The 48,791-nt window shown below is 72.1% G+C and carries 47 protein-coding genes, 1 pseudogene and 1 riboswitch (1 of these 49 only partly in view); of the genes and pseudogenes, 18 read left to right on the top strand and 30 right to left on the bottom strand.

Annotated features, from left to right (window positions below):
* The 4 genes from ACIF80_RS12365 to ACIF80_RS12380 all read left to right on the top strand — a co-directional run.
* A protein-coding gene (locus ACIF80_RS12365; RefSeq protein WP_399802869.1) for an ABC transporter ATP-binding protein crosses the window boundary here: on the top strand, positions 1-396 show its end. It extends 525 nt beyond the left edge of the window; the window shows 396 of its 921 coding nt (coding positions 526-921); its start codon lies beyond the left edge, outside the window; it ends in the stop codon at positions 394-396.
* A gap of 2 nt (positions 397-398) precedes the next feature.
* Entirely contained in the window at positions 399-1,124 is a 726-nt protein-coding gene (locus ACIF80_RS12370; protein WP_399802871.1) for an ABC transporter permease, read from the top strand.
* Between the two features lie 612 nt (positions 1,125-1,736).
* A complete protein-coding gene (locus ACIF80_RS12375) occupies positions 1,737-3,452 on the top strand; it encodes a sodium:solute symporter family protein (RefSeq protein WP_399802873.1) in 1,716 nt (571 codons plus the stop codon).
* 16 nt (positions 3,453-3,468) lie between these two features.
* Positions 3,469-3,597, top strand: a complete 129-nt coding sequence (locus tag ACIF80_RS12380) for a putative transporter small subunit (protein ID WP_399802875.1) — start codon at positions 3,469-3,471, stop codon at positions 3,595-3,597.
* Between the two features lie 70 nt (positions 3,598-3,667).
* Here the strand turns inward: ACIF80_RS12380 and purB are convergent, their stop codons facing one another.
* Together purB and proP are read right to left on the bottom strand one after the other, a co-directional pair.
* Positions 3,668-5,110, bottom strand: coding sequence for an adenylosuccinate lyase (purB, locus tag ACIF80_RS12385; protein ID WP_399802877.1), 1,443 nt, complete (start codon positions 5,108-5,110; stop codon positions 3,668-3,670).
* Positions 5,111-5,690: 580 nt separating this feature from the next.
* Positions 5,691-7,130, bottom strand: a complete 1,440-nt coding sequence (gene proP, locus ACIF80_RS12390) for a glycine betaine/L-proline transporter ProP (RefSeq protein ID WP_399802879.1) — start codon at positions 7,128-7,130, stop codon at positions 5,691-5,693.
* Between the two features lie 471 nt (positions 7,131-7,601).
* On the opposite strand from proP, the gene ACIF80_RS12395 reads away from it, so the two are divergent.
* Complete coding sequence (locus ACIF80_RS12395) at positions 7,602-7,751, top strand: hypothetical protein (RefSeq protein ID WP_399802882.1); 150 nt, start codon at positions 7,602-7,604, stop codon at positions 7,749-7,751.
* 132 nt (positions 7,752-7,883) lie between these two features.
* Positions 7,884-8,045: a hypothetical protein gene (locus ACIF80_RS12400; RefSeq protein ID WP_399802885.1), complete on the top strand. Its 162-nt coding sequence runs from the start codon at positions 7,884-7,886 to the stop codon at positions 8,043-8,045.
* A gap of 414 nt (positions 8,046-8,459) precedes the next feature.
* Here the strand turns inward: ACIF80_RS12400 and ACIF80_RS12405 are convergent, their stop codons facing one another.
* The 6 genes from ACIF80_RS12405 to ACIF80_RS12430 all read right to left on the bottom strand — a co-directional run bounded on the left by ACIF80_RS12405 (position 8,460) and on the right by ACIF80_RS12430 (position 16,157).
* On the bottom strand, positions 8,460-9,236 hold the full coding sequence (locus ACIF80_RS12405; RefSeq protein ID WP_399802888.1) for an SGNH/GDSL hydrolase family protein: 777 nt from the start codon (positions 9,234-9,236) through the stop codon (positions 8,460-8,462).
* A 143-nt stretch (positions 9,237-9,379) separates the two neighbouring features.
* Entirely contained in the window at positions 9,380-10,393 is a 1,014-nt protein-coding gene (locus tag ACIF80_RS12410; protein ID WP_399802891.1) for a hemolysin family protein, read from the bottom strand.
* The gene (locus ACIF80_RS12415; protein ID WP_399802893.1) at positions 10,390-11,802 is read right to left on the bottom strand and encodes a hemolysin family protein; all 1,413 of its coding nucleotides are present in this window, start codon (positions 11,800-11,802) and stop codon (positions 10,390-10,392) included. The genes ACIF80_RS12410 and ACIF80_RS12415 overlap by 4 nt, the downstream gene beginning before the upstream one ends.
* 204 nt (positions 11,803-12,006) lie before the next feature.
* Positions 12,007-12,453 carry a GNAT family N-acetyltransferase gene (locus ACIF80_RS12420; protein ID WP_399802895.1) on the bottom strand — a complete coding sequence of 149 codons (447 nt, stop codon included), beginning with the start codon at positions 12,451-12,453 and terminating at the stop codon, positions 12,007-12,009.
* Positions 12,454-12,622: 169 nt separating this feature from the next.
* Positions 12,623-15,190: an FtsX-like permease family protein gene (locus ACIF80_RS12425; protein ID WP_399802898.1), complete on the bottom strand. Its 2,568-nt coding sequence runs from the start codon at positions 15,188-15,190 to the stop codon at positions 12,623-12,625.
* Positions 15,191-15,194: 4 nt separating this feature from the next.
* Positions 15,195-16,157 (bottom strand): ABC transporter ATP-binding protein, encoded by a 963-nt coding sequence (locus ACIF80_RS12430; RefSeq protein WP_399802900.1) that lies wholly within the window; start codon positions 16,155-16,157, stop codon positions 15,195-15,197.
* Positions 16,158-16,344: 187 nt separating this feature from the next.
* Between ACIF80_RS12430 and ACIF80_RS12435 the strand changes: the two are divergent.
* Positions 16,345-16,538, top strand: a pseudogene (locus tag ACIF80_RS12435) (hypothetical protein); the annotation flags it as partial.
* Positions 16,539-16,563: 25 nt separating this feature from the next.
* Positions 16,564-16,704: a hypothetical protein gene (locus ACIF80_RS12440; RefSeq protein ID WP_399802902.1), complete on the top strand. Its 141-nt coding sequence runs from the start codon at positions 16,564-16,566 to the stop codon at positions 16,702-16,704.
* 17 nt (positions 16,705-16,721) lie between these two features.
* Here the strand turns inward: ACIF80_RS12440 and ACIF80_RS12445 are convergent, their stop codons facing one another.
* The 4 genes from ACIF80_RS12445 to bioB form a co-directional block, all read right to left on the bottom strand.
* Positions 16,722-17,426, bottom strand: a complete 705-nt coding sequence (locus ACIF80_RS12445) for a class I SAM-dependent methyltransferase (RefSeq protein ID WP_399802905.1) — start codon at positions 17,424-17,426, stop codon at positions 16,722-16,724.
* Between the two features lie 189 nt (positions 17,427-17,615).
* The gene (bioD, locus tag ACIF80_RS12450; RefSeq protein WP_399802908.1) at positions 17,616-18,332 is read right to left on the bottom strand and encodes a dethiobiotin synthase; all 717 of its coding nucleotides are present in this window, start codon (positions 18,330-18,332) and stop codon (positions 17,616-17,618) included.
* 1 nt (position 18,333) lies between these two features.
* Positions 18,334-19,614 (bottom strand): adenosylmethionine--8-amino-7-oxononanoate transaminase, encoded by a 1,281-nt coding sequence (locus ACIF80_RS12455; RefSeq protein WP_399802910.1) that lies wholly within the window; start codon positions 19,612-19,614, stop codon positions 18,334-18,336.
* Complete coding sequence (gene bioB / locus ACIF80_RS12460) at positions 19,607-20,863, bottom strand: biotin synthase BioB (protein ID WP_399802913.1); 1,257 nt, start codon at positions 20,861-20,863, stop codon at positions 19,607-19,609. The genes ACIF80_RS12455 and bioB overlap by 8 nt, the downstream gene beginning before the upstream one ends.
* A gap of 146 nt (positions 20,864-21,009) precedes the next feature.
* Between bioB and ACIF80_RS12465 the strand changes: the two genes are divergently transcribed.
* A complete protein-coding gene (locus ACIF80_RS12465; RefSeq protein ID WP_399802916.1) occupies positions 21,010-22,137 on the top strand; it encodes an 8-amino-7-oxononanoate synthase in 1,128 nt (375 codons plus the stop codon).
* A gap of 67 nt (positions 22,138-22,204) precedes the next feature.
* Here ACIF80_RS12465 and ACIF80_RS12470 read toward each other — a convergent pair whose 3' ends face one another.
* Positions 22,205-22,429, bottom strand: coding sequence for a DUF397 domain-containing protein (locus ACIF80_RS12470; protein WP_399802919.1), 225 nt, complete (start codon positions 22,427-22,429; stop codon positions 22,205-22,207).
* Between the two features lie 9 nt (positions 22,430-22,438).
* On the bottom strand, positions 22,439-23,299 hold the full coding sequence (locus ACIF80_RS12475) for a helix-turn-helix domain-containing protein (protein WP_399802921.1): 861 nt from the start codon (positions 23,297-23,299) through the stop codon (positions 22,439-22,441).
* A gap of 210 nt (positions 23,300-23,509) precedes the next feature.
* Here ACIF80_RS12475 and ACIF80_RS12480 point away from each other — a divergent pair, with 210 nt between their 5' ends.
* Positions 23,510-23,977: an ATP-binding protein gene (locus tag ACIF80_RS12480; protein ID WP_399802924.1), complete on the top strand. Its 468-nt coding sequence runs from the start codon at positions 23,510-23,512 to the stop codon at positions 23,975-23,977.
* Positions 23,978-24,164: 187 nt separating this feature from the next.
* Here ACIF80_RS12480 and ACIF80_RS12485 read toward each other — a convergent pair whose 3' ends face one another.
* The 3 genes from ACIF80_RS12485 to ACIF80_RS12495 all read right to left on the bottom strand — a co-directional run bounded on the left by ACIF80_RS12485 (position 24,165) and on the right by ACIF80_RS12495 (position 26,139).
* Positions 24,165-24,638: a C40 family peptidase gene (locus tag ACIF80_RS12485; RefSeq protein WP_399802927.1), complete on the bottom strand. Its 474-nt coding sequence runs from the start codon at positions 24,636-24,638 to the stop codon at positions 24,165-24,167.
* A gap of 3 nt (positions 24,639-24,641) precedes the next feature.
* A riboswitch (cyclic di-AMP (ydaO/yuaA leader) is annotated at positions 24,642-24,855 on the bottom strand.
* A gap of 332 nt (positions 24,856-25,187) precedes the next feature.
* On the bottom strand, positions 25,188-25,496 hold the full coding sequence (locus tag ACIF80_RS12490) for a hypothetical protein (RefSeq protein ID WP_399802930.1): 309 nt from the start codon (positions 25,494-25,496) through the stop codon (positions 25,188-25,190).
* Positions 25,497-25,503: 7 nt separating this feature from the next.
* On the bottom strand, positions 25,504-26,139 hold the full coding sequence (locus tag ACIF80_RS12495; protein WP_399802932.1) for an ATP-dependent Clp protease proteolytic subunit: 636 nt from the start codon (positions 26,137-26,139) through the stop codon (positions 25,504-25,506).
* A gap of 96 nt (positions 26,140-26,235) precedes the next feature.
* On the opposite strand from ACIF80_RS12495, the gene ACIF80_RS12500 reads away from it, so the two are divergent.
* Positions 26,236-26,532 (top strand): type II toxin-antitoxin system Phd/YefM family antitoxin, encoded by a 297-nt coding sequence (locus ACIF80_RS12500; RefSeq protein WP_399802935.1) that lies wholly within the window; start codon positions 26,236-26,238, stop codon positions 26,530-26,532.
* A gap of 168 nt (positions 26,533-26,700) precedes the next feature.
* Here ACIF80_RS12500 and ACIF80_RS12505 read toward each other — a convergent pair whose 3' ends face one another.
* Complete coding sequence (locus tag ACIF80_RS12505) at positions 26,701-27,426, bottom strand: lysophospholipid acyltransferase family protein (protein WP_399802936.1); 726 nt, start codon at positions 27,424-27,426, stop codon at positions 26,701-26,703.
* Positions 27,427-27,680: 254 nt separating this feature from the next.
* On the opposite strand from ACIF80_RS12505, the gene ACIF80_RS12510 reads away from it, so the two are divergent.
* The gene (locus ACIF80_RS12510) at positions 27,681-28,139 is read left to right on the top strand and encodes an RpiB/LacA/LacB family sugar-phosphate isomerase (RefSeq protein WP_399802939.1); all 459 of its coding nucleotides are present in this window, start codon (positions 27,681-27,683) and stop codon (positions 28,137-28,139) included.
* Positions 28,140-28,170: 31 nt separating this feature from the next.
* On the opposite strand, the gene ACIF80_RS12515 is transcribed toward ACIF80_RS12510, so the two are convergent.
* From ACIF80_RS12515 to ACIF80_RS12535, 5 genes are all read right to left on the bottom strand, one after another.
* Complete coding sequence (locus ACIF80_RS12515) at positions 28,171-29,400, bottom strand: PP2C family protein-serine/threonine phosphatase (RefSeq protein WP_399802942.1); 1,230 nt, start codon at positions 29,398-29,400, stop codon at positions 28,171-28,173.
* 98 nt (positions 29,401-29,498) lie between these two features.
* A complete protein-coding gene (locus tag ACIF80_RS12520) occupies positions 29,499-31,958 on the bottom strand; it encodes a SpoIIE family protein phosphatase (protein WP_399803922.1) in 2,460 nt (819 codons plus the stop codon).
* A gap of 270 nt (positions 31,959-32,228) precedes the next feature.
* Positions 32,229-33,455: an ornithine--oxo-acid transaminase gene (rocD, locus tag ACIF80_RS12525; protein ID WP_399802944.1), complete on the bottom strand. Its 1,227-nt coding sequence runs from the start codon at positions 33,453-33,455 to the stop codon at positions 32,229-32,231.
* Positions 33,452-34,264 (bottom strand): dimethylargininase, encoded by an 813-nt coding sequence (ddaH, locus tag ACIF80_RS12530; protein ID WP_399802946.1) that lies wholly within the window; start codon positions 34,262-34,264, stop codon positions 33,452-33,454. Before ddaH ends, rocD begins: the two co-directional genes overlap by 4 nt.
* A 164-nt stretch (positions 34,265-34,428) precedes the next feature.
* Entirely contained in the window at positions 34,429-34,911 is a 483-nt protein-coding gene (locus tag ACIF80_RS12535; protein WP_399802948.1) for an Lrp/AsnC family transcriptional regulator, read from the bottom strand.
* 201 nt (positions 34,912-35,112) lie between these two features.
* Here ACIF80_RS12535 and ACIF80_RS12540 point away from each other — a divergent pair, with 201 nt between their 5' ends.
* Genes ACIF80_RS12540 through ACIF80_RS12555 form a run of 4 tightly spaced genes read left to right on the top strand, consistent with a single transcriptional unit; the run spans position 35,113 to position 39,183 of the window.
* The gene (locus ACIF80_RS12540) at positions 35,113-35,883 is read left to right on the top strand and encodes a LytR/AlgR family response regulator transcription factor (protein WP_399802949.1); all 771 of its coding nucleotides are present in this window, start codon (positions 35,113-35,115) and stop codon (positions 35,881-35,883) included.
* A gap of 10 nt (positions 35,884-35,893) precedes the next feature.
* The gene (locus ACIF80_RS12545) at positions 35,894-36,253 is read left to right on the top strand and encodes a hypothetical protein (RefSeq protein WP_055592721.1); all 360 of its coding nucleotides are present in this window, start codon (positions 35,894-35,896) and stop codon (positions 36,251-36,253) included.
* Positions 36,254-36,268: 15 nt separating this feature from the next.
* A complete protein-coding gene (locus ACIF80_RS12550; RefSeq protein ID WP_399802953.1) occupies positions 36,269-37,981 on the top strand; it encodes a cation acetate symporter in 1,713 nt (570 codons plus the stop codon).
* The gene (locus ACIF80_RS12555; protein ID WP_399802955.1) at positions 37,978-39,183 is read left to right on the top strand and encodes a sensor histidine kinase; all 1,206 of its coding nucleotides are present in this window, start codon (positions 37,978-37,980) and stop codon (positions 39,181-39,183) included. Before ACIF80_RS12550 ends, ACIF80_RS12555 begins: the two co-directional genes overlap by 4 nt.
* A 53-nt stretch (positions 39,184-39,236) precedes the next feature.
* Here ACIF80_RS12555 and ACIF80_RS12560 read toward each other — a convergent pair whose 3' ends face one another.
* The 6 genes from ACIF80_RS12560 to ACIF80_RS12585 all read right to left on the bottom strand — a co-directional run bounded on the left by ACIF80_RS12560 (position 39,237) and on the right by ACIF80_RS12585 (position 45,771).
* Positions 39,237-39,413 carry a hypothetical protein gene (locus tag ACIF80_RS12560; RefSeq protein WP_399802957.1) on the bottom strand — a complete coding sequence of 59 codons (177 nt, stop codon included), beginning with the start codon at positions 39,411-39,413 and terminating at the stop codon, positions 39,237-39,239.
* Positions 39,414-39,426: 13 nt separating this feature from the next.
* Complete coding sequence (locus ACIF80_RS12565; RefSeq protein WP_399802959.1) at positions 39,427-41,364, bottom strand: protein kinase; 1,938 nt, start codon at positions 41,362-41,364, stop codon at positions 39,427-39,429.
* 113 nt (positions 41,365-41,477) lie between these two features.
* On the bottom strand, positions 41,478-42,428 hold the full coding sequence (locus ACIF80_RS12570; RefSeq protein ID WP_399802962.1) for a cytochrome c oxidase assembly protein: 951 nt from the start codon (positions 42,426-42,428) through the stop codon (positions 41,478-41,480).
* A 117-nt stretch (positions 42,429-42,545) separates the two neighbouring features.
* A complete protein-coding gene (locus ACIF80_RS12575; protein ID WP_055592500.1) occupies positions 42,546-43,571 on the bottom strand; it encodes a 6-phosphofructokinase in 1,026 nt (341 codons plus the stop codon).
* Positions 43,572-43,760: 189 nt separating this feature from the next.
* The gene (locus tag ACIF80_RS12580; protein WP_055609394.1) at positions 43,761-44,489 is read right to left on the bottom strand and encodes a type 1 glutamine amidotransferase; all 729 of its coding nucleotides are present in this window, start codon (positions 44,487-44,489) and stop codon (positions 43,761-43,763) included.
* A 43-nt stretch (positions 44,490-44,532) separates the two neighbouring features.
* The gene (locus ACIF80_RS12585) at positions 44,533-45,771 is read right to left on the bottom strand and encodes a MurT ligase domain-containing protein (RefSeq protein WP_399802965.1); all 1,239 of its coding nucleotides are present in this window, start codon (positions 45,769-45,771) and stop codon (positions 44,533-44,535) included.
* A gap of 149 nt (positions 45,772-45,920) precedes the next feature.
* On the opposite strand from ACIF80_RS12585, the gene def reads away from it, so the two are divergent.
* Entirely contained in the window at positions 45,921-46,499 is a 579-nt protein-coding gene (gene def, locus ACIF80_RS12590) for a peptide deformylase (RefSeq protein ID WP_399802968.1), read from the top strand.
* 97 nt (positions 46,500-46,596) lie between these two features.
* Here def and ACIF80_RS12595 read toward each other — a convergent pair whose 3' ends face one another.
* Complete coding sequence (locus ACIF80_RS12595) at positions 46,597-47,238, bottom strand: TetR family transcriptional regulator (protein WP_399802970.1); 642 nt, start codon at positions 47,236-47,238, stop codon at positions 46,597-46,599.
* A 171-nt stretch (positions 47,239-47,409) separates the two neighbouring features.
* Here ACIF80_RS12595 and ACIF80_RS12600 point away from each other — a divergent pair, with 171 nt between their 5' ends.
* A complete protein-coding gene (locus ACIF80_RS12600; protein WP_399802973.1) occupies positions 47,410-48,636 on the top strand; it encodes an acyl-CoA dehydrogenase family protein in 1,227 nt (408 codons plus the stop codon).
* Positions 48,637-48,791 lie beyond the last annotated feature (155 nt).

Here is a 48,791-nt window from a genome sequence, read left to right on the forward strand (position 1 = left end):
GCGGACGAGGGGCGCACCGTGCTGGTCTCCAGCCATCTGATGAACGAGACGGCGTCCTTCGCCGACCACCTCGTCGTCCTCGGCCGGGGCCGGCTGCTGGCGGACACCCCGATGCGCGCGTTCATCGAGTCGCGCGTGCGGCCCGCCGTCCGTATCCGCACCTCGGACCCCGTCGCGCTGAAGAGCGCGCTCGCCCCGCACGGCCACGAGGCCGTCGAGCAGCAGGACGGGCACTGGACCGTGCCGCACGCGCGCGTGGACGACATCGGACTCCTCGTCTCCGCCGCGGGCGTACCGATCCTCGAACTCGCGGCGGACGAGGGCACGCTGGAACAGGCCTACCTGGACCTCACGGCAGCCGAGACCGAGTTCACCGCTTCGCCCCAGGAGGCCTGACCATGCAGTTCGCACCCGTACTCCACGCCGAGTGGCTGAAGATCCGCACGCTCCGCTCGCTTCTGGGCGCGCTGGTGGCGGTGTTCGTGACGACCACGGCGTTCTCCGCGCTCACCGGTGCGTCGGACACGTCGGGATCGGAATTCGACCTGCTGTTCACCACCCAGACCGGGGTGTACGTGGGGCAGATCGCCGCGATCTCCTTCGGTGCCATGGCGGTGTCGGCCGAGTTCCGCAACGGTGCGCTGAGACTGTCGCTGGCTGCCGTCCCACAGCGCGGGCACTGGTTCGCGGCCAAGATGACCGCCATCGCCCTGCCGGCGCTCGCCGTCGGCCTGCTGACCGCCCTGGCCTCGCTCTTCTCGACGAGGGCGACGCTGGGCCCGGCGGCGGACGGGCTCACCACGGGCGAGCAGGCGCGCGCGGTCGTGGGCTGCGGCATCTACCTCATGCTGATGGCCCTGTTCGCGGCCGGACTCGCGACCCTGCTGCGCAGCGGCGTGATGACGCTGTCCCTGCTGATCCCGTTCATCCTGATCGTGTCGTTCGTGATCGGGGACGCGGCCGGCACGGCCGTCGAGTTCATGCCCGACCGGGCCGGACAGGTGATCCTCCAGCAGACGTACGACGGGCCGCTCGGCTCCTGGTCCGGACTCGGAGTGACCGCGGTGTGGGCCGCCGCGGCGCTGCTGGCGGGGGCCTGGAGACTGCGCCGCCAGGACGCCTGACGGACAGGGTGCCGACGCGCCGTCACGTTCCAGGGGCGGTGAGTCACCGGCTCCATGAGCATTGCACAGCACATCGCCCCCCATCGACGGGCCGTGCTCCGCCTCCTCCCGGCGGAGCACGGCCCGTCGGGCGGTGGCTTCGCGGGACCGGCTTCCTTGCGTACACCCTGACACCGCCAGACAGGCATTTCCAGGCAAGTCGGGTGCTCCGTCGCAGTTGCGACTTGTAAAGAGAGAGCTGCAAAGATCCTGATGTGGGAATAACGAAGTTGGACAGGATGGGTGTTGCAGTGTAAACATCAGTTGTCTGCCTCGTGTAGCTGCGGGGCAGCTCTCCGTGGATCTCCGGTAGGGCCGAAGGGTGCCACCGTCGGCAGAAGCCGATGCCCTGAGACCGGTTTGCGGGCCCAAAGGGGCCCGCTGTTTTGTGAGCGCCCCGTCTTCAGCGACGACGCGCCGGGCGGCGTGATGGAGTGCATCCCCGGGTCTCCGGCGCATGGATGCGGTTGGCATGTCCTGGGCGAGTCTTCGGTGCGGTCGCTGACGCCGGGCTCGATGAGTCGAAGGAGGTGGCGTGTGTCGGGCGAAACGGATACAGCCCAGTTCAGCGCCATGGTTGTCGTTGGCTTGCTGGTCCTCTTCTATGGGGGGACCTTTCTGATCTCGACCCGTATCGGCAAGAGGGAGGAGAACGCCGACGGGTACATGACGGCCGGCAACAACGTCGGATTCGGCATCTCGGCCGCCAGCATGACGGCGACATGGATCTGGGCCTCCTCGATGTACGCGTCCGCCACGTCGGGTTACACCTACGGCATCTCGGGCCCCATCCACTACGGGCTCTGGGGCGCCCTGATGATCCTTTTCATCTACCCCTTCGGCAAGCGCATCCGTAAGGTCGCCCCCAAGGCGCACACCCTGGCGGAGGTCATGTACGCCCGCCACGGCCGCTCCAGCCAGTTGATGCTCGCGGGCTCCAACGTCGTCGGCAGCCTCATCAGCCTGATGTCCAACTTCATCGCCGGCGGCGTGCTGATCTCGCTCCTGTCACCGTTCAACTTCATCCAGGGCGTCGTCTGCGTCGCCGCGGGTGTTCTGCTCTACACGCTGTGGTCCGGGTTCCGCGCCTCCGTCATGACCGACTTCGTGCAGGTCGTCGCGATGCTCGGTGCCGTGGCCGTGATCGTCCCGTTCATCTTCTTCGCGGCCGGCTTCCCCGCGGCGTTCGAGACCGGTGCGGACAACCTGACCCCGCAGCAGGGGAACTTCTTCTCCAGCGAAGCCTTCATGGGGCAGGGCGCCCCCTACATCGCCGCGGTGCTGGCCTACGCGATCGGCAACCAGACCATCGCCCAGCGTCTTTTCGCGGTGAAGGAGAGCCTGATCAAGCCGACCTTCATCACCGCGACCATCGGGTACGGCGCCATGGTGATCGGTATCGGCATGCTCGGCGTGCTCGCCCTCTACCTGGGCTTCGAGCCGTCCGGTGGCGACCTCAACAACCTCATCCCCGAGATGGCCGCCGAGTACCTGCCGCCCGCGCTGCTGGCCCTGTTCTTCATCATGATCGTCGGCGCGCTGTCCTCCACCGCCGACGCGGACCTCGCCGCCCTCTCGTCGATCACGATGGCCGACGTCTACGGCCAGGGTGTCGGCAAGGAGAAGGCCGACCCGAAGACGATGTTGCTGGTCGGCCGGATCACCATGGTGGTGGCCACCGCGCTGGGCGTCACGTTCGCCAGTCTCCGGCTGAGCATCCTCGACCTGCTGGTCTTCGTCGGCGCGCTGTGGGGCGCGCTGGTCTTCCCGGTGCTGGCCAGCTTCTACTGGGAGAAGGTCACGAACAAGGCGTTCACCACCTCGGTGCTCGTGGCGCTCGCGGTCTTCCTGCCTGTGCGCTTCAGCTGGATCCCCGTGGACGGCGCTTTCGGCATCGTCGTGGACGTGCTGGCGGTCCTCGGCATCGGTGTCGTCCTCGGCCTGATGGTCTTCGGCTTCCTGGGCGCCAGGGCGGCGAAGACCGTCGGTGTGCTGGCCGTGCTGGTCTCCGCGCCGTTCGCCATCGGATCCCTGCACGAGTACGCGACACTGTGCGGTTCGCTCGTCGCCTACTCGGTGAGCACCGTCATCTGCTGGGCCATGTCCGTACGGCAGGAAGAAGGCTTCGACTTCTCCGTCATCGCGGAACGCACCGGCAACTTCGACGACGGCAGCGCCGCGGCGACCGCCGACGGGCAGGGGGAGGCACCCCCTGCCCCCGGCCGGGCCCAGCGCCCCGGAGGCTCCCCGGACGCGGGCGACCTCGAGCCCGCCGCACACACCAAGTGAGACAAGAGGAGGCACCGTGACCGTCGCCCTGAGCGTCTACGTCCTGATGTGGCCCGTCGTCGTGGCCGTCATCCTGTTCGTGATCAGCCGTGGGTTCTTCCGCGAGTGGCTCGAAGCCCGCCGCAACGGCCGGGACATGATCTGACCCGTGCCGCAGCGCCCGGCCCCGTCCTCAGGACCCCATGGGGGTTTTGAGGACAGGGCCGGGGTGCGGGTCAGAGAATCGCCCCGGGGGTGTAGGCGGCGGCCTCCGGGTGCTGCTTGACGATCGCGTCGACACGGCCCACGACGGCGGCGACCTGGGCGCTCGCGGCCCCCGTGAACGACAGCTTGTCCGCCATCAGCGCGTCCAGCTCGGACCTGTCGAGGGGGATCCGCTCGTCGGCCGCGAGCTTGTCGAGCAGGTCGTTGCGCTCGGCGCCCTGCTCACGCATCGCGAGGGCCGTGGCGACGGCGTTCTCCTTGATCGCCTCGTGCGCGACCTCACGGCCGACACCCGCGCGCACCGCGCCCATCAGCACCTTGGTGGTGGCCAGGAACGGCAGATAGCGGTCCAGCTCCCGGGAGACGACCGCCGGGAACGCGCCGAACTCGTCGAGCACCGTCAGGAACGTCTCCAGCAGACCGTCGAGCGCGAAGAACGCGTCGGGAAGCGCCACCCGGCGCACCACCGAGCAGGACACGTCGCCCTCGTTCCACTGGTCGCCCGCCAGCTCCCCGGTCATCGAGGCGTAACCGCGCAGGATCACCATCAGGCCGTTGACGCGCTCACAGGAACGGGTGTTCATCTTGTGCGGCATCGCGGACGAGCCGACCTGGCCCGGCTTGAAGCCCTCGGTGACCAGCTCGTGCCCGGCCATCAGCCGGACCGTCTTCGCCAGCGACGACGGCGCCGCCGCCAGCTGCACCAGCGCGGTCACCACCTCGTAGTCCAGCGACCGCGGGTAGACCTGGCCGACCGAGGTGAACGCCTCGGCGAACCCCAGGTGCCCGGCGATCCGCCGCTCCAGCTCCGCGAGCCGGTCCGCGTCGCCGCCCAGCAGGTCCAGCATGTCCTGCGCCGTACCGACCGGGCCCTTGATGCCCCGCAGCGGATAACGGCCCAGCAGCTCCTCCAGCCGGCCGTACGCGACGAGGAGCTCGTCGGCGGCGGTGGCGAAGCGCTTGCCGAGCGTGGTGGCCTGGGCCGCCACATTGTGCGAGCGGCCGGCCATGACCAGCTCGCCGTACTCGCCGGCCAGCCTGCCGAGCCGGGCCAGCACCGCCACCGTACGGTCGCGCATCAGCTCCAGCGACAGCCGGACCTGCAGCTGCTCCACGTTCTCGGTGAGGTCGCGGGAGGTCATCCCCTTGTGCACGTGCTCGTGCCCGGCGAGGTCGTTGAACTCCTCGATCCGCGCCTTCACGTCGTGCCGGGTCACCTTCTCGCGCTCCGCGACGGAGGCCAGGTCGACCTGGTCGAGGACCCGCTCGTAGTCGGCGATCGCCGCGTCCGGCACCTCGACACCGAGGTCCTTCTGCGCCCGCAGCACGGCGAGCCAGAGCTGCCGCTCCAGCCTCACCTTCTGCTCGGGCGACCAGAGCGTGGCGAGCTCGGCGGAGGCGTAGCGTCCGGCGAGGACGTTCGGGATACGGGGCTTGGCGGGCGCAGCAGTCACGTGCACGGAGTCTACCCGGCGTCCAAGAAGCCTCCGACCCGTCCGTGCGGTCCGGAAAGCCCAGGTCGGACGCTTCCCGACCTGGGCGCTCCACCGGTTCATCGCCTGGCCCGGGGTGGCGCCGTCGAACTGGACGAGGAGACGGCGCAGGGTGCGGGGATGTGGGACGGACACCGAGCCGGTCAGCGGGTCGGGGACCAGCTCCAGGAAACCGGACGGACGGACCGCGTCCGGCAGTGGAGCCGGTGCGGAGGTCCGGGCCAGGGAGGCCGGCGCGGTGGGGAGGAGGGAAGCTGCGGGAGCAGGCACGGACCCGCCACGTGGGCATGGGACTTCGACACTCACATGATCACCGGGACCGTGCCCGCGCTGCGTTCGCCTCCTGCCCGAACCAGGACGTCCGCCCGGCGCCGGGCCGGCCCGGCGTTCCGGACGAATCGCCGTCATGCAACGGCCTCCGGAACTGCGACTCGCCCATGCGCCCCTGCCTTTCGGCAGCGGTACCGGGTGACCCGTTTTCCTGGTGGACCAGTACCGCTGACCACGACAGAACCACTCGGCTCCCCGCTCAGGGCGCTCCTCAACGCGCCGCGGCCTGCGTGGGCCGCTGCTCCCCGGCCTCCAGGGACGGCGGCGAACCCGGCAGCGGGCGCCCCGCCGACTCGGCCATGCGCCACACCGTGAACCCGCCGATCACGGCCGCCGCCATCATGTAGTAGGCGGGCATCATCACATCGTCGGTCGCGCCGATCAGCGCCGTGACCACCAGCGGGGTGGTCCCGCCGAACACCGACACCGAGACGTTGAAGCCGATGGACAGGGAGCCGTAGCGCACCCGCGTCGGGAACAGCGCCGGGAGGGTGGCGGGCATCGTGGCGGTGAAGCAGACCAGCAGCAGCCCCAGGGCGCCCGTCCCGACCGCCACCGCGAGCAGGCTGCCCTCGCGGATCAGCAGCAGGGCCGGTATGGACAGCAGCAGGAAACCCGCACAGCCGGCCGCGATCACCGGGCGGCGGCCGACCCGGTCGGTCAGCGCGCCGGCGAAGGGCTGGACGATCATCATCAGCGCCATCACGCCGAGCACGACGAGCAGACCGTGCGTCGCGTCGTATCCGAGTTCACCGGTGAGGTAGGTCGGCATGTACGACAGCAACATGTAGTCGGTGACGTTGAAGACCAGCACCAGGCCCACGCACAGCAGCAGCGCCCGCCACTGGCCGGTGATCATCTCGCGCAGCGGTACCTTCGGGCGGTCGGTCTCCGCCTTCTCGAGCTCGGCCGCGAACGCCGGGGTTTCCTCCAGGCGCATGCGCAGGTAGAGGCCGATGACGCCCATCGGGCCCGCGATGAGGAACGGCAGGCGCCAGCCCCAGGAGAGCAGGTCCTCGGAGGAGAGCAGCGCGGTCATCAGCGTGACCAGGCCGGCGCCGCCGATGTACCCGGCCAGCGTGCCGAACTCCAGCCAGCTGCCCAGGAAACCCCGGCGTCGGTCCGGTGCGTACTCGGCGATGAAGGTCGAGGCGCCGGCGTACTCGCCGCCGGTGGAGAAGCCCTGCACCAGACGCGCCGCCAGCAGCAGGATCGGGGCGCCGACGCCGATCGTGGCGTAGGAGGGGATCAGGCCGATCGCGAAGGTGCCCACCGCCATCATGATCATGGTGAAGGCAAGGACCTTCTGCCGCCCCACGCGGTCTCCGAGCGGACCGAAGACCATGCCTCCCAGCGGGCGGACCAGGAAGGCCGCGGCGAAGGCGCCGAACGTGGCGAGCAGCTGGGCGGTGGGGTTGCCCGAAGGGAAGAAGACCTTGCCCAGCGTGACCGCGAGGTAGCTGTAGACACCGAAGTCGAACCATTCCATCGCGTTGCCCAGGGCGGCGGCCTTCACGGCACGCCGGACGAGCGCGGGGTCGGTGACGGTGGGCGCCTGTGCGGTTCCGGTCTCCTGCGACATGGACGAGGACTTGGACACGGCGGCTGTGGAAGTGCCGGCTGTGGGAGCGGCGACTGGGGCAGTCGACAAAACGTCGCTCGCCTACCTTTCGACGGGGACGGGGACGGGGACGGGATCCGCGCGGCGGCGCTGTCGGGCGGTCCGGAGAAGCGGCGATAGGTGTACTTGGCACCTGTACGGGCGGTATGGGTTCAGTCGCGGAATGCATCCACATGCCGGGTGGACAGGCACGCAGCCCCTTCCGGCGGTCGTCCGACCAGCCGTCCTCTGTGAGCCATCTCGCGTCCACTGGCTGCGACCCCGACCTCTCGCCGCATGCCGTCCGCCGCACCGAAGAGTGGCCGGAAGCAGGACGGACGTCAGATGACGCGGGGGTTGTGCGCGTCTCTGTCCAGGGTGGTGCGAGCCTCATCGCAGACCACGGCGGTGCGTTTGTCGACAACCTCGTCCGCCCTGGTCGGAGCTGGTGTGCGGGGTGTACGGGATGTCGAGTGCGGTCGGTCGGGTCCGCGCCGTCGCGCGGCTGTCGAGCAACGCGGCATGATGGTCGCTCGTGCTGCTGTGAACAGCATCCTCACCGACGCCCACCCCATGATCGAGGTCTTCCCTCTCGACCAGGCCCGCGGGACATACGAGAGGCTGACGGCCGCCAAGACCCACTTTCGTGCCCTGCCGAAGGTCTCCGAGTGACACATCCCTCGCACCAGCCCCGTGCGGGTGGCGAGACGGGCCGTCCACGACGGGAACAGAACCGACTCGGACAGCGGGCCTTGCGCACGTCCCCGGTGACGGCGAACTCGTACCCGCTGCCGGAAGGATCTGATGGCCGACCTCGCCCAGGCCCTCGGCAATGGGGCGCCCTGCTCGTCGACCAGCATGGGCTCGGACCCGCGACGGAACAAGCTCATGTCTGTTTCCTCCGCACTCAACGTCGGGCTCGCCGCCACCGCGGCCGTGCCCCTCTGGCAGGCCACCGGGCTGTGACCGAGCGCGCTTCCCGACCGGCCGGCTGCGGGCTGGCCGTCCCAGGGCCGCTGTCGTTCCTCGGCTCCGGCACAGATCCTGGGGACCGGTCACGAGGAACCCCGTCCGCCCTGCCCGGCTTCTCGCTCGCGTCGGCTTCGCAGACTCTCCGCCTGCCGCGGGTCATCGGGGGTTCCTGCCGGAACCTGTGGAAAGGATCAGTCGGCGACGGCCACGTGACGGCATCGGTGACACCCCGTGCGCGTCTCGGGATCGGGCCCGGCTTCTTCTCCGGGCCGAATCCGTTCGATGGCGTCCTCGACCGACGCCCGGGGCCCCCGCGGACCACAGGAGCGTCCGTGACGCTTTCGTGCAGGTGTCGCCGCCACGGGTGATTCGGAGGAAGCTACGAGGCGGAGCGGCGGTCTCCCGCCGTCACCGCACGTCGTACGGCAGCAGTTCGGGGCGCTTGGGCGGGCGGCCGTCGCCCGAGGAGCGGCCGGTGAGGCGGCGGCCGATCCACGGCAGCAGGTGCTGCCGGGCGAACCGGGCGTCCGCGGTGCGCCGCGCCGTCCAGCCCGGCGGCAGTGAGGCCGGCGGGGGCAGTTGCCACTCGGGATCCTCGGGCGGGTAGCCCAGTGCCTGCCACACCGCCTCCGCGACCCTGCGGTGCCCGTCGGCCGTCAGGTGCAGCCGGTCCACGTCCCACAGCCGCCGATCGCCGAGCGAAGGCGCCCCGTACAGGTCGACGACCAGCGCGCCGTGCCGTTCGGCCAGCTCGTCGACACAGGTGAACAGCGCCTCCATGCGCGGCCGGAACCGCTCCTGCACGGGACCCTGGCGGGCCGGGCTGCGCATCAGCACCAGTTGCCCGCAGTGCGGGGCCAGCCGCTCCACCGCCTCGGTCAGCAGGTCCCGCACCATGACCATGTCGCACTTGGGCCGCAGCGTGTCGTTCAGTCCGCCGACCAGGGTGACCACGTCGGCCCGCATGGCCGCCGCCGTGGCCACCTGCTCGTCGACGATCTGCCGGATCAGTTTGCCGCGCACCGCGAGATTGGCGTACCGGAACCCGGGGGCGACGGCCGCCATCCGCGAGGCGAGGACGTCGGCCCACCCCCGGTACGTGCCGTCGGGCAGCAGGTCCGACATGCCCTCGGTGAAGGAGTCGCCGACCGCGACCAGGCTGGTGTGAGTGGGGTTCGTCTGCATGGCGACAGAGATGATATCCCGTGCACATACCCGCCGGTCGGTCGGCTCCTTCCCTGCTCCAGGACCGCCGGCCCCCGTGCTCCGGCCCCGGCGGGCCCGCCCGTCCCCGGCCGGGCCCGCCGGGTTCTCCGGCCGGGGACCGCTCAGACCCGCTGGCCGAACAGCTTCTGCAGCACGTCCTCCATCGTCACCAGCCCCGCCAGCCGCCCGTCCGCCCCGAGCACGGCCGCCAGGTGCGTACGGCTGCCGCGCATCGCGGTGAGGACGTCGTCCATCGGCGTGCTCTCCCGCACCCGTGCGATGGAACGCATGTCCCGCAGCAGGAACGGCATGTCGCGCGGAGAGGCGTTGAGGGCGTCCTTCACGTGCAGGTAGCCGACGATCCGCCGGCCCTCGTCCACCACCGGGAAGCGGGAGTACCCGGACTCGGCCGAGAGCTCCTCCAGCCCCTCGGGAGTGACGCCCACGCGCGCGTAGACCACGCTCTCCAGCGGCAGCACCACGTCCCGCACCGGCCGGCGGCCGAGTTCCAGCACGTCGTTCAGGCGCTCCTGCGCGCGGTCGTCGATCAGACCCGCCTCACCGGAGTCCTTCACCATCTGCGCCAGCTCCGCGTCGGAGAAGGTCGCCACGACCTCGTCGCGCACCTCGACCCGCAGCAGCCGAAGCAGCGTGTTGGCGAAGGCGTTGACCGTGAAGATCACCGGGCGCAGCGCCCGGGACAGCGCCACCAGCGGCGGACCGAGCAGCAGCGCGCTGCGCACGGGCTCCGCGAGGGCGATGTTCTTCGGCACCATCTCGCCCAGCAGCATGTGCAGGTACGTCGCGAGCGACAGGGCGATCACGAAGGACACCACGTGCCCCGCGCCGGCCGGCACGCCCATCGAGTGGAACGCCGGTTCCAGCAGGTGCGCGATGGCCGGCTCCGCGACCACACCGAGGACCAGGGTGCACAGCGTGATGCCGAGCTGCGCGGCCGCCATCAGGGCGGACACGTGCTCCAGGCCCCACAGCACGTTCTTGGCGCGCCGGTCGCCCTGCTCGGCGTACGGCTCGATCTGGCTGCGGCGCACCGAGATCAGCGCGAACTCGGCACCCACGAAGAAGGCGTTGACGACCAGCGTCGCCAGACCGATCAACAGTTGTACGGCAATCATCGCCGGGCCCCCTTCTCACGCGTCGTGCCGTGCCTCCTGTGGTCCGTCCCGCCGTCCGGCTCGGCGCCCGGCCTTTCGTCCGGCGCGTCCTGGGGGTGCGCGTCGGAGAGCGGCGCGTGCAGCAGCACGCGTGCCGCGCGGCGGCCCGTGGCGTCCAGCACCTCCATCCGCCAGCCGGCGACCTCCAGGGTGTCGCCGACGGCGGGGATCCGGCCCAGCTCGGCGGCCACGAGCCCGGCCAGGGTCTCGTACGGCCCGTCCGGCACGCGCAGACCGACCCGCGCGAGCTGGTCCACGCGCGCGGAGCCGTCGGCCGAGAACAGGTCGTGCCCCTCCTCGTCCGAACCCGTCCGGGCCAGGTCGGGGGTCTCGTGCGGGTCGTGCTCGTCGCGGACCTCTCCGACGACCTCCTCGACGATGTCCTCCAGCGTGGCCACGCCCGCCGTACCGCCGTACTCGTCGATCACCACGGCCATGGTGCGCCGGCCGGAGAGCCGGTCCAGCAGCCGGTCGACGGTGAGCGATTCCGGGACCAGCAGCGGCTCGCGCATCATCTCCGACACGGAAACCCGGGTCCGGCGCTCGGCGGGCACCGCCAGTACGTCCTTGATGTGCGCGGTGCCGACCACCGAGTCGAGGGTGCCGCGGTACACCGGGAACCGGGACAGGCCCGTCGCCCGGGTCGCGTTCGCCACGTCCTCGCAGGTTGCCTGGACCTCCAGCGCGACGACCTGGACGCGCGGGGTCATCACGTTCTCCGCGGTGAGATCGGCGAGGTTCAGGGTGCGGACGAACAGCTCCGCCGTGTCGGCCTCCAGGGCGCCCTCCTTGGCGGAGTGCCGGGCCAGCGCCGCCAGCTCCTGGGGGCCGCGCGCGGAGGCCAGCTCTTCGGCGGGCTCCACACCGAAGCGGCGCACTATGCGGTTGGCCGTGTTGTTCAGGTGCGAGATGAAGGGGCGGAAGGCGGCACTGAACCAGCGCTGCGCGTTGCCCACGTTCTTGGCGACGGCCAGCGGCGACGAGATCGCCCAGTTCTTGGGCACCAGTTCGCCGACCACCATCAGGAAGACGGTCGACAGTGCCGTGCCGAGCACCAGTGCCAGGGAGCTCGCCACCGACTCGGGGACCCCGACGCTCTTCAGCGGGCCGGAGATCAGCGCGGCGATCGACGGCTCGGCGAGCATGCCGACCACCAGGTTGGTGACCGTGATGCCGAGCTGCGCACCGGAGAGCTGGAAGGTCAGGTTCCGTACGGCCCTGAGCGCGCCGGGGGCGCCGCGCTCGCCGCGCTCCGCCGCCCGCTCCAGGTCGGACCGCTCGACCGTGGTGAGGGAGAACTCGGCCGCGACGAACGCGCCGCACGCGAGGGAGAGCAGGATCGCCACCAGGAGAAGGAGCACCTCGGTCACCGGGCCACCCCCGCCCCACGGCCGAACGAGAAGCGAACGAGTATGCGATGTGATGTGCGGCGACGTCGGGTACTTCGATGCCGCGTTCTACTGGGGGGCTCGCCCATGGGCGGACGCACACAACCTTTCATGAAGGACCGGGTTACCCTCCCAGAGTAAAGGACCAGCAAAGGTCTCCGGTGAGGTCATCCGCCGTCCGCCCGCTCAGGGCCTGTCGTCCGGAGCGCCGCCCGGCAGCGGCTTGACCCAGCGTCGCCAGTGTTCCTCGGGCGCGTACCCGGCGGCGCCCCACGCGCGGTGCGCGGTCTCGTTGCGCCGCAGCACCATGGCGTCCGCGCGGCGCCCGCCGAGGCTCGCGAACCGCTCCTCGGCGGCGGCCAGCAGCGCCGAGGCGATGCCCTGCCTGCGGTGGTCCGGGTGCACCGCGAGGCGGTACAGGTGGCAGCGCCAGCCGTCGAAGCCGGCGATCACGGTGCCGACCGGCTCCGCGCCCTTCTCGGCGAGGATCAGCGCCCCGGGGTCGCGGGCGACCAGCCGCTCCACTCCCTCCCGGTCGTCGCTGATGCTCGTGCCCTCGGCGGCGACCTTCCAGAAGGCCAGCACGGTGTCGAGATCCTCGGGCGCCGCGGCCCGTATACGCAGCTCGGTCATGCGCAGATCCCAGCACGCGGCCCGGCCCGCGACAGTCGATTCCACGATCCGGACGCGTCACCCGTCCGTACTCCGGCCCTTGCCCCGCACGGACGCCCGGCCCGTACGCCCCCGTTCCGGCCCGCGCGTCCGAGGAGCCCTCCACGACCGAAGAGCCCGCCCGGGCGTGTCACTCGTGCGCGATCGCCTCCAGGACGTTCATCCGCGACGCGCGCAGGGCCGGCAGGAGCGCCGCCGCGATGCCGACCACCGCCGCACCGATGACGACCGCCACGACGGTGCCCCAGGGGATCGCGAGCGCGGTCATGCCCTGCAGTGCCAGTACCTGGTGTATGCAGACGCCCCACACCAGCCCCAGCGCGAGGCCCAGTACCGCGCCGAACACCGCGATCACCACCGCCTCCAGCCGGATCATCCGCCGCAGTTGGCGCCGGCTGAGCCCGATGGCCCGCAGCAGCCCGATCTCCCGGGTGCGTTCCACCACCGAGAGCGCCAGGGTGTTGACCACGCCGAGCACCGCGATGATGATCGCCAGCCCCAGGAGGGCGTAGACGAGGTACAGCAGGACCGCGATCTGATCATGCACGAGGTCCTTGTAGTCGGCCTGGTCGCGTGCCTGGACCTGCGGATACGGGTCGAGCGTCGTCTTCAGCCGGTCACGGAGCTCATCCGCGCTCGTGCCGTCGGCGGCGTTCACGTACAGCGCGGAGTCCTGCCCGCCGGGCACGTACTTCTCGACCGCCGCGATACCGAGGAACAGCCCGCCCCGCACGCCGAAGCCCTCGCCGCTCTCCATGTCGGTGAGGGCGCCCACGGTCAGCCCGGTGCGCTGCCCGCCCGGGAACTCGACAGGGACCGTGCTGCCCTTCCGCACGCCGTGGTCCGCGGCGAAGCCGGCGTCCATGGCGATGCCGCCGTCGGCCAGCGCCGACGCCGTGTCGCCGCTCGCGTAGGTGATCCGGGCGACGTCGTCGACCCGGTCGTCGTACCCGGCGGCGGTCGTCTCGATCCGCTCCCCGTCCGGCAGCCGCACCGCCACCGGCGCGAACCGCTGCCGTACGACGACGCCCACGCCCTCCGTGTCCCGCACCTGGTCGGTGACCTCCTGGGAGAACGGAAGGAAGTTGGCGTTCTGGACGACGAAGTCGGCGCCCAGCGTCCTGTCGATCTGCTCGTCGAAGGAGCGGGACATGGAGGCGCTGGCCACCGACATGCCGCCGACCAGGGCGAGTCCCACCATCAGCGCGGCGGCGGTGGCACCCGTACGGCGGGGATTGCGCAGGGCGTTGCGCTGGCTCATCCGGCCCACCGGCCCGAACAAGGTGGGGAAGGCCCCGCCCAGCACCCGGATCACCGGCCGCACCAGCAACGGACCGGCGACGACCGTCGCGATCAGGGTCAGCACGACGCCCAGCCCCAGCAGGACCGCCGCCGGCCCCGTCCCGGTCGAGACGGCGCAGCCCACCAGGGAAACGGCGCCGAGCGCCCCGACGACGGAACCCACCACCGCGCGGGTCCGCAACGGCCGGCCCACCCCGGCGACCTCGGCGTCGGCGAGGGCGGCCATCGGGGAGACCTCCGCCGCGCGGCGGGCCGGAAGGTACGCCGCCACGAAGGTGACTCCGACCCCGACCGCATACGCCGTGACGGGTGTGACCCACCCGATGACCATCTCCGTGGTGTTCAGGTTCATGCCGAAGACGCTCATCAGCCGGATCAGCCCGTAGGCGAATCCGATACCGGCCGCCATGCCCAGCGTCGAGCCGAACAGGCCGAGCAGCAACGCCTCGGTGAGCACGGACCGGCGCACCTGCCGCCGGTCGGCGCCGAGCGCGCGCAGCAGCCCCAGCTCGCGGGTGCGCTGCGCGATCAGCATCGAGAAAGTGTTGACGATCAGGAAGACGCCGACCAGCACGGCGATCCCGGCGAAGCCGAGCATCACGTACTTGATCACGTCGAGGAACTCGCCCAGCTCGTCGGTGGCCGTCGCGGCCTGCTCGTCGGCCGTCTCCACCCGGTAGGCGCCGGCGCCGAGCGCCTCGGTGACACGGTGGTCGACCTCCTCGGCGGTCACGCCCGGCGCCGCCTCGACGGCGATGCTCGTGGCCCGGTCCGCCGAGCCCAGCAGCTCGACGGCGGCGACCTCGGGATCGAGGAAGACGAGGGCCGCGCCCGGGTTGGGGGTGGTGAAGGCGGCGATCCCGACGATCTCGACGCGGAAGGTGCCCGGCTGCGCCTGCACCGACAGGGTGTCGCCGATCGCCAGGTCCTCGGCGTCGGCGGTGTCCGCGTCCAGCACGGCCTCCCCGGCACCGCGCGGGGTGCGGCCGGAGGCCAGCTCCACGACACTGCGTTCGTCGGCGGACCAGCCCACCGCGCGCGTCGGTGTGCCGGTCGTCGGCCCCACCGGCTGGTTGTCGCTGTCGACGACCGTGATGTTCCCGGCCCTGACGTCCGGGCGGGCGGATCCGACCCCCTCGATCCCGGCCAGCCGCTCGGCGAGCGAGGCCGGCACGGTCCGGACCTGGCCGGTGGGCACGGCCGCTTCCAGGTCCTTCGGGGGCGCCACGGTCACGTCGGCGGAGGTGGAGGCGAAGAGCCGGTCGAAGGTACGGGCGACGGTGTCGGAGAAGATCAGACTGCCGGCGACGAACGCCACGGACAGGACGACGGCCAGCGCGGACAGCAGCAGTCGTCCCTTGTGGGCGAGGAAGCTCCTGAGCGTCGCCTTCAGCACGGTCTCAGTCCTTGCGGGGGGCCGGTTCGTCGGACCGCACGGCATCCCCGGTGGCGGGGCCTGCTCCGGGAACGGGGTCCGGGGCCCGGTGGGAAGCCGGGCCGGGGGCGAGGCCGGAAGCCGGTTCTGGGGTGAGGTCCGGGGTGAGGCCGGAAATGCGGCCCGGAGTCGGGATGCCGTCGACGGACTGGGCCCGGATCACGTCGAATCGCTTCATCCGGTCGAGTACCGCCTGTGCCGTGGGTCGCTCCATCTCGTCGACGATCCGCCCGTCGGCCAGGAACAGCACCAGATCGGAGTGGGCGGCGGCGCCGGGGTCGTGGGAGACCATCACCACGGTCTGGTTCAGCCGGTCCACGGCCTCGCGCAGAAAACCGAGCACCTCCAGCCCCGCGCGCGAGTCGAGATTGCCGGTCGGCTCGTCCGCGAAGATCAGCTCGGGCCGGGAGGCCAGCGCCCGCGCACACGCCACGCGCTGCTGCTGGCCGCCGGACAGCTGCGCCGGCCGGTGCCCGAGCCGGTCCCGCAGGCCCAGCGTGTCGATGACCTGGTCCAGCCACTTCTCGTCGGGCTTCCGGCCCGCGATGTCCATGGGGAGCGTGATGTTCTCCAGCGCGTTCAGCGTCGGGATGAGGTTGAACGACTGGAACATGAAACCGATCCGGTCCCGGCGCAGACGTGTCAGCTCCCGGTCCTTCAGCCCCGTGATCTCGGTGTCGCCGAGCCACACCTGGCCGGCCGAAACGGTGTCGAGCCCGGCCAGACAGTGCATCAGCGTCGACTTTCCCGACCCCGACGGTCCCATCACCGCCGTGAACCGGCCGCGCGCAATGTCCACGTCCACCGCGTCCAGGGCGAGCACGGTCGTCTCGCCGGATCCGTACGCCTTCGTCAGACCGCGGGCGCGGGCCGCGATCGAGTCGGCCGACGTGAGGCCGGGGGTGTGCTCCGCAGCGGGTGTGGACAAGACCGTCTCCTCCGTGTGGGCTTCGGGCCGTGCCGGTCGTGCTTGTCGCGCCCGACGATAGTGTGATCCGTCCCACACCGAATATCCCCCGTAAGTGCAAGGGCGCGCCATTCCGGTGTAAGGGGCACCGCCCTGCTTCCCGGGCGGGAGCCGGGCGACGGGGCCGGAGGTGGGGTGGCCGGTGCCGGTGCCATGGGGCCGGCTTCGAGGCAGAGCCGAGACTCATCCGCACGTACGCGTGGACGAGGGCGCCGCCCGAGCGGCGCGGGAACGCGTCCTGGCCCGCGGGGCGAGCGTCAACCGCTCCATCGGGCAACCGGTCCGGCAGGACGCCGGTGAGGCCGCCGCGCCTTCGTGGAGGCCGCCGCCGACCTCATGCAGCCGACGAGGCGCTCTCGTCGCCACCGTGGCGTACGCCTGCCCCGTCGCCGGCGGGCTCGAGGCCGTCACCGCGCCGGTACAGGTCCGCGATCCGTCCCGGCCGGTCGAGAAGGGCGAGGCCTCCGTGGACGACGTCGCCACCGAGCTGCGCCGAGGGAGCGAGTGAGCGGCTCGGGCCAGTGGTCAGCCGGGCCCCGTCGCCGGATCGTCCGCCGTGTCGCGCGCGGGCCGCCAGGCGGTGCCCAGCACGCAGTACGACGTCGGCAGCTTCGGCCCGTTCTCCGGCATCAGCGTGCGCCGGTACGGGCCGAGTTCGAACCCCGCCTCCCGCAGAGCGCCGACCGGTTCCCGCGCCACGTGGCAGCCACCGGCCAGCGGCGGCCACACCGTCCGGTCCAGGGCGCGCTGGGTGAACCGCATGACCCGGCCACCGCCCCGCCCGTGCTCGAAGAACCGCACCTCGCCGCCCGGCCGCAGCACCCGCCTGAGCTCCGCGAGCGCCCGCGGCACGTCCCGCACACTGCACAGCACCAGGGAGACGACCGCGGCGTCGAACGCCTCGCTCTTGACCGGCAGCGCCTCCGCCGCACCCGGCGCGACATCCACCGGGACACGGGCGCGCAGAGCGGCCTCCACGGCCAGACCGCGCAGCACCCGCTCCGGTTCGATCGCGACCACCTCCGAGACGGTGCCCGGATAGTGCGCGAAGTTGAGGCCGTTGCCCGCGCCGACCTCGATCACCCGCCCGGACAGCCCGCCGAGCAGCCTCCGCCGGACCGCGGCCATGCCCACGCGGGTCTCCGCGGCCACACTGGCCCGCGCGTAGCAGCGGGCGAACAGGGGGTGGTGCACGGGATCCCGCGCCGTCTTCGCGGAGCCGGCCGCCATGGGGGCACCTCCCTGCCTGGACGAACCCGGGAACCGGGGCGGGGCATGAGGACCGCCGTCTCCCGCAGGACGAGTCCCCGGGCCGGGGACCCTACCGCGATTGTCCCCCACGAGAAGCCTTCGCACTCCTCGCACCGGGCCGGGGGCCACGGGCCCCTCGGGCCCGGGACCCACGCGCCGTGCGGGAGGTCAGCCGGCCTCCCGTCCCCGGAACGCCGCCGCGTCCCATGTGCCGTCCAGCCGCGGCGCCAGCCAGCGTGGCGCCGACGCGCGGAAGCCGGCCGGGGGCAGGCCTGCCGCGCCGGCCGGAACCGCGCCCAGCAGCGGCACCCCCGTCACCTCCGGCAGGTCCCGTACGTTGCAGCGCGCGGCCAGATCGGCCTCGGCGGGCCAGCTGCCGATCACCACGCCCGCCGGACCGAGCCCGCGCGAACGCAGTTCACGGGTCGTCAGCTCCGTGACGTTCAGGGTGCCGAGACCCGCCGCCGCCACCACGAGCACCGGCGCCGACAACAGCGCCGCCGCGTCCGCCAGCGTCCCGCCGTCCTCGTCGAACCGGACGAGCAGCCCGCCCGCGCCCTCCACGAGCACCAGGTCGTGCTCGGTGGCCAGCTTGGCGGCGGTCTCGGCCACCTCGTGCGGACGCACCGCGGTCCGGCCCGCCCGCCGGGCGGCCGTGGCGGGTGCCAACGGGTCCGGATACCTGGCGAGTTCGGCGGTCGTGACGGCCCCGGCGAGCCGCGCGACCTCCTCGGCGTCCCCGGGTTCGTCCGGCCGCACCCCGGTCTGCGCCGCCTTCAGCACGGCCACCGACCGTCCGGCCGCCAGCGCCGTCGCGGCGACCGCGGCCGTCACCACCGTCTTGCCGACCTCGGTTCCCGTGCCCGTGATCACCAGTACCGGCATGTCATCCCTCCTCGGCCGCCGCGCACACCGCGTCCGCGATCCGGGCCACGTCCGCGTCACCGGTGACGTACGGCGGCATGGTGTAGACGAGATCGCGGAACGGCCGCAGCCACACCCCCCGGCGCACCGCCGCGCGCGTGGCCGCCTCCATGTCCACGGCGTGATCGAGCTGGACGACGCCGATGGCGCCGAGGACCCGCACGTCACGGACGCCCGGCAGACCGGCCGCCGGCGCCAGCCCGTCCCGCAGACCCGATTCGATGCGTTTGATCTCCGCGAGCCAGTCCTGTCCGAGCAGCAGTTCGATCGAGGCGCAGGCCACGGCGGCCGCCAGCGGATTGCCCATGAACGTCGGACCGTGCGCCAGCACCGGTACGTCGCCGCGCGAGATGCCGTCGGCCACGCGCGCGGTGCACAGCGTCGCCGCCAGGGTCAGATAGCCGCCGGTCAGTGCCTTGCCCACGCACATCACGTCGGGCGTCACCGCCGCGTGCCCGGCCGCGAACAGCGCGCCCGTACGCCCGAACCCGGTCGCGATCTCGTCGAACACCAGCAGCACGTCGTGCGCGTCGCACGCCTCGCGCAGCACCCGCAGATACGCGGGGGAGTGGAAGCGCATGCCGCCCGCCCCCTGCACCACCGGCTCCACGATCACGGCCGCCAGTTCCCCGGCGTGCCGCCCGATCAGCTCCCGCAGGTGCTCGGCGTACGACTCCTCGTACCCGGCCGGCGGGGCCTGCGCGAACACCTGCTCCGGGAGCACCCCGGTCCACAGCTCGTGCATCCCGCCCTCGGGATCGCAGACCGACATCGGCTGCCAGGTGTCGCCGTGGTAGCCGCCCCGCCAGGTCAGCAACCGTCGCTTCCCGGGCTTCCCGAGCGAACGCCAGTACTGCAGGCACATCTTGACGGCCACCTCGACCGACACCGAGCCCGAGTCGGCGAGGAAGACGTGCTCGAGGCCGTCGGGGGACATGTCGACAAGGAGCTTCGCCAGCCGGACGGCGGGCTCGTGCGTGAGCCCGCCGAACATCACATGGCTCATCCGCCCGAGCTGGTCGCGCGCGGCCTCGTTCAGCACCGGGTGGTTGTAGCCGTGGATCGCCGACCACCAGGACGACATCCCGTCGACCAGCTCGCCCGAGCCGTCGGCGAGCCGCAGCCGCACCCCGTTCGCCGACTCCACGACGAGCGGTTCCCGGCGGCCCGGCATGGGCCCGTACGGATGCCAGACGTGCCGCCGGTCCAGCTCGAGGAGTTCGGGTACGGACCACTCAGGCATTGGGCGCGAGATCCGTTCCGGCACCCCGCCGGCGGACGGCGACGAGATCGGTGCGCGGCCCGTCGGCCGGTCCGGCCCCCTCCGTGACCGTCCCCGGGCCCGAGGCCCCCTCCGCCCCTGCGCCCGTGCCCGAGGACGCCTCCGCGCCCCCGCACACCCCCGCGCCGGAGGCCGCCGACCCGCACCCGCCGCCCTCGTGGGACCCGCACCCGCCGCCTTCGTGCGGCCCGCACCCACCCGCGCCCACCCGGTGCTCCGGCAGGGTCACCCGGTCGGTGCCCTCCACCTCGAACCCGGCGTCCGCGATCATCTCCAGGTCGGCCCGGCCCGCCTGGCCCTCGCTGGTGAGGTAGTCACCGAGGAAGATCGAGTTGGCCAGGTGCAGCGCGAGCGGCTGCATGGTGCGCAGATGCACCTCCCGGCCGCCCGCGATCCGTACCTCGACGTCCGGGCACACGAACCGCACCATCGCCAGGATCCTCAGGCACCGCTGCGGGGTCAGGTTCCATTCCTTCGCGAGCGGCGTGCCCTCGAACGGGATCAGGAAGTTCACCGGTACCGAGTCCGGGTCCAGCTCGCGCAGCGCGAAGACCACGTCGACCAGGTCCGCGTCGCTCTCACCCATGCCGGCGATCAGACCGGAGCAGGCGGACAGGCCGGCCGCGTGCGCCTTGTGCACGGTGTCCACCCGGTCGGCGTACGTGTGCGTGGTGGTGATGTCCCCGTAGGTGGCCTCGGAGGTGTTGAGGTTGTGGTTGTAGGCGTCCGCGCCCGCCTCGCGCAGCCGCTCCGCCTGGCCCTCGGAGAGCAGTCCGAGGCAGGCGCACACCTCGACGCCCTCGTTGCCCTCCTTGATCGCCCTGATCGTGTCGGAGACACGGTCCACGTCACGGTCGGTCGGACCGCGGCCGCTGGCCACCAGGCACACCCGCTTGGCGCCGCCCGCCAGTCCGGCCGCGGCCGCCTGCGAGGCCTGGCCGGGCTTGAGCCAGGTGTACTTCAGGATGCCGGCCTTCGAGCCGAGCCGCTGGGAACAGTAGGAGCAGTCCTCCGGGCACAGACCGGACTTGAGGTTGACCAGATAGTTGAGTTTCACCCGCCGCCCGAACCAGTGCCGCCGCACCTTCCCGGCCGCGGCCACCACGTCGAGCAGGTCGTCGTCGGACGTCCCGAGGACGGCCAGCGCTTCCGCACGGGTCGGCGTCTCGCGCCGAAGCCCCTTGTCCACCAGCGTGTTCAGCAGGTCCATGAGAGCCGATCCTGTCCTATTCGGCCGCCCCGGCCAAGGAGGGTTCGCACAACAGAGGCGCCGCCGGCTGTGGGCATGGCCACACAGTGCTCCGGCGGCCGCCCCGCTACTGTCTGTTCACTGCCTACAAAAGCACCGGAGGACCCATGGCGTTCGGCTGGATCGACGAGCAGGCGGAGCTGCGCCGCCGGGCCGGGCTCGTACGGACCCTGCGCCCGCGGGCCGCCGACGCACCGCTCCTCGACCTGGCGAGCAACGACTACCTGGGCCTGGCCCGTCATCCGGAAGTGGCCGAGGGCGCGGCGCGGGCCGCGCGGACCTGGGGCGGCGGGGCCACCGGGTCCCGGCTCGTCACCGGCACCACCGAGCTGCACACCGAGCTGGAACGCGAACTGGCCGACTTCTGCGGCTTCGAGGCGGCCCTCGTCCTCTCCTCCGGATACGCGGCCAACCTCGCCGCCGTCACCGCGCTGGCCCCGCACGGCTCGCTGATCGTCTCCGACGCAGGCAACCACGCCTCTCTGATCGACGGCTGCCGGCTGGCCCGGGGCAGGACGCAGGTCGTGGCGCACGCCGACCCGGACGCCGCGCGCAAGGCGCTGAGCGGGCACGACGGAACCGCCGTCGCCGTGTCCGACACGGTCTTCTCGGTCGACGGGGACGCCGCCCCGATCGCCGCGCTGGCGGGATCGTGCCGTGAGCACGGCGCGGGGCTGGTGCTCGACGACGCCCACGGCCTCGGGGTGCTCGGGGAGGGCGGACGCGGTGCCCCGCACGCGGCGGGGCTCGCCGGCGCCGAGGACGTCGTGGTGACACTCACGCTGTCCAAGTCGCTCGGCAGCCAGGGCGGAGCCGTGCTCGGCCCGGCACGGGTCGTCGAGCATCTGGTCAACACGGCCCGGACGTTCATCTTCGACACGGGCCTGGCACCGGCGGCCGCCGGAGCGGCGCTCTCGGCCCTGCGGTTGCTGCGCCGTGAACCCGGGCGTGCGGCGCGGGCGGGTGCGGTGGCGCGCGACCTGCACCACCGGCTGACGGCCGCGGGCCTCGAAGCGGTGCGCCCCGACGCCGCGGTCGTCTCCGTGCGTGCCCCGTCCCCGGAGCAGGCCGTGCGATGGGCGGCCGACTGCCGGGCGGCCGGCCTGTCCGTGGGCTGCTTCCGTCCTCCTTCCGTGCCCGACGGCATCTCACGGCTCAGACTGACCGCCCGCGCGGACCTGTCCGGGGCCGAGATCGAACGCGCTGTACAGGTGATCGGCGACACGCGGCCATGAGTCGGCGGGACACGGCCGTGAGCTGCCCGATGACGGACGGTCGGACGGGTGCCGGCGGACCGGCGGGTCAGCGAACCGCGGCCACGAACTCCGCCCAGCTCCCGGGGGAGACGAGCAGCGCGGGTCCGGCCGGGTCCTTGGAATCGCGCACGGCGAGCAGTCCGGCTCCGGGGCCGAAGGCCGGCCGGGCCGTCTCCACGCAGTTGTTCGCGCCCGTGCTGTAGCTGCTGCGCAGCCATCGCACGCCGTGCAGATCGGTGCTGGAGGGAAGGGTCCGAGGCGGAGCGGGCATCGTGCCTCCTTACACGCCGGCAGCTGTCCCGGCGATGAATTCCAACGAGTCCTCTGGCGAAAGGGCGTGGACCGAGAGGGCGTTGAAAGCCTCCGAGTACGCCCGGAGGTCTTCTTTCCACTCCAGATAGAGGCTACTCGTCAAGTGGTCGAGAACTACAACGTCCAGATCAGAAGTGCGCGAAAATGAGAAGATTACGAAAGGCCCGGTGACGCCGATGTGCGCCCCGGCCGTGAACGGCAGTACCTGAAGCCTTACTTGAGGAAGGCGCGCCGCCTCCACCAGCCGTTCCAGCTGACGGACCATGACACCGGGACCGCCGACCTGCCGCCGCAGCACCGCCTCGTCGAGGACCGCGCTCAACTCCAGCGGCGGATCCGCCCGCAGGACGTCCTGCCGGGCCAGCCGTACCTCCACCAGCGTGTCCAGCCGCTCCTCGGAGGCGCCCTCCAAGGCTGCCGCGGTCACCGCCCGCGCGTACTCGGGCGTCTGCAGCAGTCCGGGGACCACCGTGGTCTCCAGGGTGCGCATAGCGCTGGCCTGTGACTCCAGGCTGATGAAGTCCCGGTAGGTCGGCGGCAGTACCCCGCGGTACGCATGCCACCAGTGGTGCCGTCCGCCGTTGTCGTCGGACCCCGCCAGGACCAGCAGCAACTCCCGCAACTGGACGTCGGCCAGACCGTAGGCGTCGAGCAGTAACCGCACATCGGCCGGTTTCACCCCGCTCGTGCCCGTCTCGATGCGGCTCACCTTCGACTGGTGCCAGCCCACCAGCCGGGCCGCCTCACCACTGGTGAACCCCGCCGACGTGCGCAACGAGCGCAGTTCGGCGCCCAGTTTCCGGCGGCGTACCGCAGGACCGTGCTGCATGACTCCCCCTTACTCCCTTTGGGCCACCCAAATACGGTCTCCTGTCGCAGAGTTCACCGCTTTGAGCGACAGATATATGCATATCTTGGCCGTATCGCCGCCGACGGCCTGCGGTGATGGCAGTCTGACGACGAAGCACCAGTGCGGGACCGTACTCGAATCAGCCGCTCCGTGTCGGACTGCGGTCCCGTGGAAAGGGACGACATCGCCATGGCAGACCATCTGGAAACATCCATCACTCTGCCGAGCGATCCCGCCTCGGTCTCCGCGGCGCGCGCCCATGTGGTGGGCACGTTGGCGGAGTGGGGCATGCCGGAGGGCACGGAAGTGTCCGACACCGTCCGGCTGATCGTGTCCGAACTCGCGACCAACGCCGTGCAGCACACCCTGGGGCAGTCGCCCACGTTCACCGTGGGCCTCGTCCTCGACCGCGACGACCAGCTGTGCATCGGGGTCACCGACAGCCACCCGAGGTTCCCCAAGCGGCTCCCCGCCGCGGTCCAGCAGGACAACGGCCGGGGGCTGGTCATCATCCGCTGGCTGACCGTGGAGTGCGGCGGCAGGATGTGGGTCCGCCCCACCGGAGAGGGCGGGAAGACCGTCTCCGTCGTCCTCCCGTGGCCCGCCCCCGCCGAGCCCGCCGCGGCGGTCGACATGGCAGGACGGCAGGAACCGTAGGGGGCCGCGGCAGGAACGAGGACGGGGGCGGGAAGAGGGGCGAGCGGAGGCGGAAAGGCGAAAAGAGGACCTGCTCACCTGTTCGGGCGATACGCAGATCCTCGAGCCGCCGCACCGGTGTGGTGCCCGGGCGTCGTTCGCTGTGTTGGGCGGGGCGGCGGCAGAGGGGTGCCGCCGCCCACGCGGATCACTTCACCCGGCCGTACCAGACGCTGCGGGTCCAGATCTTCTGCAGGCGCACCACGTCCCCGGTCTTGGGCGCGTGCCAGAGCTTGCCCTGGCCCGCGTAGATGCCCACGTGGTAGACGTTCGATCCCGAGTGGAAGAAGACCAGGTCCCCCGCCTTGCGGTTCGAGGCGGAGATGTGGCGGGTCTTGTTGTACTGCTGGGCCGCAGTACGGGGCAGCTGCTTGCCCGCCTTCTTGAACGAGTAGAGGGTGAGTCCGGAGCAGTCGAAGCGGCTCGGCCCGGTGGCGCCCCACCGGTAGGGCGCGCCCTTCTTGGACGCGGCGATCTTGAGGGCCTTGGTGGCCGTGGTCGCGGCCGCCGCCTCCGGGGCGGTGCCGGGGAGGACGATCGAGCCGCCCACGGCGGCGAGGGTGAGGGCCGAGGCCGTGCCGGCCCTGGCCATGAGAGACGGGACACGATTGAGCGCGGTCATGCGCAACCCTTCGTCAGCCGCCTGTGAAGGATGACCTGTCGGATTCGGGCTGGCGAAGTTGCCCGGCCGCACGAGTGCGGCTTCACCCCAAGGACTGCTCGGCGCGAGAATCGAACTCCCGTTCCGGCAACCCGTCTTGCTCGGGTCCTCCACTCCTGCCGATCCACTCCTGTCGACCGGTCATCCGGGCGGCGGCAGGACTCGGCGTCCGCCCGGATCGCCCCGCCGCGGCGGCGGGGTCTTGTCGTCAGTGAGCGATCTTGGCAACCGTCGGCCCGAAATCCCAACGGAACCGGGGGTTTGTGTTGTTACTCACCACTCATCCGTTCGAGTGGACAGCCCCGCGTCCGGGCTGCCGTCCGGAGTGCCGAGGAGGCCCGGACCAGCATCGGGACGACCTGTTCCGGTACGTGGCCACGCGGGGTGCGCAACTGGGGCGGCCCGAAAAGAAGTGGGCATCTACGCCGGTTGGCGGTACCCCCTTTGGTCCGTTTCAACTCCGGTGCGGACGTGCCGCCGACACCGTCCCCGGCCGGACCGGTACAGGCGTCAACTGCCGGAGCCCGGCGGCAGCGTGACCCGGGCCGTGCGCCGGTCGCCGTCCAGCACCCGCAGGGCCCGGGCCAGCGTGGCGGCGTGCAGTTCGGTCTCGCCGCGCCGGTGCATCAGGGTCAGCGCGTCGCGCAGTGCGGCGGCCTTGCCGACCAGTGCCTGTGCGGCGCGCAGCCCACGATAGGTGTCGCCGTCGCGGGCCGGGTTGATCCGGCCGAGCAGGTCGACGGCATCGAGGTAACAGTCGATCAGCTCCGCCTCGGCGCGGGTCAGCGCGGGCAGCGGTGGCAGTTCGGGGGGCAGCATCGGCGGCTCACCTCGCGCCGGGGACGGGGCGGGAGCCCTCGCGGTCGGTCAGGATCCGGTCGGCGAGGCCGTACTCCACTGCCGCCCGCGCGTCGAGGACGGTGTCCCGCTCGATGTCCGACCGCGCCTGCTCCGGGGTGCGGTGGGTGTGCCGGACCAGCATGTCCTCGATCCGGTCCCGGATCCGTGACAGTTCCTCCGCCTGGGCGGCCAGTTCGCTCGCGCTTCCCTCCGCCGGCCCCGGTGGTACCGGCTGGCGGAGCACCAGCCGCGCCCCCGGCAGGACGTACCGCTTGCCCGGCGTCCCGGCGGCCAGGAGCAGCGCGGCCGTCCCTTCCGCCCGGCCCAGGCAGACCGTCTCCACCTCGCAGGTGACGAAGCGCAGGGTGTCGTAGATCGCCGACATGGCCTGGAAGGAGCCGCCGGGGGAGTTGACGTAGAGGGCGATGTCCCGGTCGGGGGCCCGGTGCTCCAGGTGCATGAACTGGGAGATCAGGTCGTTCGCGGAGGTCTCGTCGATCGGCGTCCCCAGGAGGACGATCCGCTCCTCCATCAGCTTCGCGTACGGATCCGTGGTCCGGTGCCCGAACGCCGTGTGGTCGGTGAACCCGGGTACGGCATGGCGGGCGAGCGGTCGGGTCATGGGCTCCTCCTCATGGCAGCTGACTGCATGGGGGCTGTCCGCACGGCGGCTGTCTGTCAAAAATGTACAGGACGTACGTGACGTTATGATGGGGACATGGCCTACGAGATTCCGGTGACACAAGCGAGAGCTGAGCTCGCCGACCTGATCAACCGTGTGGTGTACGGCGGTGAACGTGTCGTCGTGACCCGGCACGGAAAGCCCCTCGTCGCCCTTGTTTCCGCCGATGACCTGCGCCGACTCGAACAGCTCCAGGAGCTCGACGAGGGCCGGGAGCCCGTCGGCGAGCAGATGGTCAGCACGGTGGCCGGGGTCCACGGGGCCGCGTCCGCTCCCCGCGAACAGCAGCGCTTCGGCATCGCCGCGGAGCACCGGGGAACAGCCACGTCGTAGGTGATTGGGCGATCGGGCGGCCCGGAGCCCCGGTGGCCCGTCGCCCTCGCGATCGGGCCCGGTGGACGAACAGTGAGGGGCGGCCGGACGACTCCGGCCGCCCCTCACCCATGGGCTGCTCATGCGCTTACCGGGCCGGTGGCCCGCTCGGCCCGTCCGGCGGGCGGTTCAGCTCCGCGGCAACCGAGGGAGCCGGCGCTTCTCCTCCGCCCTGCGCTCGGCCTCCTCCGCCTTGGCGACGGCCGCGTACTGGTCGACGTACTCCTGGCCGGACAGCTTCAGAATGGCGTACATGATCTCGTCGGTGATGGCCCGCAGGATCGCCCGCTCGTCCTCCATGCCCTCGTAGCGCGAGAAGTCGAGGGGTTCGCCGAAGCGGATCACCACGGGGTGGAGGTTGGGGACGACCTTGCCGGGCGGCTGCGCCTCGAAGGTGCCGATCATCGCGCACGGGATCACCGGGACGCCGGCCTTGAGGGCCATCACCGCGACCCCGACCTTGCCCTTGTAGAGACGCCCGTCGTGCGACCGGGTGCCCTCCGGGTAGATGCCGAGCAGCTCCTCCTTGCCCAGTACCCCGAGACCTTCCCGGATGGCGGCCTGGCCCGCGTCCTTGCCGGAGCGGTCGACCGGGATCTGTCCCGCGCTGTGGAAGAAGAAAGCCGTCAGCCGGCCCTTGAGGCCGGGGCCGGTGAAGTACTCGGCCTTGGCGAGGAACGTGATGCGCCGCTTGAGGATCGCGGGCATCAGGAAGTGGTCCGAGAACGACAGATGGTTGCCGGCGACGATGGCCGCGCCGGACGACGGCACATGCTCCAAGCCCTCTATTCGAGGCCGGAAGACCAGTCTCAGCAGCGGCCCCAGAAGTACGTATTTCAGCAGGTAGTAGAACAAGGGGGCGCTCCTCGACTCCGTCGGACGGGCCCAGCGGCGTGTTGCAGCAGGTCAACCGGCACGTCGTGGGGCTGTCAGTGTAGGTCGGGGCGGGACTGTCCGGCACCCTGTACGACAGGGCCGGGGCGGAGCCCGCCGGACGGCTGAACGTCCGTCACTGCACAGGCGCGCGCGGACGTGTGCCGCCGCGGCCCTCTGTCCGGGGCCGCTTCACGGACGGAGCGCCCCGAGCGGGCTCCGTTAGGCTTCGTACCATGCGGATCTCCGTCTCCTCCGACATGGACGAACCCGTGGCCCGCGCCCTGCTCGCCGAACTGCGCGAGCGCGGCCACGAGGTGCGCGTGCACGGCGCCCTGAGCCCCGGGAGCGACGCGCGGTGGGCGTTCTGCTCCGAGGCGGCCGCCCGCGACGTCGCCGACGGGACCGCGGACCAGGCGGTGGTGTGCTGCTGGACCGGCACGGGTGCCTCGATCGCGGCCAACAAGGTGCCGGGCGTACGGGCGGCCCTGTGCACGGACGCCTACACGGCGGACGGCGCGCGTCGTTGGAACGACGCCAATGTGCTGGCGCTCGGCCTGCGGCTGACGTCCGAGCCGCTGCTGAAGGAGATCCTCGACGCCTGGTTGGCCCCGGTGTCCGGCCAGGACGACGAGGAGCGGCGCAACGTGGAGCGGCTGGCCCGGCTCGACGGCACACGGCCCGCCACCGGCTGACCGGCCCCGTTTCCGGACGTGGCGCGAACCGTCACAGCCGGACGACGATCAGCGCGGTGTCGTCGGTGGCGCCGCCGGGCGGCAGCAGCTCCTGCAGCACGGTGTCCGCCAGTGACTCCGGATCCCGTGTCCGGTGACGGCGCAGCGAATCGGCGAGCCGGCACAGCCCGGTGTCGATGTCCTCCCGGCGGCGTTCGACCAGACCGTCGGTGTAGAGCACAAGGGTGGACCCCTGCGTGAACGTGGTCGTCGCCTCGGGCCTCGGGGCCGGTTCGAGGAGGGCGTCGAGCGGGGGATCGGTGGCCCGGTCGAGGAACTCCACCCGCCCGTCGCGGTGGACCAGCACGGGTGGGGGGTGGCCGGCGCTGCTGTACGTGATGGTGTGCCGGTCGAAGTCGACGAAGGTGGTGACCGCGGTCGCGGACTCGGCTCCGTCGACCACGTGGGCGTAGCGCCCCACGACGTCCAGGGCCTCGGCGGGTCCTGCCGCGACCCGCGAGGCGGCGGTGAGCGCGCTGCGCAGCTGGCCCATGACCCCGGCCGCCTCCAGGCCGTGCCCGACCACGTCGCCGACGGACACGCCGATGCGGTCGCCGCCCACCAGGTCGACCAGGTCGTACCAGTCCCCGCAGACGTTGAGCGCACCCACCGCCGGCCGGTAGCGCACGGCGGCACGGTGGTGACCCACCTGCCGGGGGGCGGGCAGCATCGCCTCCTGCAGCACCAGCGCCACCTGCCGCTCCCGGGCGTGCGCCCGGCGCAGCCGGTTGTTGAGCTCCTGCAGCTCGCGGGCGCGCGCGTACAGCTCGGCCTCCAGGACCCGGCTCTGGTCGATGCCCGCACGGTCGCGGGCCCGCATCAGCTCGGTGACCTCCTCGACCCGGTGCACGATCAGGACCACGGTGCCGTCACTGCCCAGCACCGGTGTGTTCACCGGGCTCCAGTAGCGCTCCTCCCATTCGCCGGGGTGCTCCCGGCTCTCGATGTCGTAGCGCTGCAGGGCCATGGTGTCGCGCTCGCCGGTGGCCACGACGCGCAGCAGCGAGGCGTGCAGGTTGCACGCGCCGGAGGAGCTGGGGTTGTCCGGGTTGTCCGGGAAGACGTCGAACAGATAGCGGCCCAGCAACTCCTCCCGGGAGAGCCCGGTGCCCTCGAGGAACGCCTCGTTGACATCGGCGTACACCAGGCCCGGGGTCAGAACCGCCACCATGCCAGGCAGGGCGTGGTACACCGCCGCGTAGTCGATCGCCGTTTGTGTCATGACCGGTGCCCCATTGTCAGAATGTCATCATTTTTCCATATCGTGAGCGAATTGAGGGCGACGGGAGGGTCGTCAGGAGACGTGCGGTGCCGGAGGTGTCAGCCGAGGAGAAGGTCGTCCGGTCCGGTCAGCGACTGTTCGGCCCAGATGACCTTTCCGTGGGGGACGAAGCGGGTGCCCCACTGCTGGGCGAGCTGCGAGACCAGCAGCAGGCCGCGCCCGCCCTCGTCCATGGCGCGGGGATGGCGCAGATGGGGTGCGGTCGCCCCGCCGTCGTACACCTCGCAGACCAGCGTGCGCTCACGGATCAGCCGCAGCCGGACGGGGCCGGTGGCGTACCGGATGGCATTGGTGACCAGTTCGCTGACGATCAGCTCCGTGGTGAAGACCAGCTCGTCCAGGCCCCAGCGACCCAGCTGCCGGGTGGCCGTCCTGCGGGCCTCGGCCACCGCGGCCGGATCCGTCGGCAGGTCCCAGAACGCCACCTGGCCGGCGTCCAGGAGCCGGGTACGGGCCAGCAGCAGCGCCACGTCGTCGTACGGGCGGGTCGGCACCAGGGTGTCCATCACCGTCCGGCACAGCGTTTCCAGCGAGGGCGCGACCCCTTGCAGTGCCTGCCGCAACCGATCCTGGCCGCCCGCGGTCGAACCGGTCACCGTGTCGGTCAGCAGACCGTCGGTGTGCAGGGCGAGCGTGCTGCCTTCGGCCAGGGACAGCTCCCTCGCCTCGAACGGCGGGCCGCCCACGCCGAGCGGGGGCCCCGCCGGCAGCTCGACGAAGCCGGCCGCGCCGTCCGGCGACACCAGTGCGGGCGCGGGGTGGCCCGCGGAGGCCATCGCACACCGGCCGTCGACCGGGTCGTAGATGACGTACAGACAGCCGGAGCCCACGGCCTGGCCGTAGGTCCCCACCGGGTCCGAGCCTTCCTCCCGCGCGGACCGCGCCACCAGGTCGTCGAGATGCGCGAGTACCTCCTCGGGCGGCAGATCCAGCGCGGCCAGGGTCCGTACGGCGGTCCGCAGCCGGCCCATCGCGGCGGCGGCGTCGATGCCGTGCCCGGGGACCTCGCCGACGATGAGGGCGACGCGGGCGCTGGGCAGCGGGATCAGGTCGTACCAGTCGCCGCCCAGACCCGTCAGTTCGTCGGCCGGGCGGTAGCACGCGGCCACCTCGACGGCGTCCTGCTCCGGGAGCCGGCGGGGCAGCAGGCTGCGCTGCAGCGCGAGCGCCGCGTCCCGCTCCCGGGTGTAGCGCCGGGCGTTGTCCACACAGACGGCGGCGCGGGAGACGAGGTCCTCGGCGAGGTTCAGGTCGTCCTCGCGGAAGGGGTCCCTGCGGCGCCGGAAGAACACGGTGACGCCCAGGGTGACCCCCCGGGCGCGGATCGGCACGATCATCACACTCTGCAGCCCCAGCTCCAGGAACGTGGCCTCCCGGTGGCCGGGCGCGCCCCCGGTCCACCCCAGGGCGAGCGGGTCGAGCTGCTCCTGACGCCAGGACCGGCCCGTGGCCAGGCAGCGGACCGGCGGCGAACCGGGCAGATAGGAGACCGGCGTGCCGATGTCCTGGACCGTGCGCGGCAGGTCCTCGTGCACCGACCGGTGGCCCGCGCGGCGCAACGGCACCCCGTCCGTCTCCGCGAGCGGCCCCGGCGGGAGCTCGGCGCCCCACAGCACCGTCTCCAGAAGGTCCACGGTCACGAAGTCCGCGAGGTCCGGGACGGCGACGTCGGCCAGCTCCTGTGCGGTGTGCATGACGTTCAGGGTGCGGCCGATGTGCCGGCCGGCCCGGTCGAGCAGCGCGAGGCGCTGGCGCGCGCGGTGCCGGTCGGTGATGTCGACGACGCTGTAGTAGACGCCCATCGGGTGGCCCCGGTCGTCGTCGAGCCGGGTGAACGACAGCATGTGCGCGGTTTCCCGCAGCGGCGCCGAACGGGCCCGGCCGACGTGCTCGAAGTCGGTCACCGACTCGCCGGTTTCCAGGACGTGGCGCATCTGCGCCTCGACGGGTTCGGCGTCCAGGCCGGGCTGGACATCGGCGAACCGCAGCCCCAGCCGCCGCTGGGCGGGACCGCCGCCGAACTGCTCGAGCGCGGAGTTCGACCACACGTACCGCAGGTCCGTGTCCACGATCGCGAGCCCGATCGCCGATCCGGTGACCATCTGCTCCAGCATCGTGCGGCTCATGTTCCAGCCGGGGGAGCCGGCCAGCTCCGACAGCAGCACCAGCAGGGCCGAGCGGCCCTGCGGCCTCACGGTCCGCAGCACCCTGACCATGAGGGGGACCGGATGTCCGTCCCGGTGCCGGGCCGTCATCAGGCCCGCCCAGCCGTCGTCGGCCCGGCAGCGCCCGAGCAGATCCGGCACCCGATCGGCGTTCTCGGCGGTCAGGAGATCGGACAGCTTTCCGCCCACCGCCTCGGTCGCCGTGTACCCCAGCAGCCGCTCGGCCGGCCCGGTCCAGTTCGTCACCACGCCCTGCGGGTCGAGCAGCAGGGGAGCGGCGTCGGACACGTCGAACCCCTGCCGGGCAACGTCCGGCTCACCGTGTCCGCTCACGTGTCCGCCCACGGCCGACCTCATCCGTCGCTGGGAGTGGTCCTCCACCTCTTGACCCCATCTTCACCCGGAAACCGGACCGGGGGCTCCCTGGGCGAGGCCCGGCCCGGCGAACAACGGGAGGACGGGCAGACGGGGGACGGAGACTGGCCCGTCCGCCCGTCCGCCCGTCCGCCCGCCCGTCCGCCCGCCCGTCCGCCCGTCCGCCCGTCCGCCCGTCTTCCCGTCCGTCCGCCGCGGGCCGGGCAGGACCCGGGAACGAGCCGAAGGTCAGCCGCCCTGGCCCAGCACCTTCCCCAGCGTCTCCAAAGCGTCCCGGAGCTCCTCGCCCCGGACGGTGAGCGGCGGGGCCAGCCGGATGGTGGACCCGTGGGTGTCCTTGACCAGGACTCCCTCCCGCATCAGCCGCTCACTGACCTCACGGCCGGTGCCGAGCGCGGGGTCGACGTCGACGCCCGCCCACAGTCCGCGCGAGCGGAAACCGACGACGCCCCGGCCGACCAGGGACTTCAGCCCGCCGCGCAGCACCACGCCCAGTTCCGCCGCCCGGCGCTGGAACTCGCCCGTCTCCAGCAGTTCCACCACCGCCGTGCCGACGGCCGCGGCCAGCGGATTGCCGCCGAACGTCGAGCCGTGCTCGCCGGGGTGCAGAACCCCGAGCACCTCACGCCGGGCCACCACCGCCGACACCGGGACGATGCCGCCGCCCAGTGCCTTGCCGAGCAGCACCATGTCCGGGACGACCGACTCGTGGTCCACGGCGAGTGTGTGCCCCGTGCGGCCGAGCCCCGACTGGATCTCGTCCGCGACGAACAGGCACCCCGCGCGGCGCGTCAGCTCCCGCACGCCCGTCAGATAGCCGTCGTCGGGGATGTTCACCCCCGCCTCGCCCTGGATCGGCTCGATCAGCACCGCGGCCGTCGTGTCGTCGACCGCCGCCTCCAGCGCCGCCAGGTCGTTGTACGGGACGACCCGGAAGCCGGGGGTGAAGGGTCCGAAGCCGGCGCGGGCGGTCTCGTCCGTCGAGAAGCTGACGATGGTCGTCGTCCGGCCGTGGAAGTTGTCCGCGGCGACCACGATCGTCGCCCGGTCGGCCGGGACGCCCTTCACGTCGTAGGCCCACTTGCGGGCCACCTTCACCGCGCTCTCGACCGCCTCCGCGCCGGTGTTCATGGGCAGCACCATGTCCAGCCCGGTCAGCGCGGCCAGCCGCTCGGCGAACTCGGCGAGCCGGTCGTTGTGGAAGGCGCGCGAGGTGAGCGTGAGCCGGTCCAGCTGGCGGTGTGCCGCCTCGATCAGCGCGGGATGCCGGTGGCCGAAGTTGAGCGCCGAGTAGCCGGCCAGCATGTCGAGGTAGCGGCGGCCCTCCACGTCCTCCACCCATGCGCCCTCCGCGCGGGCGACGACCACGGGCAGCGGGTGGTAGTTGTGCGCGAGGACCGGCTCCTCCGCACCGATCAGCTCGGCGGACGAACGGGTACGGGCAGCAGTGGTCATGAACGGATCTCCTGAGTGCAGCATTTGATCCCGCCGCCCGCCTTGTGGAACTCGGACAGGTCGACGGGGACGGGAACGTAACCGCGCTCGGCGAGCCGCGCGGCGAGGGCCGTCGCCCCCGGGGAGACGAACACATGGCGTCCGTCGGAGACGGAGTTCAGGCCGAAGGCCATGGCGTCCTCGCGGGTCGCGGTCACCGCCTCCGGGTACAGCCGGGCCAGTACCTCGCGGCTCCCCGGCGAGAACGCCTCCGGGTAGTACGCGATGTTCTCCTCGTCCAGCGCGAACAGCGCCGTGTCCAGGTGGTAGAAGTACGGATCCACCAGCGTCAAACCGATCACGGGCACCCCGAAGAACTCCTGCGCCTCGGCGTGTGCCCCGCGGGTGGTGCGGAACCCGGTGCCGGCGAGGATCCAGCGCCCGGCGGGAACCAGGTCGCCCTCGCCCTCGCACACCGACTCGGGACGGTGGACGTCGAAGCCCTCCGCCTTGAACCAGGTCTCGTACGGCACGGACTCGGGGCGCCGCTCGGGCGCCAGGAACAGGGAGCCGAGGACACGGCCCCCGACGACGACCGCCGCGTTCGCGGCGAACACCATGTCGGGCAGGCCGGGGACCGGTTTCACGCTGTCCACGGTATGACCGTGGGCGCGGTAGACGTCGACCAGCGTGCGCCACTGGCGCTGGGCCAGGGCGAGGTCGACGGGACGGCCGGGACGCATCCAGGGGTTGATCGCGTACCGCACGTCGAAGTGTCCGGGATCGCAGACGAGGTAGCGCCGTCGGGACGGCACACGGGCATCGGTCACAGAGGGGTGCCTCCGCTTCCACGCGGTGTCATCAGGGGTACGTCCACGGTAGGAAGCGACCGGGCCGGGCGACAAGGAACATGAGGTGCGCGCTCACGCAGTAATGCTGCGTATTCCGACCGCTCCGCGCACGACTGCTGCGCCTCGGGTGGGGTCCGTGAGCCCTACGGGGCCGGCTGGCTCGCGCCCGCCTCCGGACTCTCCGGTATCAGATGGGACAGCACCATCACACTGATCGTCTTCCGGATGAACGGCTCCGCACGGATCCGCTCCAGCACCTCCTCGAAGTGCTCCACGTCCCGTGCCCGCAGATGCAGCAGCGCGTCGGCGCCCCCGGTCACCGTCATCGCCGCGGCGATCTCCGGATGGTTGCGCACCACCTCCGCCAGCCGCCGGGGCGGCGCCGCCCCCTCGCAGTACACCTCGACGTACGCCTCCGTCCGCCAGCCCAGCGCCGACGGCCGCACCGTCGCCGTGAACCCGGTGATCACGCCCGTCTCGCGCAGACGGTCCACCCGGCGCTTGACCGCCGTCGACGACAGGCCGACCGCCGTGCCGATCTCAGCGAAGGACGTCCGGGCGTTCGCCATCAGCGCGGTGACGATCTGTCGGTCGAGCTCGTCGAACGGCGCGGGCCTGCTGCTCATACCCGCACTGTAACCAGCACCGGCCGGCCTCCGCCGTCACGCGGCGACCGTCCCCGCCCGCACGCGGCGGCCGGTGCCGGTCGCGGCGGTGCCCGTACACCGCCCCGGGTCCGCGGGGCGGCCCGAAACGCCCCCGGCCGACGGGAAAGCCCACGTCCGAGCCATGTCCAGACGTGGCAATCCCCCTTAGACTCCACCTTCATGCTGCGCGCCCTGGCCGTCGACGACGAACGCCCCTCGCTGGAGGAACTGCTCTACCTGCTGCACGCGGACCCCCGCATCGGCAGTGCCGAGGGCGCCGGCGACGCGACGGAGGCGCTGCGCCGCATCAACCGCGCCCTGGAGTCGGGGCCCGACGGGCCCGAGGCCATCGACGTCGTCTTCCTCGACATCCAGATGCCCGGCCTCGACGGACTCGACCTCGCCCGGCTGCTCGGCGGGTTCGCCCGGCCGCCGCTGGTCGTGTTCGTCACCGCCCACGAGGACTTCGCCGTGCAGGCCTTCGACCTCAAGGCCGTCGACTACGTCCTCAAGCCCGTCCGCAAGGAGAGGCTGGCCGAGGCGGTCCGTCGCGTCGTCGAACTGCGCGCCGCCGCACAGCGCGGCAGCGCCCCGCGCATCCCCGTGCACGAACCCGACCCGGACCACATAGCCGTCGAACTGGGCGGGGTGACCCGCTTCGTCGCCGTCGACGACATCACGCACGCGGAGGCCCACGGCGACTACGCCCGCCTGCACACCGACCGGGGCAGCCACCTCGTCCGCATACCGCTGTCCACACTGGAGGAACGCTGGCGCTCGCGCGGCTTCGTCCGCATCCACCGCCGCCATCTGGTCGCCCTGCGCCACATCGGGGAACTCCGCCTCGACGCGGGCACCGTGAGCGTCCTGATCGGCTCCGAGGAGCTCCAGGTCAGCAGGCGGCACGCCCGTGAACTGCGGGACCTGCTGATGCGCCGGACCACGGGCTAGGGGGGAACGCGTGCCCCAGGACCCGACCGAACGCCGCGTGGTCGTCACCGGCCCGCCCCGCCGCGCCCGCCGCTCCTTCGGCTACTACCGCCCGCGCACCGAGATCGACGAGCAGACCACCCTCGGCCACACCTACGTCCGTTCCCTGATGCGCATCCAACTGCGCACCGGACTGACCGTGTTCGCCGTCCTCGTCCTGCTCATCGGCCCCCTCCCGCTGGTCTTCGCGGCCGCCCCGGACGCCCGCAGGCTGGAGTGGGCGGTCCTCGGCTTCGGGCTCTACCCGCCGCTGGTCCTGCTCGCCCGCTGGTACGTACGCCGCGCCGAACGCAACGAACGCGACTTCGTGCGGCTCGTCGAGGACCGCTGAGGGAACGCAGCCGCCGTGAATTCCAGTTACGCCGTTCCCGCCGTGGCCCTCGTCGTCCTGGCGACCATCCTCGTCGGCGCCTTCGGCCTGCGCATCTCCCGCACCACCTCCGACTTCTACGTCGCCTCCCGCACCGTCGGCCCGCGCCTGAACGCGGCCGCCATCAGCGGCGAGTACCTCTCCGCCGCGTCCTTCCTCGGCATCGCGGGCCTGGTCCTGGTCCAGGGCCCCGACATGCTCTGGTACCCGGTCGGCTACACCGCCGGCTATCTGGTGCTGCTGCTGTTCGTCGCCGCCCCGCTGCGCCGCTCCGGCGCCTACACGCTGCCCGACTTCGCCGAGGCCCGGCTCGCCTCGCAGGCCGTGCGGCGGCTCGCGGGCGCCTTCGTCGTCGGCGTCGGCTGGCTGTACCTGCTGCCCCAGCTCCAGGGCGCGGGGCTCACCCTGACCGTGCTGACCGGTGCCCCCGACTGGCTCGGCGGAGTGATCGTCGCCGTCGTGGTCACCGTCATCGTCGCCGCCGGCGGCATGCGCAGCATCACCTTCGTGCAGGCCTTCCAGTACTGGCTCAAGCTCACCGCCCTGCTCGTACCCGGACTGTTCCTGGTCCTCGCCTGGCAGAGCGACGGGGCGCCCAGCCACGCCTTCGACGAACCCGCCACCTTCCGGGAACAGCGCGTCGTCCGCGTCGACGACACCGTCGACCTGCGGATCACCGCACCGCTGGCCGTCACCGTGGACGGCACCGTCGACGGCCGCGAACACGACGGCACCGAGGTCCGCCTGCCCGCCGGCACCCACCGCATCGACGGCGGCACCCGGCTGACCTTCGCCGAGGGGTCCGAGGTCCCGGCCGCGGGACGCGGCGCCGACGACGCCCTCTCGCCCTCCCGCGCCGAGTCCCGCGAGGAACGCCCGCTGTACGCCACGTACGGGCTGATCCTCGCCACCTTCCTCGGCACCATGGGCCTGCCGCACGTGGTGGTCCGCTACTACACCAGCCCGCACGGCGTCGCCGCCCGCCGCACCACCGTCGCCGTCCTCGGCCTGATCGGCGCCTTCTACCTGCTGCCCCCGGTCTACGGAGCCCTCGGCCGTCTGTACGCCCCCGAGCTCAGCCTCACCGGCGACGCGGACGCCGCCGTACTGCTGCTGCCCGGCCGGATGTTCGGGGGAGTGGGCGGCGACCTGCTCGGCGCGCTGGTCGCCGGGGGCGCCTTCGCCGCGTTCCTGTCCACGGCGTCCGGGCTGACCATGGCCGTGGCCGGCGTGATCACCCAGGACGTCCTGCCCTCGCGCGGCGTGCGGCACTTCAGGCTCGGCACGGTGCTGGCCATGGCCGTTCCGCTCCTGGCCAGCATCCTGGTCGGCGGTCTCCCGGTGGCCGACGCCGTGGGACTGGCCTTCGCCGTGTCGGCCTCCTCGTTCTGCCCCCTGCTCGTCCTGGGCATCTGGTGGCGCCGGCTCACCCCGCCCGGCGCGGCGGCCGGCATGCTGGCCGGCGGCGGCTCCGCCTTCCTCGCCGTCGCCGCGACCATGGCCGGCTACCCGGGCGAGGGCGCCTGGCACGCGCTCCTCGCCTGGCCCGCCCTGTGGTCGGTGCCGGTGGGCTTCCTCACCATGATCCTGGTCTCCCTGGCCACCCCCGGCCGGGTGCCGCCCGGCACGGCGGCGGTGCTCGCCCGGTTCCATCTGCCGGAGGAACTACGGACGGAGGTGTCCAAGTGAGTGGATTCCTGGCCGGTCTGTGCGTCGCCGTCCTGCCCCTGCTGGCCGCGGGCTTCTGGCTCGGCCGGCGCACCGCACGGCCGCCCGGACTGGCCGGCCTCGGCACACCCGTCGAGCACGCCACCTTCGAGACCCTGCACACCGCGTCCCTGGCCACACCCCCGCTCCGGGCCGGACTGACCGAGGAGGCCGCCGGCCGGTCCGCCCGCAAGCTGCGCTCCCTGCTCGGCACCGACGCCCTGTGCCTCACCGACCGCGAGCAGGTCCTCGTCTGGGACGGTGCCGGCGCCCATCACCGCACCGAGATCATGGAACGCCTGACCGGGCCCCTCGACTCGGGCCGCGGCGAGGCCTTCCCGCTCACCTGCGACATCCCCGACTGCGCGGTGCGCTGGGCCGTGGTCGCCCCGCTCACCGTCGACGACCGGGTGCACGGCGCCCTCGTCGCCTGTGCGCCCCGCGAGTCCGCGGTCCTGGTCCGGGCGGCCGGAGAGGTCGCCCGCTGGGTCTCCGTCCAGCTCGAACTCGCCGACCTCGACCAGTCCCGCACCCGCCTGATCGAGGCCGAGATCAGAGCGCTGCGGGCGCAGATATCCCCGCACTTCATCTTCAACTCCCTCGCCGTGATCGCCTCGTTCGTGCGCACCGACCCCGAGCGCGCCCGTGAACTGCTGCTGGAGTTCGCCGACTTCACCCGCTACTCGTTCCGCAGGCACGGCGACTTCACCACCCTCGCCGACGAGCTCCACGCCATCGACCACTATCTGGCGCTGGTCCGGGCCCGCTTCGGTGACCGCCTCTCGGTCACCCTGCAGATCGCCCCCGAGGTGCTCCCGGTCGCCCTGCCCTTCCTCTGCCTGCAGCCCCTCATCGAGAACGCCGTCAAGCACGGACTCGAGGGCAAGGCCGACACATGCCGCATCCAGATCACCGCGCAGGACACCGGCGCCGAAGCGCTCGTCGTGATCGAGGACGACGGCGTCGGAATGGACCCCGGCCTGCTGCGCCGCATCCTCGCCCGCGAGGTCGACCACACGGGCGGCATCGGCCTGTCCAACGTGGACGAACGGCTCCGCCAGGTGTACGGCGACGACTACGGTCTCGTCATCGAGACCGCGGTCGGTGCCGGCATGAGGGTCACCGTCCGGCTGCCGAAGTACCAGCCGGGCGTGCACCTGACGGGCCGGCTCACACCGAAGTGAGCCGGCCCGTCAGGTGCGGACCGCCGACGGCCCGGCCACGGACCGCGGGCGGCTCAGGCGCTGCGCGTGGCGACCATGGCGAGGGTGATCAGCCCCAGGACGACCCAGCCGAACCACAGCCATCCGTTGCTGCCGAGCGCCGCCGTGTAGGCCGTCACGACGACGAGCCCGCCGACGGTGAGCACTCCCATGGTCTTCGTCGAGGTGGAACCGTTGCTGGTATCGGGCATCGCGACACCCTCCTCATGGCTCGGTTCCCTCCATGGTGCCCCCGTTCCGCCTTTTTACGGTGCACACGACGACGTGGGCGCCCGTTTCCCAGGACCGCTCACCGGTCCACGACCCGGCCTCGTGGACGGACGGGTCGAAGCCGTAGTCACGCGGAGGAACGTCACGGGCACACGCCGCGTCCGACACCCCGCGCGCCTCGGCGAGCGTGACGTCCTGGCCCAGCCGGGTGAATCCGAGGACCTGCTCGTCGTACCGGCCGCCGCACGGCACCAGCAGGGCCCGACGCCCCGGACGCGCGTCCAGGCAGTCCCGGCGCTGCATCGGCACGGTGTCCGCGAACGCCGTGCCGAACGGGCGCCGGTCGCCGAGCGGCCCGTACGACGGCCCGCGCGCCCCCAGGACCAGACAGGCGGTGCGCCGCCCGGCCCCCTCGAACCCGTCCGGGACCGGTACGACGGCGAGCGGGCGCACCGCGGCCATACGCCCGCGGAACTCCCGCGTGGCCTCCTCGCACCGGGCCGGACCCAGCTCCCGCGCCTCCTCGGCGGAGGAGGCCCCGACGAACCCCACGACCTGCCCGTCGACCTCCCGGCCCGCCGCGCCCGCACAGGCCGGTTCGACGCTGAGCCGGGGCACGCCCGCAAACCGGCGGCCACCGGGCCAGACGGCGCGCACGCAGTCGCCCCGCTCGAGCGGCTCGGCGAGCCCCACGGCATCTCCGTACGGCGTCGTCGCCACCCCGCCGTCGTCCGTCCGGTCGGCCAGCGCGTACCAGGCACCCCCCAGGGCCAGCACCACCCCGAGCCCGACGGCGACGGCGGCCCGCAGGACGGGGTGGCGCGGGCGCTGGTGCGTGGGGACGGTCCCGGCCGCCGGAGGACCCGCACGCCCCGCAGGTGCCGCACGTGCGGCGGGACCCACGGGTCCAGTGGCCCCCACGAGGTCATTGGCTCCCCCGGGTCCTGCGGTGTCCGTGGGGCCGGCCGTGCTCGTGGGAGTTCCTGTCGTGCTCCCGGGCGGGCCCGACGCGGCCCAGGGCGGCTGGGAGCCCAGGTCGGTGGGCGGCCGGGTGTACGACTCCGTCTGCGGGGTGACGAGCCGCGACAGCTCCGCCTCCAGCACCCGCGCGGACGTCCGCCGCCCGGGATCCTTCTCGAGCAGACCCCGCAGCACCGGCCCCAGGGCACCCGCCCGCACCGGCCGGCACGGCTCCTCCGTGACCACCGCCGCGATCGACGCGAGCGGCGACTCCCGCTCGAAGGGGCCGTGCCCCTCCACGCCGTGGTACAGCGTGCAGCCCAGGGAGAACAGGTCGGCGGCCGGCGTGGCCGGGCTCCCGGTGGCCCGCTCCGGCGCCAGCCAGCCCGCGGTGCCGACCACCCCCGACGCCACGGTGTACCGCGTCTCACCGGTGTCCGGTTGCACGGAGATGCCGTAGTCGGTGAGCAGGACCCGCCCGTACGGGGTCCCGGTGCGGTCCGGGGCGAGCAGGATGTTCGCCGGTTTCACGTCCCGGTGCAGTACGCCCCGCTCGTGACCGGTGGCCAGCGCGTCCAGCACGGCCAGCCCGATCCGGGCGCACTCGGCGGGGGCGAGCGGGCCGCGCCGGGTGACCAGCTCCCGCAGATCGACGGCGCTCGCCACGTACTCCATGACGATCCACGGCAGGCCTTCGTGCTCCACGACGTCGTGGACGGTCACCACATGCGGGTGATCACGCAGACCGGCCGCGTGCCGGGCCTCCGCGCGGGCACGGGCGACCCTGGTCTCCCGCTCCTGACCGGGCTCGGCCGGATCGTGGAACACGATCTCCTTGAGGGCGACCTCGCAGGCGAGTCTCTGGTCGTGGGCCAGCCAGACATGCCCCATGCCACCCCGGCCCAGCCGGTGCAGCAGCACATAGCGGCCGGCGACGACCCGGCCCGCTCCCGACGACGCGCGCAGTGCCATGACCGCTTCCCCCCGGCGGCTCGCCCTGACGGCTCATGCTACTGAAAGGCGGCACCCTTCAGGTGAATCGGGGAGAAAGTGAGCGAGGGGGAGAGAAAGTGACCGAAAGGGAATCATCTACCCGGCGTGTGCAGTGAGGTCAGATAGGCGTTGTACGCCTCGAGTTCCTTGTCCCCGTCGCGGTCCGCGGCCCGGTCGGTGCGCCTGGCCTGCCGCTGGTCCGAGGCGTACCACTGGAACAGCAGCGCGATCAGCACCAGCACGGACGGGATCTCGCTGAACGCCCAGGCGATACCGCCGGCCGCGTTCTGGTCGGAGAGCGCGTCGATGCCCAGCGAGGCCGGCGGATTCTGGAAGCTCGTCACCATCGGGGTGGACGCCATCATCAGCGCGATGCCGAAGAACGCGTGGAACGGCATGCCCGCGAACAGCTCCAGCATCCGCATCAGGTACCCCGGCCGGTGCGGGCCCGGGTCCACGCCCATGATCGGCCAGAAGAAGACCAGGCCGACGGCGAGGAAGTGCACCATCATCGCGATGTGCCCCACCTGGGAACCCATCAGGAAGTCGAACAGCGGGGTGAAGTACAGCGCGTACAGGCTCGCGATGAACATCGGGATGGTGAACAGCGGGTGGGTGACGACCCGCATGTAGCGGCTGTGCAGCAGCATCAGCAGCAGTTCGCGCGGCCCCTTGCGGCCGCGGGCGGCCGGCGGCAGGGCGCGCAGCGCCAGCGTGACCGGGGCACCGAGCAGGATCAGGATGGGCGAGACCATGCTGATGACCATGTGCTGCACCATGTGCACGCTGAACATGACCATGCCGTAGTCGTTCAGCCCGGTGCACATCATGAGCCCGATGCTCAGCACGCCGATGAAGAACGACACGGTCCGTCCCACCGGCCACTTGTCGCCCCGTCGCATCAGACGGACGACCGCCCAGCCGTACAGCGCCAGCCCCAGCAGGCAGGCGACGAGGAAGAAGGGGTCCGCCGACCAGGCGAGCCCTCGCCCCAGCGTGAACGGCGGCAGATCCATGGTCGTGCCGTGCCCGCTGTGATCCATCCGCCGGCTCCGTTTCGTGGGGGTTGTGCGCCGTCTGTCCGCACCAGAGTAGAACCGCCCCCGGCCGCGACTGCGACCGGGGGCGGTTCTCCTCAGCGGCTGCCGGAACGGCAGGTGCTACAGGACACACTCCGCCTCGGCGTAGCGGGCGTCGGGCACCGTCTTCAGCGTCTCGACGGCCTCGGCCAGCGGCACCGTCACGATGTCCGTCCCGCGCAGCGCCGTCATCCGCCCGAACTCCCCGCGGTGCACGGCCTCCACGGCGTGCCAGCCGAAGCGGGTGGCCAGCACCCTGTCGTACGCGGTCGGCGTCCCGCCGCGCTGGGTGTGCCCGAGGATCACCGGACGCGCCTCCTTGCCGAGCCGCGTCTCCAGTTCCACGGAGAGCTGGCGCGCGATCCCGGCGAACCGCTCGTGGCCGTAGACGTCCTTGCCGCCCTCGTCGAAGTCCATGGTGCCGGCCCGCGGCTTGGCGCCCTCCGCGGCGACCACTATGGCGAACCGCTTGCCCGCGGAGAACCGCGCACCGACCTTCGCCGTCAGCTCGTCGATGTCGAAGGGCCGCTCCGGTACGACGATCGCGTGCGCGCCGGCCGCCATGCCGGAGTGCAGCGCGATCCAGCCGGTGTGGCGGCCCATGACCTCCACGATGAGCACCCGCTGGTGGGACTCGGCGGTCGTCTTCAGCCGGTCCAGCGCCTCGGTCGCCACACCGACGGCCGTGTCGAAGCCGAAGGTGACGTCGGTGACAGCGATGTCGTTGTCGATGGTCTTCGGTACGCCCACTATCGGCAGGCCGTTGTCCGACAGCAGCCGGGCCGCCTTCAGCGTGCCCTCACCGCCGATCGGGACGATCGCGTCGAGGCCGAGCTCCTGGACGTGCCCCTTGGCCCGCGCCACACCGTCCCGCAGATGCTCGGGACGCACCCGGGAAGAACCGAGGATGGTGCCGCCGCGGGCGAGGATGCCGCCCACCGCGTCGAGGTCGAGCTTGAGGTAGTCGCACTCCAGGAGGCCCTTCCAGCCGTCCCGGAAGCCGATGACCTCGTCGCCGTGGTCGACGACCGCGCGATGGACGACGGAGCGGATGACGGCGTTCAGGCCGGGGCAGTCGCCGCCGGATGTAAGGACACCAATGCGCATAGCCCGAAACAACCTTCTAGCCGTGGGCCGGGACCGGACCGCGTCGTCCGGCTCGATCCCCGCCACCCTAGCGGCACCGAGGGGTGGGGTCGAAGCACGCGTCCGCCTACTGGACGACCCCGCTCACCTGTGCGGGCCAGCTGTCAGACGGGCCGGAGGGCACCGGCCCGTCCGACGCGGTCGCGGGTGTCACGCGGGCTGCTGCGAGGCCGCGATGCGCTCGCCCCGCAGTGCCTCGTACCAGTGGTCGTCGGTCGGCGGCAGCGCGTTGACGTCGAGCGCCAGCTTCAGCAGCAGGTCCGCGATCTGCGGGTTGCGGGCCAGCACCGGGCCGTGCATGTACGTGCCGAACACGGTGTCGTTGTAGGCGCCCTCGGTGCCGTCCCCCGTGCCGTTTCCGTTGCCGAAACGCACCCGGGCGAGCGGGCGCGCCGTCGGACCCAGGTGGGTGACGCCCTGGTGGTTCTCGAAACCGGTCAGCGGCGGCAGGCCCAGCGGCGGGTCGATGTCGCCCAGCACGTCGCCGACGCACCGGGCGCCCTCGCCGCGCACCGAGACGACGTCGAGCAGGCCGAGGCCGGGCTCCCGCTGGCCGAGGTCGTTGATGAACTCGTGGCCGAGGATCTGGTAGCCGGCGCACACGGAGAACACGATCGCGCCGTTGCCCACCGCCCGGTGCAGGCCGCCGTCCCGGCGCAGCCGCTCGGCGGCGAGCCGTTGCGGACGGTCCTCACCGCCGCCGATCAGGTAGATGTCGCCGGACGTCGGGATCGGCTGGTCGCTGCGCACGTCCAGCCGGGACACGTCGAGGCCACGCTGCCGGGCCCGGCGCTCCACGACGAGCACATTGCCCTGGTCGCCGTAGGTGCTCAGCAGGTCGGGGTAGATCCATACGATCCGCAGACCGTTGTCGCTCATGAAGTCACTGTCCTTGTGAGTACGTCGCGATGCGTCGCCGGCGTCAGTTGCCGACGCGGCGGCGCAGGTCCTGGAACGCGGTGTAGTTGGCGATGACCTCGATCCGGCCGGGCGGGCACAGCTGGAGCGCCTGGTCGAGGTCCTCGCAGACCTGGAACTGCTGGTTCGCGACCTCGAGCCGCACCGCGAGATCCAGCTTCCGGTCGCCGAGGACGACGATCGGGTGGCCGGTCAGCCGGGTGTAGTCGACGTCCCACAGCCAGGAGGTGTCGGTGCCGTCGGCGGAGCGGGCGTTCACCGAGAGGATCACCGGGGTGGGCGGCGGGTCGATGAGCGAGAACGTCTCCAGCCAGCCCGCGGGGTTCTTGGCGAGCAGCAGCCGCAGGTCGCGCCCCTGGTGCTGGACGACGTCGTACCGGCCGGCGACGGCCTGCACCTGGTACATGCGCTCCAGGGCGACCTGCGGGGGCACTCCGAACACGGCGGCGACGGCCGCGGAGCTCGCGGCGTTGGCCTTGTTGGCGCGGCCCGGCAGCTGGAGGTGGATCGGCCAGGCGGAGCCGTGCGGGTCGAGGACGTGGTCGCCGGAGAGCGCCCAGCTCGGGGTGGGCCGGCGGAATCCGCACTCGTTGCAGAACCAGTCGTCGCCGGGGCGCTGCATCACGCCGCCGCAGGACGGGCAGGACCAGGCGTCGTCCTTCCACATCTGGCCCGCGGCGACCCAGATCACGTTGGCGGAGGAGGACGCGGCCCACACGACCAGCGGATCGTCGCAGTTGGCGACGATGACCGCCTTGGAACCGGCCAGGCCCTCGCGCCAGTTCTCCGCGAGCATCCGGGTCTCGCCGGCCCGGTCGAGCTGGTCGCGGGAGAGGTTGAGCAGGGCGATGCACTTGGGGTCGGTGTCCCGTGCGACGCCGGCGAGGTACTTCTCGTCGACCTCGATGACGCCGAACTTCGACTCCGAGCCGCCCGCGAGCGCCGAGGTGATGCCCGCGGGCATGTTGGCGCCGAGGGCGTTGGACACGACCGGTCCGGCGGCCCGCAGGGCCTCCGCGATGAGCCGGGTGGTGGTGGTCTTGCCGTTGGTCGCCGACACCAGGATGCAGTCCAGGTTCTGGGCGAGCCGGGCGAGGAGATCAGGGTCGAGTTTGAGTGCCACCCGGCCGCCGATCACCGAACCGCTGCCGCGCCCCGCAGCGCGTGATGCCGCTGCGACCGCCCTGCCGGCGGTCACGGCCAGCTTGGCCCGCGGCGTGAGCGGGTCCGAGTTGCCTGCCATCAAGTCTCGATCCTCCTTGCGTACGCGCCGCGCCTGTGGCTGACGGCCACGTGGTGTGAACCTCAGCCTATCGAGATCCATTCGCACTCCAGAACCACGTCACCACCCATGAGACGGGCGTTGCTGCAAAGGACCGTACTCTGACCGCCATGCGAGACGGTTCCATCCCCGGTGTCCACGGTCGCGTCCGGCCCCTCACCCTGCTCGGCGACCCGTTGCTGCACGCACCCTGCGAGGAGGTGACCGACTTCGGCCCGGAACTGGCCCGCCTCGTGGAGGACTTGTTCGCGACGATGTACGCCGCGCAGGGTGTGGGCCTGGCCGCCAACCAGATCGGCGTGCCGCTGCGGGTGTTCGTGTACGACTGCCCGGACGACGAGGACGTCCGTCATCTGGGACATGTGGTCAACCCGCGGCTGGTCGAGACGGACGGGGTGGTGGTGCGCGGCCCGGAGGGCTGTCTGTCGCTGCCGGGCCTGGAGGCGGGGACGGAACGTCACGACCACGCGGTCGTCGAGGGCCGCACGGTGACCGGGGAGCCGGTCACCGTGCACGGCACGGGGTTCTTCGCCCGGTGCCTGCAGCACGAGTGCGACCACTTGGAGGGCCGCGTCTACGCCGACCGCCTGACCGGCTGGCGCCGGCGCAGGCTCGACCGCCAGGTGCGGCGGGCTTCCTGGAACGGGCGGGACCGAGGGGCGGGCGGTGCTGCGGAGGCAGGGGACTGAGGGAGCGGGCGGGGACGGACAGGGACGGGGGCGGGCGGTCTCCTGAAGCGGGGCGGGCCCGACGGGGGCAGCCGGGCCCGCCGGTGCGGGCCGGGGCTCAGAACCCCGGGCCGCCGACCCGGTCGCCCGCCGCCGCCAGCCGGCCCCACAGCAGGTCGGCCAGGCTGCGTACCAACTCCGCCCGGGAGCAGGGCCGTTCGCCGAGCCACCAGTCGCCGGCCGCGTGCATCATGCCGACGATCCCGTGCCCCCACACGCGGGCCAGTTGCTGACTGCCGGGCCCGAGGTCCAGCCGCTCCTCGATGACCTGGGCCAGTTCCTCGCCCATGCGCCGCAGCAGCGGCGCCGAGTGCTTGCCGACGTCGAAGCCCTGGTCGCCGGGCGAACCCTCCGCCGGGTGCATCAGGAACCGGTACACCTGGGGACGCAGCTCGATCGCCGCGAGATAGGTGTCCAGGGTGTTCTCGACCCGCTCCCGCCGCTCCGCAGGGGCGTCCAGCGCCGCCCGCAACGAGGACAGCAGGGCGTCGGTGTGCCGCTGGGCGAGGGCGGCGTACAGTCCTCCCTTGTCACCGAAGTGCCGGTAGAGGATCGGTTTGGTGATGCCCGCCTCGGCGGCGATCGCGTTCATCGAGGCATGCGGGCCCTCGCGCAGCACCACCCGGTCGGCGGCCTCCAGCAGCTCGCGCCGGCGGCGGTCGGCGGACCGCTGCTGATCGGTCCGCTGTGTGGTGTCCATGATCTCTCCCCACCCCTGCTGATTCGGTGACGCCTGCGCAAACTAACACTGACGGTGTGACCAGCGGCGAACGGGATGACGGGGGCCCGGGGGAGTTGACTTTTCCTACCAGCCGGTAACAGACTCTGGTTACCGCAAGTAACACGCATGTGCGTCGCCGCTGGAGGGGACATGGCCGAGTTCACCATGGAGCTCAACGATGAACAGAACGAAGTCCGGGAGTGGCTCCACGGCTTCGCCGCCGATGTGATCCGCCCCGCGGCCGCCGAGTGGGACGAGCGCGAGGAGACTCCCTGGCCGGTCATTCAGGAGGCCGCCAAGGTCGGCATCTACTCGCTCGACTTCTACGCCCAGCAGTACTTCGACGCCACCGGCCTCGGCATCCCCATGGCGATGGAGGAACTGTTCTGGGGCGACGCCGGCATCGCCCTGTCGATCGTCGGCACCGGCCTCGCCGCTGTCGGCGTCCTCGCCAACGGCACCGAGGAGCAGATCGGCACCTGGATCCCCCAGATGTACGGCGACGTCAACGACGTCAAGGTCGCCGCCTTCTGCTCCTCCGAGCCCGACGCCGGCTCCGACGTCGCCTCCATGCGGACGCGTGCCGTGTACGACGAGGCCAAGGACGAGTGGGTGATCAACGGCACCAAGACCTGGGCGACCAACGGCGGCATCGCCAACGTCCACGTCGTCGTCGCGGTCGTCGACCCGGAGCTCGGTTCCAAGGGCCACGCCTCGTTCATCATCCCGCCGAACACCCCCGGCTGCTCCCAGGGCCAGAAGTTCAAGAAGCACGGTATCCGCGCCTCGCACACCGCCGAGGTGATCCTGGACAACGTCCGTGTGCCCGGCTCCTGCCTGCTCGGCGGCAAGGAGAAGCTCGACGAGCGCCTCGCCCGCGCCCGGGAGCGCGCCAAGCAGGGGGGCGAGCGCGTGAAGAACGCCGCGATGGCCACCTTCGAGGCCTCCCGCCCGGCGGTCGGCGCCATGGCGGTCGGCACCGCCCGCGCCGCCTACGAGGTCGCCCTGGAGTACGCGCAGACCCGCGAGCAGTTCGGCCGCCCGATCATCGACAACCAGGGCATCGCCTTCCAGCTGGCCGACATGCGCACCCAGATCGACGCCGCCCGCCTCCTGGTGTGGCGTGCCTCCTGGATGGCGGTGAACGGCAAGCCGTTCACCGCGGCCGAGGGCTCGATGTCCAAGCTGTACGCCAGCGAGACCGCCAAGCAGGTCACCGCCCAGGCGATTCAGATCCTCGGCGGCAACGGCTACACGCGTGAGTACCCGGTGGAGCGTATGCACAGGGACGCCGCTATCTACACCATTTTCGAGGGCACGAGCGAGATCCAGCGTCTGGTCATCGCCCGCACCCTGTCCGGCATGCCCATCCGCTAGGCGTCGCAAGGGGCTGAGGCGGGGAGCGGGGCCGGGGCGGCGGGGGGGGGACCCCCCCCCCGGCGGCCGGGTCGCGGTGGGCTGGCTGGCGGCCGCCGCGGTCTGGGCCGCGGACCACCCCCAGCACGCGTTGTCCGCCCGCCCCCGGCTGACGG

It is taken from the genome of Streptomyces sp. NPDC085927 (genome assembly GCF_044540975.1).
GTDB classification, from domain to species: domain Bacteria; phylum Actinomycetota; class Actinomycetes; order Streptomycetales; family Streptomycetaceae; genus Streptomyces; species Streptomyces hirsutus.

Coding starts and splice junctions, on each gene's coding strand:
- ACIF80_RS12370 (WP_399802871.1), top strand. CDS start 399: ATGCAGTTCGCACCCGTACTCCACGCCGAGTGGCTGAAGATCCGCACG.
- ACIF80_RS12375 (WP_399802873.1), top strand. CDS start 1,737: ATGGTTGTCGTTGGCTTGCTGGTCCTCTTCTATGGGGGGACCTTTCTG.
- ACIF80_RS12395 (WP_399802882.1), top strand. CDS start 7,602: ATGATGGTCGCTCGTGCTGCTGTGAACAGCATCCTCACCGACGCCCAC.
- ACIF80_RS12400 (WP_399802885.1), top strand. CDS start 7,884: ATGGCCGACCTCGCCCAGGCCCTCGGCAATGGGGCGCCCTGCTCGTCG.
- ACIF80_RS12405 (WP_399802888.1), bottom strand. CDS start 9,236: ATGCAGACGAACCCCACTCACACCAGCCTGGTCGCGGTCGGCGACTCC.
- ACIF80_RS12410 (WP_399802891.1), bottom strand. CDS start 10,393: ATGATTGCCGTACAACTGTTGATCGGTCTGGCGACGCTGGTCGTCAAC.
- ACIF80_RS12420 (WP_399802895.1), bottom strand. CDS start 12,453: ATGACCGAGCTGCGTATACGGGCCGCGGCGCCCGAGGATCTCGACACC.
- ACIF80_RS12445 (WP_399802905.1), bottom strand. CDS start 17,426: ATGGCGGCCGGCTCCGCGAAGACGGCGCGGGATCCCGTGCACCACCCC.
- bioD (WP_399802908.1), bottom strand. CDS start 18,332: ATGCCGGTACTGGTGATCACGGGCACGGGAACCGAGGTCGGCAAGACG.
- ACIF80_RS12455 (WP_399802910.1), bottom strand. CDS start 19,614: ATGCCTGAGTGGTCCGTACCCGAACTCCTCGAGCTGGACCGGCGGCAC.
- bioB (WP_399802913.1), bottom strand. CDS start 20,863: ATGGACCTGCTGAACACGCTGGTGGACAAGGGGCTTCGGCGCGAGACG.
- ACIF80_RS12465 (WP_399802916.1), top strand. CDS start 21,010: ATGGCGTTCGGCTGGATCGACGAGCAGGCGGAGCTGCGCCGCCGGGCC.
- ACIF80_RS12470 (WP_399802919.1), bottom strand. CDS start 22,429: ATGCCCGCTCCGCCTCGGACCCTTCCCTCCAGCACCGATCTGCACGGC.
- ACIF80_RS12475 (WP_399802921.1), bottom strand. CDS start 23,299: ATGCAGCACGGTCCTGCGGTACGCCGCCGGAAACTGGGCGCCGAACTG.
- ACIF80_RS12480 (WP_399802924.1), top strand. CDS start 23,510: ATGGCAGACCATCTGGAAACATCCATCACTCTGCCGAGCGATCCCGCC.
- ACIF80_RS12485 (WP_399802927.1), bottom strand. CDS start 24,638: ATGACCGCGCTCAATCGTGTCCCGTCTCTCATGGCCAGGGCCGGCACG.
- ACIF80_RS12490 (WP_399802930.1), bottom strand. CDS start 25,496: ATGCTGCCCCCCGAACTGCCACCGCTGCCCGCGCTGACCCGCGCCGAG.
- ACIF80_RS12495 (WP_399802932.1), bottom strand. CDS start 26,139: ATGACCCGACCGCTCGCCCGCCATGCCGTACCCGGGTTCACCGACCAC.
- ACIF80_RS12500 (WP_399802935.1), top strand. CDS start 26,236: ATGGCCTACGAGATTCCGGTGACACAAGCGAGAGCTGAGCTCGCCGAC.
- ACIF80_RS12510 (WP_399802939.1), top strand. CDS start 27,681: ATGCGGATCTCCGTCTCCTCCGACATGGACGAACCCGTGGCCCGCGCC.
- ACIF80_RS12515 (WP_399802942.1), bottom strand. CDS start 29,400: ATGACACAAACGGCGATCGACTACGCGGCGGTGTACCACGCCCTGCCT.
- rocD (WP_399802944.1), bottom strand. CDS start 33,455: ATGACCACTGCTGCCCGTACCCGTTCGTCCGCCGAGCTGATCGGTGCG.
- ACIF80_RS12535 (WP_399802948.1), bottom strand. CDS start 34,911: ATGAGCAGCAGGCCCGCGCCGTTCGACGAGCTCGACCGACAGATCGTC.
- ACIF80_RS12540 (WP_399802949.1), top strand. CDS start 35,113: ATGCTGCGCGCCCTGGCCGTCGACGACGAACGCCCCTCGCTGGAGGAA.
- ACIF80_RS12560 (WP_399802957.1), bottom strand. CDS start 39,413: ATGCCCGATACCAGCAACGGTTCCACCTCGACGAAGACCATGGGAGTG.
- ACIF80_RS12565 (WP_399802959.1), bottom strand. CDS start 41,364: ATGGCACTGCGCGCGTCGTCGGGAGCGGGCCGGGTCGTCGCCGGCCGC.
- ACIF80_RS12570 (WP_399802962.1), bottom strand. CDS start 42,428: ATGGATCACAGCGGGCACGGCACGACCATGGATCTGCCGCCGTTCACG.
- ACIF80_RS12575 (WP_055592500.1), bottom strand. CDS start 43,571: ATGCGCATTGGTGTCCTTACATCCGGCGGCGACTGCCCCGGCCTGAAC.
- ACIF80_RS12580 (WP_055609394.1), bottom strand. CDS start 44,489: ATGAGCGACAACGGTCTGCGGATCGTATGGATCTACCCCGACCTGCTG.
- ACIF80_RS12585 (WP_399802965.1), bottom strand. CDS start 45,771: ATGGCAGGCAACTCGGACCCGCTCACGCCGCGGGCCAAGCTGGCCGTG.
- def (WP_399802968.1), top strand. CDS start 45,921: ATGCGAGACGGTTCCATCCCCGGTGTCCACGGTCGCGTCCGGCCCCTC.
- ACIF80_RS12595 (WP_399802970.1), bottom strand. CDS start 47,238: ATGGACACCACACAGCGGACCGATCAGCAGCGGTCCGCCGACCGCCGC.
- ACIF80_RS12600 (WP_399802973.1), top strand. CDS start 47,410: ATGGCCGAGTTCACCATGGAGCTCAACGATGAACAGAACGAAGTCCGG.